The following is a 55,725-nucleotide window of genomic DNA, read 5'->3' as shown; positions in this document are numbered from 1 at the left end:
CCAGCCGGTCGTCCAGGGCGCGGCCCTCGGCGGCGGTGATCGCGGGGCCGCTGATCGGCTGGCCGAGGGCCTCGGCGAGGTCGCGCAGCCGCAGGTCGATGGCGGCCTCGACGAGCTCGGTCCACTCGGCCAGCGACTCGCGGGCCCGGCGCCAGGCGGTCAGCAGCACGCAGCCGGCGATGATCAGCGCGGGCCACCAGAGCACCCCGGGCAGCAGGTAGAGGGCGCCCCAGCCGATCAGCGTGACCGCCTCGGTGTAGCGCGTGCGGGCGTCGGCGATCGGGCGGCGGGCGTCCTCGGTCAGCAGCAGCCACAGCCGCGGCCAGAGCAGCGACGCGGTGAGATGGTACTGGGCGCGGACCCGGGCCTCGACCAGGCGCACCCGCTCGCCGAGCCAGGTCGGCCGCTGCGGCAGGTAGGCCGGGACGGCGGGCTGCCCGGCGCGTCGGGCGGCGGCGAGGGCCCGGGACCGCCGCGAGAAGCGTGAGCGCACCAGGCGGTCGCCGGTCAGGAACCAGCCCCGCATGAACCAGCGCTGGATCAACCGGCCCAGCCCGGCCGCCGTCGTCCCGGTCACCCCGGCCGCGGCGACGACCAGCACCACGACGAGCACCAGGCGGGCCGGGTCCTTGATCAGGCCGCGACCGGTCCGCCCGGCCCACCCGACCAGCCGGCCGTGGTCGAGCGCCTGGCCGTGCCGGAGCACCAGGGCGACCGTCACGACCGCGACGAACACCAGGCCGGGCAGCAGCACCGCGGTCACCCAGCGGCCGCTGACCCGCTTGCCGACCTCGGTCAGGACGCCGATCATGCCGGCCGCATCGGCGTGCCGAACGCCGCGCAGAGCGGCGGGTGGCCGTCGTCGTCGCGGGTGGACCGCCGGTTGCACCGGTCCTGGGGACAGACGTAGGCGCCCACGCCGAGGCCGGCGCCGCCACCCCACCCGGGCAGCCGCGCCATGCCGACCGTGGGCCGGTCCGACCAGGTGCGCTGCTCCTCGCCGTACTCCTCGGGCTGCCACTTGCGCAGCGCCGGCCGGGCGGATCCACCGCCGCTGACCCGTTCGACGTCACGGTTCAGCCGGTCCAGCACACCCTCCTGCCGGGCCCGGTCGCGCAGGGCGGGCAGCAGCGTGCACCAGGCGGCCAGGACGTCGGCCTCGGATTCCACCGGTACGGCCTCCTCGGATCAGGGGACCACGATCGTATCGACGGATGCTCTACTGTGGGTGCGCGGGCGATCACCGGGGAGGCGGCCGTGGGGAGTCAGGCGGCCGCGGCGCTGCGCGAGGCACGTGAATGGCTCGCCCGGGTCGACCGGAACCACCGGGTCGCCGACATCGAGCCGGCCTTGCGGGCGGGTGACCAGGCGGTGCGAGCCAGTGCCCCGGGCACCCCGGAGCGCTTCGAGGCGCTGATCGTGAACGCCGACATCCGAGGGCGACGGTTCGAGTCGACCGGCCGTCCGGGCGACCTGGCCGAGTGCGTCCAGATGCGCGGCGACCTGCTGACGATCGCCCGGACGCAGCGTCCCGACCTGGTTACCGACCTGCTGTTCGCCTTCGCCTACGCGTCCCTGGAGCTCGGCCGCCGCACCGGGGACCAGCGGTCGGTCGAGCTGGCTCTGGTCGCCGCCCAGGAGATGCACGATGTCGCCTCCGAGCTCGGCGCCCCCGATCTGCACGCCGCCGTGGCGACGGCCATCCGCCTCGGCGTGCCCATGCTCCCGGCCGACCACCCCGATCGGGCGGCGCTGGCCGCCGTGCGGGGCTCGTCCCTCATCCAGCTGATGGTCACCACGGGCGACCTGACGCTGCTCGACGAGGCGGCCGAGCAGATCGACCGGGCCGTCCGCCTCTGTCCGCCGGGCGACCCGAACATGATGTCGTTCCTCATGCTGCGCACCGATGTGCGCCGGCTGCGGTACGACAGCGAGCAGACCCTGGACGCCCTCGACGCCCTGCGGGACAGCGCCCGGCAGGCACTCGACCACAGCCCGGCCGGACACCCCGCGCACGAGGCCACGCTGTACAACCTCGGCCTGGTCCACCGGGACCGCTACCGGATGCTGGGCCAGCGGGCCGATCTGGACGGCGCGGCGCACTACCTCCGGATGGTGGCCGACCGGACCCGGAACCCGGCGACCCGGGACGCCGCACGCAACGCCCTGACCGAGGTCGAGGCCCTGCGCGGCCCCCAGCCCGCGGTCCCACCGGGGCTGAAGTTCGTCGGCACCTCCGCCGACGCGCCGCAGGGTCCGCCCGAGCTGGCCGGCGACGACCCGGGCGAGGTCCTCCGGCACACCGGCGTCATGCGGGAGCACCTGGAGGCGTACGAGAAGACCGGCGATCCCGGCCGGCTCGATCAGGCCTGTGCGTACGGACGCACGTTGCTGGCCGGGCTGCCGGCGGACGACCGATGGATGGTCGGCACGGTGCTCGGCCCGGCCCTGATGCGCCGCTTCGAGGAGCACGGGCGGTCCGAGGACCTGGACGAGGCCGTCGAGCTGCTCCGCGGGGCGATGGCCCGCCCGGCGTTCGACCCGGATCACCTCGCGGGCGACGCGGTGAACCTGGCCGCCGCCCTGGCCAACCGATTCCTGCGCGACCGGGACAGCGCCGACCTGGACGAGGCCATCGCGCTCGCCCGGCGGGCGGTCGAGTCGGTGCGGCCGGAAGACGTGCGGCGGGGCGAGTACCTCAGCACCCTGGGCACGACGCTGGCCTACCGGTTCCAGCACACCGGACGCCGGGCCGACCTGGACGAGTCGATCGACATCGGAACGAACGTCCTCTCCGCCGCACGCACCCCCGACGCCCGGCGCCACGCGAACGCGAACCTGGGCAACCGCCTGCGCACCAGGTTCCACCGGGGGAACGACCCGGCCGACCTCGACCGCGCCATCACCCTGCTGAGCGCGGCCGCCGAGCCCGGTGACCCGTGGTCGAAGGTGAACCTGGGGCTGGCCCGGGCCGACCGCGGCGACCTCGCCGAGGCCGTCGACCTGTTCCGCTCGGTGGTCGCGGCCACCTCGGCACGGTCGGCCGTGCAGGGGTCGGCCCGGCTGGGCCTGGCCGACGCGCTGGCCGGTCTGGGCCGGTTCGACGAGGCCGTGGCCGCGCTCGACGGCCGGCTGCCGGAGCCGGCCTTCGAGCGGATGGACGCGCTGGTGCTGCTCGGCCGGTTGCACGCCCAGCAGGCCGCCCACGGTTCCGGTGACTGGTCGCGGGCCGCCGAGACGTACGCCCAGGCGATCGCGCACCTGTCGGTGATCGTGTCGGGCGGCCTGCCCGCGGGCGACCGCGACCGGCTGATCTCCCGCTGGTGGGACGTCGCCTGTGACGCCGCCGCGGCGGCCGTGGCGGCCGGCGCCGTCGAGCGGGCGGTCGAGATGCTCGACCACGGCCGGTCCCTGTGGTGGGGGCAGGTGCTCGACGCGCGGGCCGATCCCACCCCGGCCACCGCGTTCGCCGACCTGGTGGAGGTGACCGCCGAGGGTCCGGTGGTGCTGGTCAACGTCAGCCGCTATCGCTGCGACGCGCTCGTGCTGACCCCGGCCGGCGTGCGGGTGGTGCCGTTGCCGGATCTGACCGCCGACGAGGCGGACACGCGCACCCGCCGTTATCTGGAGGCGTCGGCCGGCGCCGGGGTCGGCGGCGCCTCGGCCGGTCCGCGCGAGCAGGCGCTTCTGGCGTACCTGGAATGGCTGTGGGACGTGGTCGCGGCGCCGGTGTTCGAGGCGGCGCCGATCCCGGCCGGCGCACGGCTGTGGTGGTGCCCGACCGGGCCGCTGGCGCTGGCGCCGATGCACGCGGCCGGCTACCACGACCCGGACGACGCCCCGGCCGGCCGCAGCGTGCTCGACCGGGTGGTGTCCTCGACCACCCCGACCCTGCGGGCGCTGCGGCACGCCCGCCGGGCTCGTCCTTCCACCGCGCCGCGGCCGCTCGTGGTGGCCGTGCCCGAGAAGCCGCTCTACGTCACCGGGCTGCCCGGCCTGCCGTCCGCGGCCCGTGAGGCGGAACTGCTGCGGGCGCGGTTCCCGGACGCCACCGTGGTGATCGGCGCGGCTGCCACCCGTACCCGCGTGATCGAGCTCTTGACCGAACACACCCGGGTGCACCTGGCCTGCCACGGCGAGCGGGCCGCGCTCTTCCTGGCCGACGCGCCGCTGACCATCACCGACCTGGCCGGGCTCGACCTGCGCGACGCCGACCTGGCCGTGCTGACCGCCTGCCACACCGCGCGGGGCGACACCGACCGGCCGGACGAGGCGGGCCACCTCGCCGCCGCGCTCCAGGTGGCCGGCTACCGGCACGTGATCTCGACGCTGTGGGCGATCGGCGACGACACCGCGGTCGACGTCACCGATCAGCTCTACCGGCATCCGGAGCCGGCCCGGGCCCTGCACGCGATGACCCTCGAGCTGCGCCGCGCCGATCCGTACCAGCCGGGCCGCTGGGCGCCCTTCATCCACCTGGGAGCCTGAGGCCTGTCCGGCCGCCTCCGGGTCCATCGTGGATATATCGATGTCGTCCGGCGCCCCACGGCCCGCCCGGGGCGTGCGAGGATTCCGCCGTGGCCCTCCTCCGGCGCCGCGAGACCCTGGTCGTCGCGGCCGTGCTCCTCGTCTGCGCGCTGGCCCTGATCATCTGGTGGCCCGGCGACGACGACGCGCCCGCGCGCGAGCGGCACTACCAGGCCACCACGGCCTGCCTGCTGACCGACGACCAGGGCCTGGCCGGGGCGCCGGCCCAGGCCGCCTGGTCGGCGATGCGCGAGGTCTCCGACCGGGAGCTGATCAAGGTGCAGTATCTGTCGATCAGCGGGCCACAGACGGCGGCGAACGGGCTGGGTTTCTTCAACTCGCTCGGCACCCAGCGGTGCGGCACGATCATCGCGGTCGGCGCGGCCCCGATCGCCGCGCTCAACGAGGGCCGCGCCCAGTTCCCCGACATCACCTACATCACGGTCGACAAGGCCGCCGCGAGCGACATCCGCGAGCAGGTCAAGGACGGGCTCGCCGGTTAGGCCTCGGTCTTCCCCGGCGCGGCGCTCGTCTCCGGCTCGGCGGCTTTGTCCGGCTCAGCGCTTCTCTCCGGCTCAGCGCTTTTCTCCGGCTCAGCGCTTTTCTCCGGCTCAGCGCTTTTCTCCGGCTCAGCGCTTTTCTCCGGCTCAGCGCTTTTCTCCGGCTCAGCGCTCTTCTTGCGGCGGCTCGCGATGGAGGTCACGACGACGATCACCAGCGCGCCGGCGATCAGCCCGAGGATCGCGCTGAACATGGTGTTGACCAGCCAGCCGACCAGGCCACCGAGGGGGCCGGTGGCGTCGTGCGCCGCCTCCTCGACGTGGTGCACCGCTCCGTACAGGAAATGCAGTCCCAGTTCGTCGGAGCCGACCAGCAGGATGTGACCGCCGACCCAGAGCATCGCGGCGGTGCCGATGATGGTGAGCGCGGTGAGCACGATCGGCATGGCCTTGACCAGGCCGCGGCCGAAGCCGGCGATCGCCCCCGGGAGCTGGGCCAGGCGCAGCCCGGCGTCGTCCATCTTCACGATCAGGGCCACCGCGCCGTACACGACCACGGTCATCACCAGCGCGACCACGGCCAGGATGGCCAGGCGGGACCAGAACGGCTCGTCGACCACCTCGTTCAGGGTGATCACCATGATCTCGGCCGAGAGGATCAGGTCGGTCCGCACGGCCCCGGAGACCAGCGTCTTCTCGTCCTTCGCGGCCTCGTCGCCGTGGCCGTGCGCGTCGTGGTGGGCGACCTTGGCCCACACCTTCTCGGCGCCCTCGAAGCACAGGTAGAGGCCGCCGAGCATGAGGATCGGGGTGAGCAGCCACGGCACGAACTGGCTGAGCAGCAGGACGGCCGGGAGGATGATGAGGAACTTGTTGCGCAGCGACCCGACGGCGATCCGCCGGATGATCGGCACCTCGCGCTCGGCGGCCAGGTTGCGCACGTACTGCGGGGTGACCGCGGCGTCGTCGATGACGACCCCGGCCGCCTTGGTGCCCGCCTTGGCGGCGGCCGCCCCGATGTCGTCGATGGAAGCGGCGGCGGCCCGGGCGAGCACCGCCACATCGTCCAGCAGGGCAACGAGTCCACCGGCCACGAGCAGTCCTTCTTCCGGGTTGAGCGAGCGTCTGTGCCGGCCATTGTCGCAAGGCTTCCTGAAAGACGCCGCCCGTTAGAGTGTGCGGCGATGGGCCGACCGGTGATCCTCGACTGCGACCCCGGGCATGACGACGCGCTGGCGCTGCTGCTCGCGGCCGGCGACGCGCGGGTCCGGCTGCTCGGCGTGACCACGGTGGCCGGCAACCAGACGCTCGACAAGACGACCCGGAACGCGCAGCGGATCCTGGCCCTGGCCGGCGCATCGGCGGTGCCGCTGGCCGCCGGGTGTGACCGTCCGCTGGTCGGCGAGCTCACCGTGGCCGACGACATCCACGGCGAGTCCGGGCTCGACGGGCCCGACCTCAACGTGCCGGTGACCGACGCCGTCGACGGGCACGCGGTGGAGCTGATGCGACGGCTGATCGCCGGGTCACCGGAGCCCGTCACGCTGATCGCCACCGGGCCGCTGACCAACGTCGCGCTTCTCCTCCATACCCATCCCGAAGTGGTCGATCGTCTGCGGCGGGTGGTCTTCATGGGCGGGTCGACCGAGCGCGGCAACACCACGCCCTACGGCGAGTTCAACATCGTCACCGACCCCGAGGCGGCCGACATCGTGCTGCGCTCGCCGGCGCCACTGACCATGGTCGGGCTCAACGTGACCCATCAAGCCCTGGCCACAGCCGAGATCATCGCCGAGTTCCAGGGCATGGGCACCCGGCTGGGCCGGATCTGCGCCGAGCTGATGACGTTCTTCGCGGGCGCGTACCGCCGGAACTTCGGTTTCGACCACCCGCCGGTGCACGATCCGGTGGCCGTCGCCCGCGTGCTGGACCCGTCGCTGGTGCCGACCGCCGAGGCGCCGGTCGCCGTCGAGCTGGCCGGGACCCACACGCGTGGCGCGACCGTCGTCGACCTGCACCGGCGCACCGACCTGGCGGTCAACGCCGAGGTCGCCGTGGGTCTCGACGTGGACCGGTTCTGGCGGGTGCTGATGGACGCGGTGCGCCCCTTAGGGAAGGACAGCTAGTTGCCTTCGGTACGGACAAACGGCATCGATCTCTGGTACGAGACGACGGGCGACCCCGCCGACCCGCCGCTGCTCCTGGTCATGGGGCTGGGCGAGCAGCTCATCGCCTGGCCGGACGGGTTCTGTGACGCCCTCGCGGCGCGCGGGTTCCACGTGATCCGGTTCGACAACCGCGACACCGGCCGGTCCACCTGGCTCGACGACCTCGGCGACCCGGACGTGCTCGCGCTGTTCGGCGGTGACCTGTCGACCGCGCGTTACCGGCTGGCCGACATGGCCGCCGACACCGCCGGCCTGATCGAGGCCCTGGGGCTGGGCCGCACCCACGTCGTCGGCGTCTCGATGGGCGGCATGATCGCCCAGCAGCTCGCCGTCGACCGGCCCGATCTGGTGGCCGGCCTGACCTCGATCATGTCGACCACCGGCGACCCGTCGGTCGGGCAGAGCACGCTGGGCAACCCGGCCGAGCTGATGCCGGTGCCGGGCGCCACCCGGGAGGCCGCGATCGCCGCGGACGTCGCCCTCTTCCGCACCATCGGCTCACCCGGGTTCGAGGTCGACGAGGCCGAACTGGCCCGCCGCGCCGCCGCGAAGTTCGACCGGGGCCATCACCCGGCCGGCGTGGTCCGCCAGTTCGCGGCCATCGTGGCCAGCCCGGACCGCACCGCGGGCCTGCGCGCCCTCGAGGTTCCCACGGTGGTCATCCACGGCGACGCCGACCGCATGATCGACGTGACTGGTGGCAGAGCCACGGCCGATGCCATTCCCGGCGCCGAGCTGATGGTGATACCGGGCATGGGCCACGACCTGCCCGAAGCCACCTGGAACCGGATCGCCGACGCGATCGCCGCCCGTTCACTGCAGGGCGGCGTCGACGAGGTCACCGGCGCGTAGCTCCTCCCGCAGCCGGCGCAGCGCCCGCTGCCGGGTCGGACCGATGCTCCCGATCGGCATGTCCATGGCCTTGCTGATGTACGCGTAGTCGACCGCCGGGTTGACCAGCAGCTCGAGCAGCCGCCGGTCACGCTCGGGCAACCGGGCCAGCGCCCGGCGGATCATCGCCCGGTGCTCGGCCCGCACCGCCTGCTGTTCGGGGTCGTCGTCCGGCGCCTGCCGGCGCATGTCCTCGATCAGCGGCAGCTCGCGCGCGTTGCGGTGGACGGCGGCGATGCACAGGTTGCGGGCGGTGCGGCTGAGCCAGGCGGGCAGCCGCTCCGGATCGCGGATCCGATCTTTGTGTTCGACCAGCAGCATCCAGGTCGTCTGCACGATGTCGGCCGCCTGCGCGTGGCTGAGCCGGAACGAGCGGGCGACCGCCCAGAGCAGCACGTCGTAGCGGGAGATCAGGGTCCGCCACGCGCCCTGGTCGCCGGCACTGGCGCGGGTCAGCAACGCGGTGACGCTGGTCTCGGCGATGGTCAGGGTGGGCGTACGCACATCGGCCGTGATGGTCATCGGAGACCTCCTGGAAGTGCGACCCGGAACCGGTCGTACCAAGAGATTCGGCGGCCAGGTGTCCCGCCGATAAGGGCAGGTGTCCCGTTCACTCCGCCGATCGGAACGGGAACCGGACCGTGATCGCCGTGCCGTGCGGCTCGGCCGGCCCGATCGCGTACTCCCCGCTCAGCTCGGCCGTCCGTTCCCGCATCGAGCTCAGGCCGACCCCGTTGCCGTTGCCCTCCGGGCCGGAGATGCCGATGCCGTCGTCCACGATCTCCAGGAGCAGGCCGGTGTCCAGCCGGCGGACGGTGACCCGGCACTTCCGCGCCTCCGCGTGCCGGACGACGTTGGTGAGCGCCTCGGCCACGATCCGGTAGACCGCCACCTCGACCGCGGCCGGCAACTCGTCCAGGTCGCCGTCGGTGGTGAGGTCGACCGCGAAGTCGGGCCCGGCGAACCGCCGGCACTCGGCGCGCAGCGACTCGGTCAGGCCGCGGTCGAGCACCGGCGGCCGCAGCTCGTCGACCAGCCGGCGCAGCTCGGATCGGCACTCGTGCAGGTCGTCCACCAGCGTGGTCAGTATCGGGGCGACCCGCGGCGGCGCGTTCTCGAGCAGGTTGCGGGCGGCGTGCACCTGCATGGACATCCCGGTCAGGGCCGGGCCGAGCCCGTCGTGCAGTTCCCGGCGCAACCGGCGGCGTTCCTCCTCGCGGGCCAGCACCAGCCGCTCGCGCGAGCTCTGCAGGTCGAGGGCCATCCGGGTCGCCTCGGCGGCCACCGCGGCGTGCAGCGCCACGTCCTGGAACAGCTTGCGTTCGCGCCGGGAGAAGTGGGCGCCGGGGCTGCGGCGGCCGACGACGAGCCGGCCGAGCCGCTCGTTGTGGGCGACCATGTCGAAGGACTCCACGGCCGCGGTGGGCCGGCCGTCCTCCGCGTACAGGATCGGCCCGTCCGGCGTCTCCAGCTCGACGGCCACGTACGGCACCTGCAACGACCGGGTGATCGTGGTGGTCAGCTTGGGCAGCACGGCGCCCGGGTCGACGGTCTGGCCGAGCAGCTCGCCGAGCCGGCCGATCACCTGGTACGGATCATCCCGCTCGCCGTAGATCAGTTGGTTGACGACGCGCTGCACCCGCTGATGGAGCGGATGGATGCCGACCGCGACCAGCCCGGTCGCCGCCAGCGCGGCCTGGGACTCACCGAGCACGGTGTCCCGAAGCAGCATCACGACCCCGACGAAGGTGGCCACCACCAGCAGCGTCATCAGCAGCCAGATGGTCAGCCGGTTGATGATGGTGTCGAGCTCGTACAGGTGGTATCGCAGCACGGCGACACACATGCCGAGCGGCAGCGCGAGCACCACGAGCAGCCAGGCGCCGTTCACGCTCAGCGTGTCCAGGACGAGCCCGACGACCAGCAGCAGGCCGGCCGGCAGCAGGCACGCCAGCTGCATCCGGGTGTCGCCCCGGGCCCGGCGCCAACGGACGGCGAGCGCGGCGATCACACCGACCGCGCCGGCCAGGCCGATGAGGACCGACGCCTTGAGCAGGTTGGCGAACAGCCGCCCCCGTGGCGTCAGCTCGACGGCCTCGGTGAGCAGGGTGCGCGGATGGTCGGTGGCGATCATCACCAGCCCGGCGGTGCCGAGCACGACCATCACGATCAGCAGCACGGCGACCGGGAGCCACCGGCGGGACGGCAACCGCCCGTCCGGGAAGACGAGCAGGGCGAGCAGGATCAGCCCGAACACCGGGAAGTACGACCACTTGCTCAGCCAGGACGCCGGCAGCCACCCGGTCCAGCTGACCGAGATGGCGGCCACGAACCCGGTGATGCCGGCCGCCACCATCAGCCGGCCCATCGGGTGTCCGGGGACACTGATCAGGACGAATCCGCCGAGTACCGAGAACGAGATGGCGACGGCGGCGGTCAGGGCCACCGGCCCGCCGGGGGCGTCGTCCGGCGTGAGTAGTTGCCCGATGACGATCAGGGCGGATGCGGCGACCGCCAGGGCGGCGAAGCCGGCCCGCCGCGGCGACCACAGACCCGCGGGGGCCGTGACCATGGTCTCTCCTCGGCTTGTGATCAGAGGTGGTACATGATGCGGTGGAGCCAGCTGCCGTGCGGGGTGGGTCCGTTGAAGAGCTTCTTGCCGTCGCTCTCGTCGACCAGTTCCGAGCCCTGGCCGAAGAGTTCCCCGAACGTGCGCTGGCGCAGGGCGACGATCGAGGCGATCACCGCGGCCGGGTTCTGCACGAGCGCCGGGTCCGCGTTGATCCGGTCGATGGCGCGGTCCATGACGGTGTGCAGCCGCACCAGAACGGCGCCGGTGTCCGGCGCGCCGACCCGGACGAGTTCGGGAAGCTGCGCGTTGGTACCGAACTTGAGGTTCAGCGCGAAGCCCTGGTCGTCGAAGAACAGGATGCTCTGCGATGAGCTCAGGTCCTTCAGCCGGGACTCGGCCGACACCATGTGGCCCACGCTGCGGTACGCGTGCACCTTGGTGTTGTCGGACATGATGGTGATGATCGTCGAGGCCGGCGCCACGGCGCCGGTTGAGGGGTTCGTAACCACGATCACTCCTCTGGCTCAGACGGTTGTCCTTCGTTCGCTGCTCATCGTGGCGGTCCGAGTGTCCCGAGCGCCCGGGACAGATGTCCCGGCTCGGGGCCGGAGTCGGGTTCCTGTCATCACTTGAGGCCCAGCCGCTGCGCCAGCAGGGCCGCCTGGACGCGGTCGTGCACGCCGATCTTCACGAAGATCGCGGAGAGCTGATTGCGTACGGTCTTCTGGCTGACGCCCAGCCGCCGCCCGATGTCCGCCGTCGTCCCCGACGCGGCCAGCATCGTCAGGATCTCGATCTCGCGGGTGGTCAGCGAGTCGAGCGGCGGCGGCAGCCCGGCCGGCCCGCTGCGGGTTCCGGCGCGGACCCGCACCCCGGCGTGCGGTCCGATCACGACACTGCCGGACGCGACCGCCCGCAACGAGTTGAGGAAGTCGGCCGGATCGAGGTCTTTGAGGACGAAGCCGTGCGCCCCGGCCTCCATCGCCCGCGCGACCAGGTCGACGTCGTTGTCCATGGTCATCACCAGCACGGCCGCCTCGGGCAGCGCGCGCACGATCCGCCGGGTCGCCTCCACGCCGTCGCCGTCCGGCAGCCGGACATCCATGATCACCAGATGGACGCGGCGGGTGACGGCCTCCTTGATGGCCTCGGCGACCGAGCGGGCCTCGGTGATCTCTTCGATCCAGGGCTCACTCTCGAGCAGCATGCGCAGCCCGTGCAGGACGATCGGATGGTCGTCCACGATCAACACGCGCTGTCCGGTCTTCACCGGACCCCACACCTCTGCCGCCGTCGTGCCATGCGTGCCCTCCGCTGCCCCGTGGATCTATCAGCATCCGGCCCGGCGCTGTCATCCGCCAGCAAATAACGCTGTCGAGTTACGGACTTCGCGTATTCCGGTGCCACGCCGTGTTCAGAAACCGGCCACGAACTTCCCTGACGGATCACCGGGAGGCGGCCGCCGGCAGCGAGACGATCATCGTGAGGCCGCCGCCAGGCGTCTCCTCGGGGATCAGCGTGCCGCCCATCGCCTCGATCAGGCCCCGGGACAGGGCGAGGCCCAGGCCGACGCCGGTGTGGTTGTCGCGGTCGCCGAGGCGCTGGAAGGGCAGGAAGACGTCGTCCCAGCGGTCGGCCGGGATGCCGGGGCCGTGGTCGATGACGCGGATCTCGACGTGGGCGCCCAGGGTGCTGGCGGTGATCACCGGCGGGCGGTCCGGCGGGCTGTGCCGCAGGGCGTTGGCGGTCAGGTTGACGACGACGCGTTCCAGCAGGCCGGGGTCGGTGTGCAGGAGCGGCAGGTCGTCGGGGAGGTGCAGCCGTACGCCGCGGCCGGGCTCGCCCAGGTCGTCGAGCGCGCGCGGGAGGATCTCCTCGGCGCCGGCGTCGAGCGCGGCGATCCCGAGCGCCCCGGCCTGCAGGCGGCTCATGTCGAGCAGGTTGCTGACCAGGCGGATCAGGCGGTCGAGGGATTCGTCGGCGGTGGCCAGCAGCTCGGCGCGGTCGTCGTCGCCGAAGTGCACGTCGTCGCTGCGCAGGCTGGCGATCGCGGCCTTGGCCGAGGCCAGCGGCGTACGCAGATCGTGGCTGACCGCGGCCAGCAGGGCCGTGCGCATCCGGTCGGCCTCGGCGAGCGGTCTCGCGGCGGCGGCCTCGGCGGTCAGCCGTTCCTGCCGCAGCGCGAGCGTGGCCTGGGCGGCGAACGCCTCCACGATGCGCCGGTCGCCGGCCGGCAGCGGACGCCCCTTGAGCAGCATCACCACGCGGTCGTCGACCCGTACCGTGGCGTCCGCGTCGCCGGGGTCGCAGGCCGGCCCGCCCACCGAGGCGACCGGCGTCCCGCCGTCCAGCAGCATGACCGTCTCCAGCGTGAACGTCTCGCGCAGCCGCTCCAGCAGGGCGATCAGCGGCCGCTCGCCGCGCAGCACCCCGCCGGCCACGGTGGCCAGCGTCTGCGCGTCGGCGCCGGCCTGCGCCGCCTGCCGGGTCTTGCGCGCGGCGGTGTCGACCACCCAGCTCACCGCGATCGCCACCACCACGAAGATCAGCAGCGCCGCGAGGTTCTCGCCCCGGGCGATGGTGAACCGGCCGAGCGGCGGCGTGAAGAAGTAGTTGAGCAGCAGCGACCCGGCCACCGCGGCCAGCAGCGCCGGCCACAGGCCGCCGATCAGCGCGACCCCGACGACGGCGGCCAGGAACAGCTGGATGTCGAGGGTCAAGGACAGGCTGGGGTACGCGTGCAGCAGCGCGGTCAGCGCCGGTAGGCCGGCCAGCACCGTGGCGAACCCGGCGATCCGCCGGCGGCAGGACAGAGCGGAGGGGGTACGCCGGGCGCGCCGCCCCTGTCCGGCACGCTCGTGGGGCACGAGGTGGACGTCGATGCTGCCGGACAGCGCGGTGGTGGTGACGCCCACGCCGGCCGCGAAGATCTGCGCGAGCCGGCCCCGGCTCGACGCTCCCAGCACGATCTGGGTGGCGTTGACGGCGCGGGCGAAGTCGAGCAGCGCCCGCGGCACGTCCGCCCCGGACACCTGGTGGTAGGAACCGCCGAGGCTCTCCACCAGCACCCGCTGCCGGGCCAGTTCGACGGGGTCGGCGCCGGCCAGCCCGTCGTCCCGGCTGATGTGCACGGCCATCAGGTCGGCGCCGGAGTTGCGCGCGGCGATGCGGGCCGCGCGGCGGATCAGTGTGGCGCCTTCCGGCCCGCCGGTGAGGGCGACGACGACCCGTTCCCGGGTCTCCCAGGTGGCGTCGATCCGGTGGTCGGCCCGGTACCGGCCGAGCTGGTCCTCGACCTGGCCGGCCAGCCACAGCAGCGCCAGCTCGCGCAGCGCGGTCAGGTTCCCGGCCCGGAAGTAGTTGCCCAGCGCGGCGTCGACCTTCTCGGGCCGGTAGATGTTGCCGTGCGCCATCCGCCGCCGCAGCGCCTCCGGCGTCATGTCGATCAGCTCGACCTGTTCGGCCGCCCGGACCATCGCGTCGGGCACGGTCTCCCGCTGCTCGACACCGGTGATCCGGGCCACCACGTCGTTGAGCGACTCCAGATGTTGCACGTTGACCGTGGTCAGCACCGAGATCCCGGCGTCGAGCAGCGCCCGGACATCCTGCCAGCGCTTGGCGTTGCGGGCGCCCGGGATGTTGGTGTGCGCGAGCTCGTCGACCACGGCGACCTCGGGCCGGCGGGCGAGCACCGCGTCGACGTCCATCTCGGTGAACGCCGCGCCCCGGTAGGTCACCGCGAGCCGCGGCAGCACCGGAAGGTCGCCGATCATGGCTTCGGTGTGCTTGCGGCCGTGCGTCTCGACGAACGCGACCACCACGTCGGTGCCGCGCTCGGCGCGCCGGTGGGCCTCTTCCAACATGGTGTACGTCTTGCCGACGCCCGGGGCGGCGCCCAGGAAGATCCGCAGCTCTCCGCGGGCCATGGTGGCTACCCGCGGTCGAGCGCGAGGTTGAGTTCGAGCACGTTGACCGCCCGGCCGTGGGTGTTCTCCTCGATCAGTTCGCGCACCCGGGCCACGTCCATGGCCCGTTCCCGGGCGACCCGGGGCGCCTGCAGCGCGGCGTACGCGGGGCTGATGTCGGGGTCGAGGCCGCTGCCGCTGGCCGTCACCGCGTCGGCGGGCACCACCGGGTCGGCGGGAGCGTCGCCCCGGATCGGGGTGATCACGCCGCCCTGTGCCACGTAGTCCTCGCCGTCCTTGGCCGGCTCGACCGGCACGCCGTCGTAGGTGGCGACGAACGGCGTACCCGTCTGATCGACCGACACGACCCGGGTGACCGGCCCGGTGAACCCGTCCCGGCGGAACACGGCCAGGACGGCTCCGACGCCGTCGGCCGTGCAGAACGGCCGGCTCCCGTCGACGCCCTCCAGCTCGCCGATCGCTCGGCTGCGGGCGCAGACGTCGTTGAGCAGGTCCAGGCTCTCCGGGCCCAGATTGCTCGCGGCGGTCGCGGTCGGGTCGTAGCCGTTGTCGCCGGCCGCCGAGGGACGGCTCTGGAAGTAGCGCGGGACCGGCGTGCCGTCCGCGTCGGTGAAGGACTGGCCGATCAGCCTGCTGCCGTGCGCCACCAGCGAGCCGTCGGCTTGGTCGCGAAGTCCCGGCAGCTGCCCGACCGCGACCATCACGAGCGGGTAGGCCAGGCCGAGCAGGACGGTGAAGACGAGCAGCGCACGCAGCGCGGCGAGGTGCTGGGCGAGCCAGCCGGGGAGTCGCATGTCAGATCCCTGGGATGAACTGGATGAGCAGGTCGATGAGCTTGATGCCGAGGAACGGGGCGATGACGCCGCCCAGGCCGTAGACGAGCAGGTTGCGTCTCAGCAATGAGGTGGCGCTGGACGGCGTGTACCGCACCCCGCGCAGGGCGAGCGGGATCAGCGCCACGATGACGAGGGCGTTGAAGATGACCGCGGACAGGATCGCCGAGCCCGGCGAGTGCAGCCGCATGATGTTGAGCGCGTCCAGCCCCGGATAGACCGCGGCGAACATGGCCGGGATGATCGCGAAGTACTTGGCGATGTCGTTGGTGATCGAGAACGTGGTCAGCGCGCCCCGGGTGATCAGCAGCTGCTTGCCGATCTCGACGATCTCGATCAGTTTGGTCGGGTCGGAGTCGAGGTCGACCATGTTGCCGGCCTCCTTGGCGGCCGACGTGCCGGTGTTCATCGCCACGCCGACGTCGGCCTGGGCCAGCGCGGGCGCGTCGTTGGTGCCGTCGCCGGTCATCGCGACCAGCCGGCCGCCCTCCTGCTCCCTACGGATGTAGGCGAGCTTGTCCTCGGGCGTCGCCTCGGCCAGCACGTCGTCCACGCCGGCCTCGTCCGCGATCGCCTTGGCCGTACGCGGATTGTCACCAGTGATCATCACGGTCCGGATGCCCATCCGCCGCATCTCGTCGAACCGCTCCCGCATGCCCGGCTTCACCACGTCCTTGAGGTGGATCACCCCGAGGATCCGGCCCTCGTCGGCGACCACCAGCGGGGTGCCACCACCGGCGCTGATCCGGTCGACGATCTCGGCGACCTGATCGGAGGAGACGCCGGACCAGGTGATGACGGCCGCCGCCGCTCCCTTCCGGATCTTCCGGTCGCCGATGTCCACCCCGCTCATCCGGGTCTGGGCCGAGAACGGCACGAACGTCGCCCCGGCGATCAGCCCGGCCTCCCGCTCCCGTAGCCCGAACCCGTTCTTGGCGAGGACCACGACCGATCGCCCTTCCGGCGTCTCGTCGGCCAGGCTGGCGAGTTGCGCGGCCTCGGCGAGGGTCGCGGCCGAGACCCCGTCGACGGGTACGAACTCAGCCGCCTGCCGGTTGCCCAAGGTGATCGTGCCGGTCTTGTCGAGCAGCAGCGTGTTCACGTCGCCGGCGGCCTCCACCGCCCGTCCGCTCATGGCGAGGACGTTGCGTTGCACGAGGCGGTCCATGCCGGCGATGCCGATCGCCGAGAGCAGCGCCCCGATCGTGGTCGGGATCAGGCAGACGATCAGCGACACCAGCACGATGCCGGTGACCCCGTTGCCGTCGATCGCCGCGGTGTCCGGCGCCGCCGCCTGCCAGGCCTTGGCGAAGATCGCCAAAGGTTGCAGGGTGACGACCGAGAGCAGGAAGATCAGTGTGAGTGCGGCGAGCAGGATGTTCAGCGCGATCTCGTTCGGTGTCTTCTGCCGGTTGGCCCCCTCGACCAGGGCGATCATCCGGTCGACGAAGCTCTCCCCCGGCTTCTGGGTGATCCGGACGACGATCCGGTCGGAGAGCACCCTGGTGCCGCCGGTGACCGCGGACCGGTCGCCGCCGGACTCCCGGATGACCGGCGCCGACTCGCCGGTGATGGCCGACTCGTCCACGCTGGCGATGCCCTCGATGACGTCGCCGTCACCGGGGATGATCTGGCCGGCCTCGACCACCACCACGTCGCCCCGCTTCAGCTCGGGCGCCGGGATGACGCGCCCGTCCCGCAGGTGGGCCATCGTGTCCTTCTTGGCCTGTCGCAGCGCCGCCGCCTGGGCCTTGCCGCGCCCCTCGGCCACCGCTTCGGCCACGTTGGCGAACACCACGGTCAGCCACAGCCACCCGGTGATCGCCCAGGCCAGGACGCTCGGGTCGACGATCGCCAGCACCGTGGTGAACAGCGCGCCGGCCTCGACGATGAGCATCACCGGGTTGTGCCACAGCGTGCGCGGGTCGAGCTTGACCAGCGCCGACGGCACCGAGATCCAGAGCTGCCGGGGGTCGAGCAGCCCGCCGCCGACCCGCCTCTTCGCGGGCGCGGCCGGTTGAGTTCGAGGTTTGTCGAGAACTGGCGTGGTCATGATCGGCGCTCCGCAACATTGTCAAACGTGTTTCCGCGCTCACGCTCGCCGCCACCTCCCCACCCAGGCACTGGGTGGGCCGGAAAGTAGCCGCGCGGTGTGTCGTCCGGTCAGTTCTGTCCACAGGGGCAGGTCTATCCACAGGGTGATCACGACAGCCCCTCCGCGAGCGGCCCGAGGGCGAGCGCGGGCAGGAAGGTCAGCGCCACCAGCACCACGGTCACCCCGACGACCATCCCGACGAACAGCGGCTGGTGGGTCGGCAGCGTGCCTTCGGAGACGGGCACCGGCCGCTGCCGGGCCAGCGAGCCGGCCAGCGCGAGCACGAGCACGATCGGCAGGAAGCGGCCGAGCAGCATGGCCAGGCCGAGCGCGGTGTCCCACCACGGCGTGTTGACCGTGATGCCGCCGAACGCCGAGCCGTTGTTGTTGGCGGCGCTGGTGAAGGCGTAGAGCACCTCGGACAGCCCGTGCGGGCCGGTGTTGAGGGCGGCCGTGTTGTTGCCGGTGGCGAAGGCGGCGGCCGTGCCGATCAGCACCAGCGCGGGGGTGACCAGGAAGTACAGCGACGCCAGCTTGATCTCCCGGGCGCCGATCTTCTTGCCCAGGTATTCGGGGGTGCGGCCGACCATCAGGCCGGCCACGAACACCGTGATGATCGCCAGGATGAGCAGGCCGTACAGGCCGGAGCCGACACCGCCGGGCGCGACCTCGCCGAGCATCATGTTGACCATCGGCAGCATGCCGCCGAACGCGGTGTACGAGTCGTGGAACGAGTTGACCGCCCCGGTCGAGGTGAGCGTGGTCGTCGCCGCGAAGACCGCTGAGCCGGGTACGCCGAACCGGACGTCCTTGCCCTCCATGGCCGTGCCGGCCGCCTGTGGCACCGTACCCCCGCCGTGGGTCTCGAAGCCGACCGTCAGGGCGACGCTGGCCAGGGCGAGCACCGACATCACGGCGACGATCGCGTAGCCCTGCCGGAGCTGGCCGGCCATCCGGCCGAACACCCGCGGCAGGCTGAACGGGATGACCAGGAGGAGGAAGATCTGGAGCCAGTTCGTCCAGGTCGTCGGGTTCTCGAACGGGTGCGCGGAGTTGGTGTTGTAGAAGCCGCCGCCGTTGGTGCCGAGCAGCTTGACCGCCTCCTGCGAGGCGATCGGCCCGCCGGTGACGTGCTGGGTGGCGCCGGTCAGCGTGGTCACGTCGGTGCCGCCGGAGAGGTTCTGCACGACCCCGCCGGCGATGAAGACGACCGCGGCGACGGCGCAGACCGGCAGCAGCACCCGCAGCGTGATGCGGACCAGGTCGACCCAGAAGTTGCCGAGGCCGGTGCGGGCGCCGGCGAACCCGCGGACGAACGCGACCGCGACCGCGATGCCGACACCGGCCGAGAGGAAGTTCTGCACGGCCAGGCCGGCCATCTGGACCAGGTGGCCCATCGTCGACTCGCCGGCGTACGCCTGCCAGTTGGTGTTGCTGACGAAGCTGACCGCGGTGTTCCAGGCGATGTGGGTGTCGACCGCGGGCAGGCCCAGGGACAGCCACAGCCGGTCCTGGACGCGCAGGAACAGGTAGAGGAACAGGATCGAGACGGCGGAGAAGGCGAGCGCGCTGCGGGCGTACACACCCCAGCTCTGCTCCGCGGCCGGGTTGACGCCCACCAGGCGGTGGATGACGCGCTCGGCCCCGCTGCTCCGTGTGCCGGTGACGACCCGGTACAGGTAGTCGCCGAACGGCCGGTGGACCGCCACGAGGGCAGCCACCAGGGTGCCGACGAGGATCCAGCCGGCCATCAGAACTTCTCCGGGAAGAGCAGGGCGGCCACCATGAGCGCGGCGAGCAGGACGGCCACGATCAGGCCGGCGAGGTTGACGGCGCTCACCAGCGCTCGACCGCCCGGACCAGCACGGTGAGCACGACGAACGCGACCACCGTGAGCACGACGAACCCGAGATCAGCCACGGGACGACTCCTTGACGAGGGGGTGGTGCTTGCTTCGCGAGAAGCACAGCGCGCCCGGGGCCCCCTCGTCATCGGCGTTCACGCGACCCCTACGCGACCCGCCCGTTTCTTGACGCGTTCTTAGCGCCGCGGCCCGGTCAGGCGATCTTGCGCCGGTAGACCGCCATGGCGAACACGTAGGCCAGGACCAGGAGGCCGGCGCACCAGGCCAGGGCGGTCCAGATGTCGTCGCCGACCGGTTGCTGGTCGAGCAGGGCCCGGAGCGCGTTGACGATCGAGGTGACCGGCTGGTTCTCGGCGAACGCCCGCACCGGGCCGGGCATCGTCGCGGTCGGGACGAAGGCCGAGCTGACGAACGGCAGGAAGATGAGCGGGTACGCGAAGGCCGACGCGCCGTCGGGGGTGGAAGCGGTCAGCCCCGGGATCACCGCCGCCCAGGTCAGCGCCAGTGTGAACAGCAGCAGGATCCCGGCCACGGCGAGCCAGGACAGCACCCCGGCCGACGAGCGGAAGCCGATCACCAGCCCGGCCAGGACGATGATCGCCACCGAGATCGTGTTGGACACCATCGAGGTCAGCACGTGGCCCCACAGCACCGAGGACCGCGTGATCGGCATCGAGTGGAACCGTTCGAGGATGCCCGACTTCATGTCGTTGAAGAGCCGGAACGCGGTGTACGAGATGCCGCTGACGATCGCCATCAGCAGGATGCCGGGCATCAGGTAGTTGGTGTAGTTGCCGCCGCCGGCCTGGATCGCGCCGCCGAGCACATAGCGGAACAGCAGCAGGAAGGCGATCGGCATGATCGTGACCGTGATGATGGTGTCCATGCTGCGGGTGATGTGCTTCATCGACCGGCCGAGCATGACTCTGACGTCGGTCATCGCTGCCCCACGATCGCCAGGAAGATCTCCTCCAGGGCCGGCTGCCGCTCGACGTACTCCACCTTCGCCGGTGGTAGCAGCTCGCGCAGCTCGGCCAGCGTGCCGGACACGATGATCGTGCCCCGGTGCAGGATCGCGATCCGGTCGGCCAGCTTCTCCGCCTCGTCCAGATATTGGGTGGTGAGCAGCACTGTGGTGCCGCGGTCGGCGAGCTTCTTGATCACCTGCCAGACCTCGATGCGGGCCTCCGGATCGAGTCCGGTGGTCGGCTCGTCGAGGAAGATGACCGCCGGGTCGCCGATCAGGCTCATGGCGATGTCGAGCCGGCGGCGCATGCCACCGGAGTAGGTCGCCACCCGGCGGCCCGCCGCCTCGGCCAGCCCGAACCGTTCGAGCAGGTCGTCGGCCACCTTGCGCGGGTCGTCGACGCGCCGGAGCCGGCCGATCATGACCAGGTTCTCGCGGCCGGTGAGGATCTCGTCGACCGCCGCGAACTGCCCGGTCAGGCTGATCGACTCGCGCACCCGCTCGGGCTGGGACACGACGTCGTACCCGTTGACGGTCGCCGTGCCCTCGTCCGGCTTGAGCAGGGTGGCGAGGATCCGCACGATCGTGGTCTTGCCGGCGCCGTTCGAGCCGAGCAGCGCGAAGATGCTGCCCCGCGCCACCTCGAAGTCGACGCCCGTGAGCACCGGCAGGTCTTTGTACGACTTGTGCAATCCGCCGACCCGGATCGCGGCATCCGGGCTCATTCGCAGTACACCTGCACCTTGGCCGTCGGGTCGTTGACGTCGACGGTGACCTCGTCGAGCTGGTCGATGAGCTCCTCGAGCTGTTGCGGCTTGAGCTGGGTGAGGTCGATCGGCACGCCCGACTTGCTCAGCTCCAGGTTGGCCTTGGTGAGCGCCTGCGGCGGGATCAGGCTGGTGAGCCGGACCCCGGCCCGCAGCAACTGGAGCGGGACCCGGACGTTGATCCGGCTGGGCCCGTCACTGCCCGGCTCCTCGGCGTGGACCAGCACGCGCAGGTACTTCGGCCGGTTGCCCTTGGCCGGGACCACATCGGGCGGCGGTGGGGCTGGGCGCTCCAGCTCGATGGCGTCGATGAGCCGCTCGGCCTCGTCCGCGGTGATCTTGCCCTCGGCCAGCATCTCGAGGATCTGACGGTGCTGCTCGTTCATGGTTGCTCCTTCTGAGGCTGAGGCCTCATCTGACGCTTGGTCTCATCTGACGCTTGGTCTCATCTGACGCTTGGTCTCATCTGACGCTTAGGTCTCATCTGATGCTGAGGTAGACGGGTGTCTGGCCGTCGTCGATGTCGATCCGGGTGCCAGGCAGCGCCCACAGCACCCGGCCGAGGCCGAGCAGGGCGGCCGCCGGGTTGATCCGGAAGATCACGCAGGCGACCAGCCCGGCCAGCAGGGCGAGCACCAGCAGCGGGGACAGCAGCAGCACGACCAGGGGTAGCGGGACGAACCACCGGCGGCGGCGGCCGGCCCGGACGATCATCAGCAGGGGGATCACCGGGAGCCCTTCAACGCGTCGAGCGCCTCCTGGACGGTGATCTCGCCGCGCTGCAGACGGTCGACGACGTCGGCGCCGGGCGGCTCCGGTTCCGGCGCCGGCTCGGCGAGCTCGACGGCGAAGCTGAGGTTCTCGGAGATGCGGTTGAGCCGGGCCTTGATCGTCGGGTAGCTCACCCCGAAGAGCCGCTCCATCTCCTTGATCGAGCCGTGCGCCCGGACGAACGCGGCGACGAAGACCTGATCGTCGACGCCGAGCTGGGCCAGCTGCGGCGGCTCGAACTGCCCCTCGATCGCGACGCCGCTGCCGGCGAGCCGGACCCGCTCGACGATGAACGGCTGCCCCTGGGTCAGATCCGTCAGTTCCTGCCAATCCACGCCGGCTCCTCAACTCTGTGGCGACGCTGTGCAGGTTCATTTGTAGCTTGATAAATTCAAGCCGTCAACGCTCGCAGATTAACTTTCTCAAGTTCGACTTTAATGAAGCGAAGACAGCCGGGTGGCGGCGAGCGGTCCGCGTCCCACCCGTCCGGCTGTTCGTTGATCCGTTTCGGCTCGTGGCTCGTATCACCACCCGGTCGGGCGTGTCGTCGCCCGGGTGGCCAGGAGGTTGGTATGCACGGCGGAGTTCAGACGTTCTCGTGGGGTCGGCTGTGGTGGGCCGCGCTCGCGGCGGTCGTCCTGCTCCTGATCGAGCCGGGTCCGCGGGCCGCGCTGGCCGAGCCCGGCGTCCCGGTGCCCCCCGGTGAGCTCCAGGAGTCCCGCAACGAGGGATCGCTGTCGGCGGCCGACCGTGACCTGGTGGTCAAGGTGCGCCTGGCCGGGCTGTGGGAGATCCCGGCCGGCGAGATGGCCGAGGAGAAGTCGAAGAACCCGCGGATCAAGAAGATCGGCCGGGACATCGCCGACCAGCACATCCAGCTCGACAAGTTCGCCCGGGCCGCGGCCAAGAAGCTGAAGATCACCCTGCCCAACAAGCCCAACGCGGACCAGCAGGGCTGGCTCCGCGAGATGCGCGACTCCGAGGTCGGCAAGCCGTTCGACCAGATCTACATCGACCGGCTCCGGGCCGCGCACGGCAAGATCTTCCCGGCCATCGCGACCGTGCGTACGAGCACGCGCAACGAAGCCGTACGCAAGCTGGCCCAACAGGCGAACCAGTTCGTGATGACGCACCTGACGCTGCTGGAGAGCAGCGAACTGGTCGACTACGAGGCGCTGCCCCCGGCGCCCGACCCGGCGGCCGCGGCGCCGGTCCAGAAGCCGGTGTCACAGACCCAGCGGTCGCCGATCACCCTGCCGCTCGTGGTGGGCGTGGTGGGCGGCATCCTGGCGATCGGCTTCTTCCTGATCCGGCGGGACCTGCAATCCCGCCGGCCGTCCTATCGATCCCGGCGTCAGTACTACTACAACCGATAGGCGATCCCCGACAGGCGCCGGGCCAGCACCCGTGGCATCGGTGTCGCGAGCCCGGCCAGCGTCAGCGCGGCGTTGCGCATCGGGCGCCGCCAGGACGGCATGGTGGCCAGCCGGGTGAGGCGGTCGGCGGTACGGATGACATCGGCCGCCACCGGCCGGCGGGTCTCCTCGTAGCGCCCGATGGCGTCCGGTGTGGCCAGCGCCTCGGCCAGGGCCACGGCGTCCTGGATGCCGGTGTTCATGCCCTGTCCCCCGGCCGGGCTGTGCACGTGTGCCGCGTCGCCGGCCAGCAGGAACGGTCCCTCCCGGTAGTGGGAGGCGATGCGATGGTGCACCCGGAACCGCGATCCCCAGACCAGGTCCTCGACGACAGCCCGGCGCCGGCTGGGCCCGCGAGCGTCGAGCAGGGACTGGACGTCGCCGACGGAGGGATGTTCGGGCGCCCGGTCGACCGTGGCGACCACTCGGTGGACGCCGCCCGGCAGCGGCGCGAGGACCAGCATGCCGGCCGGTGCGAAGTAGAGGATGACCTCGTCGGCCGGCGTGTCAGTGCTGGTCCTGACGTCGGCGCTGATCCTCACGTCGGCCAGGATGAACGACTCCTCGTACGCGGCGCCGGTGAACGGGATGCCCGCGGCCTCGCGGACCTTGCTGTGCATGCCGTCCGCGCCCACCACCCACCGGGCGGTGATCCGGCTGCCGTCCTCCAGCACCGCCGCCGCGGTGTCGCCCTCGCGGGTCAGGCCGGTGACCCGGCGCGGTCGCTCGACCTCGCCGCCCAGTTCCTTCAGACGATGGAGCAGCACGGCCTCGGTCGTCGCCTGAGAGACCATCAGCGTGTACGGGTACGGCGTGGGCAGGCCGGTGAAGTCGATGGTCATCAGGACGCGGTCGCGGTCGCGCACCGAGAACCGGGCGGCCGGGTTGCCGAGGTCGATGAGCGGTTCGGCGACGCCGAGCGGGGCGAGCACCTCCAGGGTGCGGGCGTGCACGACGGCCGCCCGGGACGTGTTGGCACCCTCAGCGAGCCCGTCGACGATCCGGTAGTTGATGCCTTGGGTGGCGAGGGCGACGGCCAGGGTGAGGCCGGTCGGGCCGGCCCCCACGATCAGGACGTCGGTGTCGGTCTGCGGCATGACTTTCCTTCCTGGGCTGCGAGAGACGTACGGATTGCGGTGGCGAGAAGGACGATCAGCGCGACGGAACCGAAGTGGTCGCGGACACCGGGCAGGCGACCGCGAAGGCGACCGGCACCAGGACAACCGGGACGAGGGCGGTCCAGGCGACCGCGGCGAACGGCACCGTGCCCACGATGATCCCGGCCACGAGCGCGGCGCGGCGGCGCGCGGCCCAGGCGATCGCGACGAGCACCAGGCCGCCCGCGACGCCGAGGACCCGGACCAGGGGCGATGCGTTCGCCGCCCGGAGAAGTTGGCAGACGCCGAGCGCGCTGAGCAGCACCTGCCACCGGGCCCGGGACACCGCCCCGGCCATTTCCCGCCACCTCTCGTCCGTCTCCGATGTCGAGGCAGAGCTTCCGGGCACTCCGGGTGACCCCGCACCACCCCGGGGGTAGGTGCACCCGGGGTGCCGGTGACACACTCGGCTGACGATCACCACGTCGGGGGAAGGTCATGACCTCGGATCGCCTCACCGGGCCGCTGCTCGCGGTCAAGCACGCGGTGCCGCCGATGCGTCCCGGCGCGGTCGACCGGCCCCGGCTCGACCTTCACCTTCGCGCCGCCTCGACCCGGCTCACCCTTGTCGCGGCGCCGGCCGGCTGGGGCAAGACCAGCCTGCTGAGCCGGTGGGCGGCCGACCCCGGGCCGGACGTGGCCGTGGCCTGGGTGTCGCTCGACGAGGGCGACGACGAGCCGGTGCGGTTCTGGCGGTACGTGCTGACCGCGCTGCACGCGGCCGGTGCGATCGGTCCGGCCGCCCTCGAAGCGGTGGTCGCGCCGGGCACGGACCCTGTCGACCTCGCCCTGCCGATGCTGCTCAACGAGCTGGCGGAGTCCTCCGCCCGGCACGTTCTGGTGCTGGACGACTATCACGTGCTCACCGACACCCGGATCCACGAGGGACTCGAGTTCCTGCTCGGTTATCTGCCCCCGGCGCTGCGGCTGGTCGTCGCCGGACGGGCCGATCCGCCGCTCCCCCTGGCCCGGCTCCGGGCTCGCGGGGAGCTGACCGAGGTGCGGGCCGACGACCTGCGGTTCACCCCGGCCGAGGCGGCCGACCTGGTCACCGCGGTGTCCGGCGGCCCGCCCGGCGACCTCACGGCGGAGTCGGCCTGGCGCCGGACCGAGGGCTGGGCGGCCGGCCTGCAACTGGTGGGGCTGGCCCTGCGCAAGGGCGTCGCGGCCGGCGACCGGCACGTCCTGGACTACCTGGCGTCCGAGGTCCTGCCCTCCCTCGACCCGGATCAACGCGACCTGCTCGTGGCGACCGCGCCGCTGGAGCGGCTCTCCGGCGTCCTGTGTGACGCGGCCCTGTGCACCACCGGCTCAGCCCGGATCCTCGACTCGCTGCACCGGGCCGACCTCTTCGTCACCGCGCTGGACGCCGGCCACGAGTGGTATCGGTGTCACCCCTGCTGCGGGATGCGTTGATGCGCGAGGCACCGTTCTCACCTGGCGCGAACCAGCTCTCGCCTGGCGTGTCCCAGCGCTCACCGGGCGCAGACCAGCTCTCGCCGGGTGCAGACCAGCTCTCGCAAGGCCGGAACGAGGTCGTCGCCCGCGCGGCCGCGTGGTTCGCCGGCCAGGGCCGGTTCGAGGAGGCGGCGCCGGGTCTGCTCGACGCGTGGGCTCAGCGCGACACCGCCGTCTGGCCGGTGATGCTGACCTTGCAGATCGGCGGCCTGCTCGGCCTCACGCTGCTGGAGCTCGGCCGCGACGAGGACGTCGAGCGGCTGCTGCGTCAGGGCCTTCCGCTCGCCGACGCGGCGGAACGGGAGTGGGGCGCCGGCGCGATCCCGGCCGTTGCCGGGCTGCGCATCGTGCAGGGCCGGCTGGCGTACCGTCGCGGCGCCGTCAACGAGGCCCGTAACCTGCTCGAACTGGCGACCCGGAACGCCGACGCGGACGGCCGGCACCTGTCCGTGATCGCCGCGCTCGTCTTCCTGGCCGACGCCGAACTCGCCCTCGGCCACGGCGCCGCGGCCCGGGCCGCCCTCGCCCGGGCGCGCGAGTTCGTGGACGACAACCAGCCGGTCATGCCGGTGGCCGCGGCCTGGCTGGAACGGGCCGAGCAGCGGATCGGCCGCACCTCGGTGCGGGACGCCACCCAGGCCGGCCGGTTGTTCGAGCCGCTGACCGACCGGGAGCTGTCGATCCTGCGAGTGCTGCCCGGTTCGGCGTCACAGCGGGAGATCGCGGCGGCGCTGTACCTGTCGATCAACACCGTCAAGGCGTACACCAAGAGCCTCTATCGCAAGCTTGGCGTGAGCGCCCGGGCCGACGCGGTCGCGGCCGCCCGCCGCCTCGGCCTGATCTGACGGCACCCGGGGTAGACCTGGCCGCCGGGTGGTGCGCCGACAGCGACGCGTGGGACACGCTGCTGGGGTGAATACCCGTTGCCGTGTCACCGTGGCCGGCTCCCTCGCCGCGGGCATCCTCGCCACCCTGGAGTCCCGCTTCGAGGTCGAGTCGGCCGAACCGCGGGCCGACGGGATCGAGGTGGTCGTGTCCCGGGTGGACCAGGCCACCCAGCGGGCGCTGCTCACCTACCTCTGGGACACGGGCCACACGATCCGCTCCCTCGGCAACTGCTGAGGCACATCCGGACCCGCCCGCGTGACACCGGTGTCAACGGCCAGCTGCGTCCGGGCCCCTCTTCAAGACACCGGTGTCAACGGCGGGTGGCGTGTGGGTCCGCCCGTGTGGCACCGGTGTCAGCGGCCGGTGGCGCCGTCGATATGCTCGCGCAGGATGTCGGCGTGGCCGGCGTGCCGCCCGGTCTCCTCGATCAGATGGACCAGCACCCACCGCATCGACGGCGCGCCATCGCCGCGGGCCGGCGCCGTCAGATCCGTACACCGCTCGACGATCTTGTTCGCCTCCTCGATCGCCTCCTGGTAGGCGGCCAGCAGACCCTCGACCGTCTCCGTGCGGGTGGGGCGGAACGTGCGGCGCAGGTTGCTGATCGGCTCGCCGAGGAAGTAGAGACGCTCGACCGCGGTCACATGCTTGATCAACCCCAGAAGATTGGTTCCCGAGGGTACGCCCGCGGCGCGCACCTCCGGCTCCGGCACCTCGGCCACCTTGGCGGCGATCGCGTCCCGCAGGTAGTTCAGAAAGCCGAGCAGGGTCGACTTCTCGTCGGCCGCGGTCGCCGGCGGCCCGGTGTCCTTCGTGCGTGCCATCGGTCTGCTCCTTCACTGAGCGCCCTTCGCCAAGCGCCCTTCACCGAACGTCCTTGGCCGGGCGTCCTTCACCGAGCGGATGATCAGGACGTTGTCGACGACGGTCGCGGTTCGACCGCCGGGGCCGGTGGCCTCGCGGCGGGGCGTGTCCGCGCGCACCACCGGCCATGTCGCGGGGTCGAGGCCGAGCTCGGCGGCGACCTCGTCGGGCGTCGGGAAGTGGGTGTCCGGGTCCTGGTTCCACGACCAGGGCGCGATGGAGCCGTGGTCGACGATCAGGAGCAGCCCGCCCGGGCGGAGAGCGTGTGCGGCCGTGCGCAGGATGGGGGCGCGATCCAGTTCCAGCGGTGTCTGGAAGTACTGCGCCGAGACGAGGTCGAACTCCCCCGCCGGGAAGCTGTCGGCCAGATCGTGCCGCTCGGTCATGACCCGGTCGGCGAGGCCGAGACCGGCGGCGTGCGCCCGCACCCCCTCGACGGCCCGGCCGGACACGTCGACACCGGTGACATGCCAGCCGTGCCGGGCCAGCCAGATCGTGTCGCCGCCGGTGCCGCAGCCCAGATCCAGCGCGGCGCCGGGCGCCAGCGGCCCGGCCGTCTCCACGAGAAGTGGGTTGGCGCGGCCGCCCCAGCCCGCTCGGCCGCGATAGTGCCGGTCCCAGAATGTTTCCGCCATGCCCACAGCATCAGTCGCGACGTTTCCCTGTTGCAAGATTTGTTGCGGATCCGCACGATGACTTCATGAGCGACGATGTGCTGGCCGGGGTCGGGCCGCGCCTGCGGGCCCTGCGGAAGGCCCGCGGCGCGACGCTGGCCGGCCTGGCAACCGAGACCGGGCTGACCGCGAGCACCCTCTCCCGCCTGGAGAACGGGCGGCTGCGGCCCACCCTCGAGCAGTTGCTGCCCCTCGCCCGAGCGCACGGGGTGCCGCTGGACGACCTGGTCGCCGCGCCGCCGACCGGCGACCCGCGGGTGCATCTGCGCCCGGTCAAGCGCTCCGGCTTCACGGTCGTCCCGCTGACCCGGCGCCCCGGCGGCGTGCAGGCGTACAAGGTGATCTACCCACCCGCCGGCCGCTCCCGCACGACGAAGTTGCGGACCCACGAGGGGTACGAGTGGTTCTACGTCCTCAACGGGCACGTCCGGTTCGTGCTCGGCGACCAGGTGTACGAACTCGGCCCCGGCGAGGCGGCGGAATTCGACACCCGTACCCCGCACGCCATCGGCAGCACCGGCGCCCAACCGGCCGAGCTGCTCACCCTCTTCGGCCCGCAGGGCGAACGCGCCCACCTCGCGCCCGCCGTCTCACGACCCTGACCTGACCTGACCTGACCGGCCCGCGATCCTGACCTGACCACCCGCTCCGCAGAGATGATCTTGCGATTTGGCCGGCGCACCGCCGCCGCCCCCGCCCTCAATGGGTGGGCGAGGAATGTACCTCCCGGGTCTGATCGATCGAGAAGTTGTCCACAGGCACCGTGGTCTGTGGATTTCGCGCGGCCGGCCGGACGACAGCCAGCACGAGCACACCGCCGAGCAGCGCGGCCACGCCGCTGCCGAGGAAAATCAGGTCCAGCCCGTCGGCGAAGGCCCGATGCGCCGCCTCATTCAACTGCGGCGCGTGGGCGAGGATCGACTGCGCCGCGCCCCGGGACAGCCCCGCAGCGGTCGCGTGAGCGTCGGTGACGGTGGCGTGCAGGCTGTCTTCGAGACGACCGGAGAAGAGGGTGCCGAGAACCGCGATGCCCAGCGCCATACCGAGCTGGCGGAAGGTGTTCACCGCGGCGCCGGCCATCCCGGCGCGCTCATGCGGGACCGCGGCGAGCGTCGCCGAGACCAGGACCGGCATCGCCAGGCCCACGCCGACGCCGGCCACGGCCAGGCCGGGCACCAGCGCGCCCCAGCCCGAGCCGGGCCCCACCAGGGTCATCAGCAGCGCGCCGGCGCCGATGAACAGCAGCCCCACGCCGACCGGCATCCGCGGTGAGATGCCGTGGAGCAGCCGGCCCACCGCCGCCGAGACCACGAACGAGGCCACACACAGCGGAAGCACGACCAGGCCGGCGTCGACGGGGCCGAGCCCGAGCAGCGACTGCAACCAGACGGACACGTACGCGAGCGGGCCGAACGCCGCGCCCTGCAGGACCACCGCGGCGATCATCAGCGCCGTGAACGAGGCGCTGCGGAACAGCCGGAGGTCGAGCAGCGGGTGGGCCTGCTTCCTTTCCACCGCAACGAATCCGAGCAGCGCGACCGCGGCGATCGCCAGGCCGCTCACGGTTCGCGGGCCGGACCAGCCGTGTTCGCCGCCGGCGATGAGCGCGTAGGTCAGCGCCGCCGCGGCCACGGTGAACGCCGCGCCGCCGGCCCAGTCGACCCGGCCGGCCGGGTTCCTGGTCTCCGGCACCACCTTCCACGTCAGGACGACGGTCACCACCGCGACCGGGATGTTCACCAGGAAGATGGCCCGCCAGTTGACGCCCTCGGTGAGCAGGCCGCCGAGGATCGGTCCGGCGGCGGCCGATGCGCCGCTGACGGCGCCCCAGACGCCGAACGCCGTACCCCGGTCGCGGCCGGTGTAGCTGCTCTGCAGCAGCGCGGTGGTGGCGGCGAACATGGCCGCCGCCCCGATTCCCTGCACCAGGCGGGCGGCGACCAGGGCTTCGGGGCTCGGCGCCAGCCCGCAGGCGAGGGACGCCAGGGCGAAGAGCGCGACCCCGCCGACGTACGCGGCCCGGCGGCCGTAGCGGTCGGCGCACGCCCCCGCGACCAGCAGCAGCGCGGCGAGCGCGAGGGAGTAGCCGTCGATCACCCATTGCAGGGCGGTGAACGACGTGTCGAGGGCCAGCGCCATCGACGGGAGCGCGACGTTCACGATGGTGACGTCGACGAGGAGCATGAAGGTGCCGAGCGACACCGCGACGAGCGGAGACCATTTCCGCATGGCAGACCACCTTTCGAGATCGGACCTGCCGATGGTCGGGCTCGGCGGCGGCCTGCGTCAGCCTGCCCGGCTCGAGGTGGCGGAAACCGACGAGAGAGTACGTTGATACGGTGGCTTTCGACTCCCTGGAGCGTCTCGACCAGCAGATCCTCGCCGCCCTCCAGGTCGACGGGCGGGCTCAGTTCCGCCGGATCGCCGAGGTGCTGGGCACCTCCGACCAGACCGTCGCACGGCGTTATCGGCGGCTGCGGTCGACCGGCCAGGCCCGCGTCCTCGGGCTGACCGACCTGTCCCGGCTGGGCGAGACCCAGTGGTTCATCCGGGCCCGCACGACCCCCGACGCGGCGGTCGCCATCGGCGAGGGGCTGAGCCGGCGGCCGGACACCACCTGGGTCTACCTGACGTCGGGCGGCACCGAGATCGTCTGCTCCACGAGCACCCGCGACCTGCGGGACAGCAACACGTTGCTGCAACGGCTCCCCCGCTCGCAGCGCATCGTCGACGTCAGCGCCCACGCCCGGCTGCATGTGTTCTTCGGCCTCGCGTCGAGCCCGCTGCTCAAGGCGGGTCTGCTCACCGACGAACAGATGCGGGCGCTCGCACCGCCGGCCGCCGGACCCGGTCCGGCCGGGCCGGTCTCGCTCGACGACCTCGACCGTGCGCTGCTGCGGTTGCTCGCCGAGGACGGGCGGCACCCGGTCGAGTGGCTGGCCGACCGGGCCAAGGCGCCGGCGACGACGGTCCGCCGCCGCATCGAGGCGTTGCGCGCTGACGGGGTCCTGTATCTCGACGTCGACATCGACCAGCGCCCGGGCGCGGGCACCGTCCCGACGCTGATGTGGCTCACCGTGACACCGGCCGCGGTGGCCGAGGTGGGTGCGGCCCTCGCGGCTCAACCCGAGGTGGCGTACGCCGCGGCGACCACCGGCCGCACCAACATCTTCGTCAGCCTCCGCTCGGGCGACGCCGGCGAGCTCTACCGCTACCTGACCGGCCCGGTCGCCGACCTGCCCGGCGTGACGGCCATCGAAACCGCACCGGTGATCCGCAACTTCAAGGGCGCGGGTTAGTTGGTGGAGCCGCGGACGACCAGCTCGCCCGGCACGCGTTCCCAGCCGGAGTGGGGTTTGCCGCCGATGGCGTCGAGGAGGCGCTCGGCGGCCATCCGGCCGATCCGGGTGAGTGAGGTGTCGATGGTGGTCAGGGTGGGCCGGGCGCCGGTGGCGATCACCTCCCAGTTGTCCGTACCGATGATGGCGACCTGCTCCGGCACCGACCGGCCCAGCTCCCGCAGACCGTCGAGCGCGCCTCGCGCGATGAGGTCGCTGCCGCAGTAGATCGCGTCGACGTCGGGGTGGGAGCGCGTCACCATCTGGGCGGCCTGGCGGCCCCACACCTCGGTCCAGTTGCCGTAGTACGTCTGGCCGGTCTGCTCGTGGCCGGCCGCGGCGAGTGACGTCCGCAGGCCCCGCGCCCGCAGCCGGGCCGCGTCGAAGTGTTCCGGGCCGGTGATGTGCGCGACGCGGGTGCGGCCCATCCGCAGGAAGTGTTCGGCGGCGAGCACCCCGAGCTTCTCGTCGTCGACCACGATCGAGCAGTCGGCCGGGTCGGACGACGGGCTGAGCGCGTAGACGACCGGGAAGCCGGCCTCGACCGGGAGCGGGTCGCGGACGTTGGAGCTGCGGCCGGTGACGATGAACCCGTCGACCCGGCGGCCCATCAGCACGTCGATGTAGTGCTGCTCGCGGATCGGGTCGTCGCGGCTGTCGCAGAGGAAGACCGAGATGCGGCCGCCGGCCAGGGCGTCCTCGGCGCCGAGCATGACCGGCACGCTGAACCGCTCGAAACTGTCGGTGGTCAGCACGCCGACCGTGAAGCTGCGCCGCTCGAACACGCTGCGGGCCAGGTCGTTGGGCCGGAAGTCGATCTCCTCGGCGGCGGCCAGGATGCGGGCGCGGGTCTCGCGTGCGATCTGGCCGGTGCCGTTGAGCGCCTTCGACACGGTGCCCGGCGAGACCCCGGCGCGCTTGGCGACGTCGCGGATCGTCGCACGCTTCTCCATCTTCGCCTCCGCGTTCCGTCATGTTTCCGGAAACAGTAGCGCCGAGTTCACTAGAACGCTGGAACTTAACGCGGAAACATGTTGCGGAAACAGTTTCCGGCGGGCCACGGTGTTACCAAACGGTTTCCGACTCATCAAGGAGCACCGTGCCGAACCACATGCCTGGCCCCGTCGTACCGGTCGCCTCCACCGCCCTCCAGCCCCTGCCGTTCGACGCCATCCGGCTCACCGACGGCTTCATGGCCCGGCTGCAGGCCGAGAACGCCGGCACCTCGATCCCCCGCGGACACGACCATCTGGAGCGCCAGCGCGCCTGGGTGAACTTCGAGAACGCCGCGGCCGGCCGGGTCGGCGAGCCCTACTTCGGCCCGAACTTCGAGGACGGCGAGGCGTTCAAGTGGCTGGAGGCGGTCGCCTGGGAGCGGGGCCGGCGCCCGGCCGGAGATCTCGACGCCTGGCTGGAGAGGTACAGCGCGCTGGCCCGGGCGGCCCAGGACGACGACGGCTATCTGGCCACCTTCAATCAGGCGGCCGGCAAGCGCGGACGGTACGAGTGGATCTCGTTCGACCACGAGATCTTCAACATGGCCACGATGATCCAGGCCGCGGTCGCCCAGTTCCGCACCACCGGCCGGACCGTGCTGCTGGACGTGGCCCGGCGGGCCGCCGACCACCTGGACGCCACGTTCGGCTGGGGCAAGCGCGAGGAGTTGTGCGGGCACCCGCTGGTCGAGATGGCCCTGGTCGAGGTCTACCGGGTCACCGGCGAGCGCCGCTACCTCAACCTCGCTTCATATTTCGTCGAGCACCGCGGTCACGGGACGATGACCGATCCCACCTGGCAGCACTGGAGTTCGACCTACTTCAGCGATCGGATCCCCGTACGCGAGACGGTCTATCCCGAAGGGCACGCGGTCCGCGCGGTCTACCTCGCCTCCGGCGCGACCGACGTCGCCATCGAGACCGGTGACACCGAGCTGCTGGCCATCCTGCGGCGGCAGTGGGACAACATGGTCGAGGCCAAGATGTACGTCAACGGCAGCCTCGGCGCGCGCTGGGAGGGCGAGTCCTTCGGCGATCCGTACGAGCTGCCGACCGACCGCGGCTACGGCGAGACCTGCGCCGCGATCGCCTCGACCCAGTGGAGCTGGCGGCTGCTTCTTGCCACCGGTGACGCGAGGTACGCCGACCTGATCGAGCGCCAGTTCTACAACGCGGTGCTCTCCGGCGTCTCGCTCGACGGCGACAAGTACTTCTACGTCAACCCTTTGCAGGTACGCGAGGGCGCGATCCCGTACGACAACCGGATGGGCGCGAGCGGCCGCCACGAGTGGTTCGGCTGCTCGTGCTGCCCGACCAACCTGATGCGCACGCTCGCCGTGATCCACCACTACGCCGCCACCGCCACCGGCGACGGCGTGCAGCTGCACCAGTTCGCCTCGGCCGACATCCAGGCCGGCCCGGTCACGCTGCGCGTCCGGACCGGCTATCCCTGGGACGGCGACGTCGTCATCGAGATTGTCGCCACGCCCGCCTCCGACTGGGAACTGGCCGTCCGGATCCCCGGCTGGGCCTCCGGCGCCACGCTCGACTCGGCCGAGGTGGAAGCCGGGGGCTACGCCCGCATCCGCCGCGTCTGGCAGGCGGGCGAGGTCGTGACGCTGCGGCTGCCGATGGCGCCCCGCGCGGTCCGGGGGCATCACCGGGTCGACGCGGTACGGGGGTCGGTGGCGATCGAGCGCGGCCCGCTGGTGTACGCGATCGAGCAGGTCGACCAGGACACCGGTGTCACGGTCGACGACGTCGGGCTGGCCGATCACGATTTCACGGTCGAGCAGCGCGACGACATCCTCGGCGGGATCCCCACGGTACGGCTGCACGGACGCGTCGGGCCGGACGGCCCGGCCGCCGACGTGGTGGCCATCCCGTACTTCATGTGGGCCAACCGCGAACTCGGACCGATGAAGGTGTGGCTGCCGGCATGACGACTCTTCCCCGCCCCGAACACCCCCGCCCGCAGCTCGTCCGCGAGCGCTGGCTGAACCTCAACGGCGAGTGGCAGTTCGAGATCGACCGCGGCGACAGCGGCCTGGAACGCGGCCTGCTGGAGCGAGACCTGGCGCAGACGATCCTCGTGCCGTACGCGCCGGAGTCCGTCGCCTCGGGGATCGGCGACACCGACTTCCTGCACGCCGTCTGGTACCGCCGCACGGTCGAGATCCCTTGGGACGGCGAGGTTCTGCTCCACTTCGGCGCGGTCGACCACGACGCCACGGTATGGGTCGACGGCGTCGAGGTGGCCCGGCACCGCGGCGGGTTCACCCCGTTCTCGGCCGACCTCGGCACCCGACGCCAAGGCCAGGGGATCACCATCGTCGTACGCGCCCGCGATCTGCCCCAGGGACCGCAGGCGCGCGGCAAGCAGTCCGTCGCGTACGCCAACGCCACCTGCCTCTACACCCGCACCACCGGGATCTGGCAGACCGTCTGGCTGGAGGCCGTCCCGGCCGACCGCATCGAGTCCCTGCGCATCACGCCCCGCCCGTCCGCCTTCGAGGTGGAAACCGTGCTCCGCCGGACCCGGCCGGGGCTTCGGCTCTCGTTCACCCTGTCCGACGCGGACGGCGTGGTCGCGACCGCCACGGCCGGCGCCGACGATGAGCTCGCCCCGGCCGCGCGGCTCGTCGTACCCGAGGATCGCCGCCGCCTCTGGCAACCGGGCCACCCACACCTGTACGACTTCCGGGTCAGCCTGCATGACACCGATGACAACGAGGTCGACCGGGTCGGCTCGTACGCCGGGCTGCGCTCGATCTCGATCGCCGGCGCCGCGATCCTGATCAATGGCGAACGGGTGTTCCAGCGGCTCGTGCTGGACCAGGGCCTGTGGCCGGACACGCTGATGACCGCGCCCAGCGACGCCGCGCTGGAGGAGGACATCCGGCTGTCGATGGCCGCCGGGTTCAACGGCGCCCGCCTGCACCAGAAGGTGTTCGAGGAGCGGTTCCTCTACCACGCCGACCGGCTCGGCTACCTGGTCTGGGGCGAGTTCGGCGACTGGGGCGCGGCCCAGTCCACGGTGGACGGCGATCCACAGCAGCCGACCGCCTCGTACGTGACGCAGTGGGTCGAGGCCGTTCAGCGCGACCGCAATCACCCGTCGATCGTCGGCTGGTGCCCGCTCAACGAGACCTGGCAGGCGTTGCACGACCGCATCACCCAGCTCGACGACGTGACCCGCGCGATGTACCTGGCGACCAAGGCGGCCGACCCGACCCGGCCGGTTCTCGACGCATCCGGCTACTCACACCAGGTTCCCGGCGCCGACGTCTACGACAGCCACCTCTACGAGCAGGATCCGGTGGAATTCCACCGGATCCTCGCCGGAAAGGCGTACGTCAACGAGCACGACGGACGCACGATCTCGCTGCCCTACGCCGGCCAGCCCTATTTCGTGTCCGAGTACGGCGGGATCTGGTGGAACGCCGGCCGGGTCGAGGACGCCGACGACCCCGACCGCCTCTCATCCTGGGGTTACGGGCAACGCGTCCGCGACCTCGAGGAGTGGTTCACGCGGTTCGCCGGGCTGACCGACGTGCTGCTCGACGACCCCCGCATGTTCGGTTACTGCTACACGCAGCTCACCGACACCTTCCAGGAACAGAACGGCGTCTACGACGCCCGGCGCCGGCCGAAGTTCGACATCGGCCGCCTGCGTGCCGTCCAATCCCGCCCCGCCGCTTTCGAGGAGTGAACCATGTCCGGACCCCTTGACCTGAGCCGAAGAGACCTCCTGCGACTGGGCGGCGCCACGGCGCTGGGCGGCCTGCTGGCCGCCTGCGGTGGCAGCGGCGGTGACGACCGCGGCAGCGGCGGCGCGAACGCCGAGATGCAGTACATGTTCTGGGGCAGCACCGGGGAGCAGAAGGCCATCCAGGAGATGCTGCAGGGCTTCCAGAAGAAGAACGGCGGCGGCACGATCAAGCCGGTCTTCACGCCCGGCGACGACTTCGACACCAAGCTCAACGCGCTGCTCGCCAGCAACCGCGCCCCCGACGTGTCGTACCTGAACACCCCGATGGCGTACCGCATCGCGGCCGAGGGGAAGCTCGTCGACATCGCGCAATACTTCGACAAGTACCCGCAGCTGAAGGAGCGCCTCCCCGAGACATTCTTCTGGTGGGACGAGGAGCACACCCTCGGCACCCAGGGCGCGCAGGAGGTGATGCTGCTCTGGCACAACAAGAAGGCCTTCAAGGACGCCGGCATCGAGCCGCCGCCGGTCGAGGCCGCGAAGGCCTGGAACTGGGACCAGTTCGTCGCCGCGGCGACCCGGCTCACCGTCGACCAGAGCGGCAGGCGGCCGGACCAGGCGGGCTTCGACGCCAAGAAGATCAAGCGGTTCGGCGCTCTCGCCCCGCTGTGGTCGGGCGCCTGGTACGGCCTGCTGCTGAGCGCCGGCGTCGACTTCCTCGACGAGGCCGGCACCACCACGATGATCAACAGTGGCGAGGCGATCAAGGTCTTCCAGAACATCATGGACCTGATGTACGTCCACCGCGTCGCGCCGACGCCCACCCAGCTCGGCAACAACGCGCCCGGCCTCGCCGTGCAACTGACCTCGGACCGGGTCGCCATGTCGATCGACGGCCAGTGGGCGCTGCTCGACATCGCGCAGACCAGGACCGATTACGGCATCGGCGTGCTGCCCAGCTACGGCACCCCGACGACCACCTCGATGGGCGGCCCGACCGCGATCTTCAGCTCGACCAAGCAGCTCGACCGGGCGCTCGAGCTCTACCTCTACGAGTCCGACCCGACCGCGTCGAACCTGTTCGCGAGCGGGCTGTGGATGCCGCTGGAGAAGAAGTACTACACCGACCCGGCCCAGATCGCGCTGTGGACCGACAACAAGGCCCACCCGCCGGAGTACAAGACCGCCGTCATCGACTACACGCTGAACCACTCGAAGGCGTACTTCTATCAGAAGACCAAGAACATCGAGGCGGTCGACAAGCTCCTGGTGCCCGCGGTCGAGCAGATGCAGACCGGCAAGCAGCCGGTCGCGAAGGTGCTCAACGCGCTCGCGGCCAAGCTCAACGACGGCGTGCTGAAGGGCCGCTTTCCGACTCCGTCGCTGTCATGACCGCGACCGACGTGGCGCCCCCGGCCGCGCCGGCCGCCCCGCCGCTCCGTCCGTCGAAGCGTGGCCGGTCCGGGCTGACGAAGACGGAACAGCGCTGGGGCATGCTCTTCGCCCTGCCCGCGGTGCTCGGGTTCCTGATCTTCACGGTCGGGCCGATGATCGCGTCGCTGATCATGAGCCTGACCGACTGGCGGATCGGCGCCCCGATCAGCTTCACCGGCGTCGAGAACTACCAGCGGATGGCCTCGGACGATCTGTTCTGGAAGTCCCTCGGTGTCACGACCTATTACACGCTCGGCTCGGTGCCGGCCGTGCTCATCGTCGGGTTCTTCGTGGCCATGCTGGTCAACACCGGCGTACGCGGGAAGTCGCTGTGGCGCACCATCTACTACCTGCCGACGCTGGTGCCGGCGGTGGCGAGCGCGGTGCTCTGGATCTGGATCTTCAACCCCGACTCGGGCCTGCTCAACTCGGCGCTGCGGTCGGCCGGGCTGCCCGGATCGAACTGGATCTACGACGAACGCACCGCCATACCCTCGCTGATCCTGATGAGCACCTGGGGTTTCGGCAACGCGATGGTGATCTTCCTGGCCGGCCTGCAGGGGGTGCCCACCGACCTCTACGAGGCGGTAGCGCTCGACGGCGGCGGCGCCTGGGCCAAGTTCCGCCACGTGACGCTGCCGTTCATGACGCCGACCATCTTCTACAACCTGGTCACCGGTGTCATCGGCACGTTCCAGGCCTTCAACCAGGCCTACATCATGACCAACGGGGGCCCGAACAACTCGACCCTGTTCTACATCTACTACCTCTACACGAAGGCCTTCACCGACGGCGAGATGGGGTACGCCAGCGCGCTCGCGTGGGTGCTCTTCATCATTGTGCTGATCGTGACGGTGCTGATGTTCCGCAACGCGCGCCGCTGGGTCTTCTACGAGATGGGAGGCGCGCGATGACCCTGGCCATCGCGCGGCGCATCGCCCTGTGGATCGTGCTCCTGGCCGGCGCGGTCATCATGCTGGCGCCCTTCGTGTGGCTGGTCCGCAGCGCGCTGATGACCGACAGCCAGATCTTCGTGACCCCGCCGCAGTGGCTGCCCGACCCGGTCGCCTGGTCGAACTTCTCCGAGGCGCTCACCGCACAGCCGTTCTACCTGTACCTCTTCAACACCATGCTGATCGAGTTCTTCGTGGTGACCGGCACGACGATCACGTGTGCGTTCGCCGGCTTCGCGTTCGCGCGGCTTCGCTGGCGCGGGCGGAACCTGGTCTTCGGGCTGCTGCTGACCGGCGTCATGCTGCCGTACGCGGTGACCCTGGTCCCGACCTTCATCATGTGGTCGTCGGTCGACGCGCTGGACACGTTCTACCCGCTCATCGTCCCGGCCTGGTTCGCCGGCGCGGGCGGCGGCGTGTTCAGCATCTTCCTCTACCGGCAGTTCTTCCTGACCATCCCGTTCGAGCTGGACGAGGCCGCCTACATCGACGGCGCGAACCCGTGGCAGGTGTTCTGGCGGATCATCCTGCCGCTGTCCAAGCCGGTGGTCGTGGTGGTGGTCATCTTCACCTTCATCGGGGTGTGGAACGACTTCCTGGGACCGCTGCTCTACCTCGGCGGCGACGACTCCAAGTTCACCCTGGCGCTCGGGCTGGCCACCTTCCAGAGCACCTACACCGCGCAGTGGGGCTATCTGATGGCAGCGTCGCTGGCCGTCATCCTGCCCATCGTCGCCCTGTTCTTCCTGCTCCAGCGCTACTTCGTGGAGGGGGTCACGCTGTCCGGGCTCAAGCGGTGAGCCCATTATTGCGTTGTGGGCGGCCGCCGGACGCTGCCATATTGATCTCGGCCCCGGCGGCTTCAGAAGTACGCGCTTACGCAACGGATGCATTGGCGCTCAAACCACGCTGATCCGTTGTCCTCCTGGCGACCGATCCTTCACATCGGGACCGCTCCGGGGCCTCCCACAACTTTGCAACATCAGAGGTGAAACATCATGACCGACCGACACGAGGTGATCGTCCACAGCGGATACCGTGGCCTGCGATACACCGACGGACGTTTCGACCAGGTGCTCGAGCCCGGCCGGTACGAGCTGCCCCAGCGCCGCTTCCCGCAGCGGCGGGTCCCGCGCGTCACGATCGTCCCGATCGACGTGCGCGAGCGCGAGCTCAACATCAAGGGTCAGGAGATCCTGACCGCCGACAAGGTGGCCGTCCGGGTCAACATCATCACGCACTTCCGGGTGATCGACCCGCAGGCGGCCGTCGAGCAGGTCGCCGACTACGAGGCCCGCATCTACAGCGACGTCCAGCTCGCCGCGCGGCGCTCGCTCGCGTCGATGACCCTCGAGGCCATCCTGACCAACCGCAACCAGCTCAGCGAGGACATCCTGCGCGACGTCGAGGGCATCTCGGCGCGGTACGGCGTGCAGATCATCCGCGCCGACGTGAAGGACCTGGCGTTCCCCGGCAACCTGCAGGAGATCATGAACCGCGTCCTCACCGCGCAGCGGATGGCCGCGGCGCAGATGGTCGAGGCCCGCACGCGCGCCGAGCGCGACGCCCTGGAGGCCAACACGAAGGCCGCCGCGCTGCGCCTGTCGGCCGAGGCCGACGCCGAGGCGAAGCGCATCCGGGCCGACGCCGAGGTCGACGCGCTGCGCCGGCTGGCCGCGGCGGCCGAGGCCTACGCCGAGCACCCGGCCCTGCTCCGCCTGCGCGAGCTGGAGACGCTGGGCGCCCTCGGCGCCAATGCCGAGGCCCGTCTCTACATCGGTTTCGACAAGCACAGCGACCGGCTCGCCACCGAGTGACCCCTGTTGCGTCATCCATCAACGTTGTCCACTATGGATGAATGCGTAGATTGCTCACCTTCGGTGTCACCGGTCTCCTTGCCGTCGCCGGGCTGGTGGTCGCGAACCCCGGCCCGGCGTCGGCCGTCGACCTCGTGAAGTCCGGCATCGGCGTCTTCCGACCCTCCGAGCACCGCTTCTACCTGGACAAGAACCACGCCGGGACGCCACAGGTCGACGTGTCGTTCGGCCAGTCCGGCGACCTGCCGCTCAGCGGCACCTTCGGCGTCGTGGGCTGGGACGGCATCGGGGTCTACCGGCCGTCGAACCGGACGTTCTACCTGGACTACGGCTACGACGGCAGCACGAACAAGCAGGTCACCTTCGGCGCCGACGGTGACCTGCCGATCGTCGGCGACTGGGAGTACGTGCCGGGCGGCAGCAACGACAACCTCGACTCGGTCGGGGTGTTCCGCCCGTCGAGCGGCCAGTTCTTCTTCGACTACAACAACGACGGCGTGGCCAACCGGAGCTTCTCGTACGGCCAGGCCGGCGACATCCCGGTGGCCGGCAAGTTCGGGAGCCCGGGCGCGCGGTCCGGCATCGGCGTCTTCCGGCCGTCCGAGGGACGCTGGTACCTCGACACGAACCTGGACGGCGTGACCGAGAAGTGGATCTACTTCGGCCGGCCGGGTGACCGTCCGGTCGTCGGCGACTGGGACGGCCACGGTGGCGACGAACTCGGCGTGTTCCGGCCCAGTGAGCACCGGATCTACCTCGACTACGACCTGACCGGCGGCAACGCCGAGTACGACTACTCGTTCGGGACGAGCGAGGACCGTCCGATCGCGGGTTACTGGTTCAACTAGCGACAGGTCGTGAGACACGGCCTAGGTTCGGCTGCCGGTTCGGTCGGTCACCTCGAGGAGGTCGCCGGGCTGGCAGTCGAGGGCGTCGCAGAGGGCGGTCAGGGTGCTGAAGCGGATGGCCTTGGCCCGGCCGTTCTTGAGGATCGAGAGGTTGGCCAGCGTCAGGCCGACCCGGTCGGCCAGCTCGGTCAGGGTCAGGCCCTTGGCGGCCAGCAGGGCGTCCAGGTGCAGGGCGACACGGTGCTGTTCCTCCGGTGGCATCAGATGACCTCGTCGAGCTCGGCGCGCAGGCTCCGGCCGTACCGGATGATCTGAGCGAAAGCGAACAGCACCAGACCGAGCATCAGCCACCAGACACTGAGCGTGTAGTCGAACACGAACATCCGCGCGCCGGCCGGCACCACCGTCGCCTCCAGGAGGTAGACGGCGACGTTGCGGACGATCTCGGAGGCGGCGCCGACGATCAGGACGACCAGGCCGAGGCGGCGCAGGGCGGTCGCGGTGGCCTCGGTGAACGGCTGCGTCGCGGTGATCCGGTCGAGCAGGCGCAGGGCGTACCAGATCATCGGCAGGGTGGCCAGGTCGAGCGGCAGCGGACCGGCGAGCAGGTCGAGCACCGTCTGATAGACGCCGGGGTCCTGGATCGACACGCTGATGGCCTGGATGCGCAGCTCGGTGGAGGGCTGGGTGGCGAGCAGCGCCGACGGCAGCACCTCGAAGCGACGGGTGGCGGGGCCGTCGAGCTGGACCACCTGGGCGACGATCGCCAGGATGTTGCCGAACGCCATGATCTGGAGCAGGGCGCGGATGAGGGCGAACGGGCGGTGACGCTCGGGCATGACGGCCTCCTTATCGATATTCGATGTATTGATAGTCGATATGATGCGACGGGTTGTCAAGCGGGCTTGGAGGGACGGATGGATCAGGTGAGCCTGCGTCGGGCCGACGCCGGGGACGCCGAGGACGTGCTCGGGGTGGTGCGGCGGGCATTCGAGAAGTACGTGCCGCGGATCGGGCGGGAGCCGTGGCCGATGACGGTCGATTACGGCGTACCCATCGGATTGGGGTATTGCCGGGTCGCCGAGGTCGACGAGCGGATCGTGGGCGCGCTCGTCCTCGAGCCGGGCGACGGCTTTCTGCACCTCGACGTGATCGCGGTGGCGCCGGAAGCGCAGGGTGGCGGGGTCGGCGGGCGATTGCTCGCGCTCGCCGACGAAGAGGCAAGGGCCGGTGGGTACGCCGAGATCCGGCTGTTCACCAACGAGGCGATGACCGAGAACATCGCGTACTACGGCCGCCGCGGCTACCGCGAGACACATCGGACCGAGGACGACGGGTTTCGTCGCGTCTTCTTCACCCGGACACTGGGCTGATGACTCGGTTGCGGCCACCGCGTAATCCCGTCGACCGGCGCGCGATCGGCTGGTGGACGACCAACCTGGTGATCCTGTTCGCGGGGCCGGTGCTCACGCTGGTGCTGCTCGGGGTGCTCATCTCGCCGGCCCGCTTCTGGCTGCTCCTGCCGGCCCTGATCGGCGCGGTGGCCGGCGTGGTCGCGGTGCCGGCGCTGCCGCGGTGGTGGTTCCGCGTGCATCGATGGGAGGTCACCGACACGGCCGTCTACACGCGAACCGGCTTCTTCTGGCAGGAGTGGCGGGTGGCGCCGCTGTCGCGGATCCAGACCGTCGACACCCGGCGCGGTCCCGTGGAGCAGCGGTTCGGGCTGGCCACCGTGGTCGTGACGACCGCGTCGGCCAAGGGCGCGGTGACCATGCCCGGCCTCGATCACGCGCTCGCCGCGGAGGTCGCCGAGCAGCTCACCGCCAAGACCCAGGCCGTGCCGGGCGACGCGACATGACCGGCGCCTGGGAACGGCTGGACCGGCGAGGCCTGTGGGTCTCGGCGGCCTTCATGACCGGGGTGGCGATCCTGGCCGGCGTGCCGACCGCGATCGGGCTGTCGGACATCTCCTGGGCGGTCGCGCTGGCCTGGACGCTGCCCGGCGCGGCGGTGATCGTGGCGGCCGGTGTGATCGCCGAATGGCTGCGCCTGCGGGTCACCCGCTACCGCGTCGGGCCGGACCGCGTCGAGCTGCACACCGGCGTGCTCGTCCGGACCCGGCGAAGCCTCCAGCGCGATCGCATCCGGACCGTCGATGTCGTCGCCGACCCGCTGCTGCGGGTGTTCGGGCTGGTGGCGGTGCGGATCGGCACCGGGGAGCAGGCCGATGACGGAACCGTGAAGTTGTCACCGGTGACACGTGACACCGGTGACGCGTTGCGGCGAGCCTTGTTGTCGCGGGCCGCTTCGCCGGCTTCGTCCCTGGCCGTCCTCGATCCCGCCTGGATCCGGTACGCGCCGCTGTCGTTCGTGGGACCGGTGCTGGGCGGGTCCGCGCTCGGCGGCGTGCTCAACGTGGCCGACTGGTTCGGGGCGTCGGCCGGGGTGGTCGACTGGGCCATCGACCTGCTGGGCGGGCTCGGCCTGATCGGCGGGATCGCGGTGCTGATCGTGGTCGCGCTGGTCGTCGGCACGATCGGGGCGCTCGGGCTGTGGGTCGAGTTCTGGTGGTCCTACCGGCTCGACCGCTAGGCCGGGGGCACGCTGCGCGTCCGGCGGGGGCTGTTCACCACGCGGTCCATCTCGATCGAGGAGGACCGTCTGCGCGGCGTCGACCTGGTCGAGCCGATCGGGTCGCGGCTGGCCGGGGCGGCCCGGGTCGACGCGGTCGCCACCGGCCTGGCCACCAGGACCGAGAAGGACAAGGCCCAGCACCGTACGCTGCTGCCGGCCGCCCCGCGCGCGGTCGCCGACCGGGTGGCCGCCGACGTGCTGCGCGAGGACGTGTCGCCGACCATGGCGGTGCGGCTGTCACCGCATCCGGTCGCGGCCCGAGGGCGCCGGTTGCGCTGGGCGCTGGCCGGGGTGGCCGCCTTCGAAGTGCCGCTGGTGGTGCTCGGCGTGCTGGTCGCCGAGGTGCTGCTGCACCTGGCGTGGATCACGGCCGTGGTGGCCGTACCCATCGCGGTTCTGCTCGCCCTGGACGCGTACCGCGGCCTCGGGCACGGGCTGACCGGCGGCTATCTGGTGGCGCGCAGCGGGTCGGTGCGCCGCTCCACGGTGGCGCTCCAGCGGCGCGGGATCATCGGGTGGACCGTGCGGCAGTCGATCTTCCAGCGCCGGGCCGGGCTGGCCACCATCCGGGCGACCACGGCGGCCGGGGCCGGGGCGTACGCCATCCGCGACGTCGGCACGAGCACCGGCCTGGACGTGGCCGACGAGGCGCTGCCCGGGCTGCTCACACCGTTCCTGGAGCGAACCTGAGGAACCGCCGCAGGTGAGACATCCATGACTATTGCGTTGAATCCGGTTCGTCATTGTTGAAACGACTGGTAAACAGAGTCCGTGGCAGCTGCGTGGCCGACGGTCGGAACCGTCCAGGTGAACGGCGTCCGGCTGGGCTACCGCGAGTGCGGCGACCCCGGCGGCGTGCCGGCGGTGCTGCTGCACGGCACCGGAAGCCGGCACGACACCTGGGATCGCCTCGCCTCGCGCCTGACCGGCTACCGGGTGGTCGCCGTCAACCTGCGCGGTCACGGTGACAGTGAGCGGTGCCGCAACTATTCGCTGAACGCCCTGCGGGTCGACCTGCTCGGGGTGCTCGAGGCGCTGTCGCTGCGCGACACGGTCATGGTCGGGCATTCGATCGGTGGGTACGTCGCTCTGGCCACCGCGCTGCACAGCCCCGACCGGGTCGCGCGGCTCGTCCTGGAAGACCCGGCGGTGCCGCCGCGAGGCGCCGTCCCGCTTGGTGCCGCGGCCCCGCTTCCGGCCGGCCCTGATCGTGTTGGCCCTGATCGTGTTGGCCGACGCCTTGTCCTGCCGTCGCTGCACGGCGGAAGCCGGCTCGGGATGCTGGCCGCCGCGGCGGGCATCCTGGCCGCGCGGCGCGACTTCGACCTGTTCGCGATGTGGTCGATCGTCCGCCAGGTGACGCGCCCCGACCCGGGGTGGTGGTCGTGCCTCGACGAGGTACGGCAGCCGACGCTGGTCCTGTCCGGCGGGCCGACCAGCTGCATCCCGCCGCGCCGCCTGGCCGAGATGACGTCGCGGCTGCCGGACGCCCGCCTCGCCACCATCCCGGTCGGCCACCGCGTGCACAGCCTCGCCCCGGACGAGTTCTTCACCGAGGTGGCCGCCTTCCTCACCGCATCCGCCCGCAGCCTCGCGGCCTGACCTCGAGTCAGCCGCCTGGCGGCCCGGATCAGCGGCCTCGCGGCCCGGGTCATCGTTGCGCTCAGCCCGAGACAACCGGTCTCCAGGTCGCGTGGTGGAATAGCCGACGCTGACGCGCGGTGATTCAGGCTACGAGCAGGCGAAGGCCCAGCTCCGCGGCGTCAAGGGCGACGACGTCCCGGTTGCGTTCGGCCCACCGGCCCGAGGAAATATCCTTGCGGAGTGCGCTCACCGCTCGCTGCTCGGCCTGCGGCCCGACTCTGGTCCACACCGATACCGCGCGGCGGACGTGCTCTTCCAAGTACGCCTCGGGCCGGCGCCAGTGTGCCTCGAAGAAGCCGTCTTCGCAGTCCCACGGGATCAGTACCGGCTCCGCACGTCCGCCGATCGCACGGGTCATATCGGTCAGGGACGGCCAGCCGACGAGAAGGTCGGCGAATTCCGGCAGGTAGTCGCGGGTGAGCCAGAACCGCTGACGCCAGCCGGTGTCATCGGCGTCGTACGTGAACACCACCACCCGGCGGGCCACCCGCCGCATCTCACGCAACCCGGCGACCGGGTCCGGCCAGTGATGAACGGTGCTGACCGCCATCGCGACATCGAACGACTGATCCTCGAACGGCAGGCTGTCGGCGCTGGCGGCCACGCACGGCGCCGCGCCGGCCGGGCGCTGCGCCCGCATGACCGCTGAGGGTTCCACCGCCGTGACCTCCCGGTCACGCGGTTCGTACGAGCCGGTTCCAGCCCCCACATTCAGTACGGTCCGCGCGTCCCCGATCGCCTCCCAGATGCGCGCGGCGATCCGCGGCTCGGTGCGCCGCGTCGCCGGGTAGGCGGACCCGATGTCGTCGTACAACTGCGCGCCGAACACCCTCGGATGTTCCTCCGGCGTCGTCCTGACCCCCACCGCTCGTGCCTCCATTTCCCGGTCTATCGCGGTCACCATGGCCGCGGCCCGGTCGCGCTGTTCCACCAGCAGACCGCGCAGCAGGCGCAGGTGCGGAACCGCGTCGGCGGCCGGGTCGCCGATCAGTTCAGCGATCTCGCTCAACCCGAAACCCAGCCGCCGGTACGCGAGCACCTCCCGCAGCCGCTTCACATCGCCCGCGGAGTAGACCCGATGTCCAGCCGCGGTTCGCATGGACGGCCGCATGAGCCCGATCTCGTCGTAGTGATGCAACGTGCGCACGGTTACGCCGGCCAGCTCGGCCACGCGTCCCACAGTCAGGTGCTCCTCCACACCCGCGACTATGCGGCATGACGCCACGTGAGGGACAAGCCCGCCGAGCCGGTGTGGGACCGCGGTCGGCGCCGTCCCTTATCGGCGGCAGAGTGGTCTGCGGACTGCTGGTGGTCCTGTTCTCGATCGGCCTGCGCCGCACTTTCGTCCAGGTCTCTATGCTGGCTGGGTGGCAGCGTGTCCCGAGCTGGCCGTCGCACGTCGTTCTCGGCGGCGAGGGCTCTTCGGGGTAACCCCGAGGAAGCTTGATTGACTACCGCAGCGCATCGCCGGCGCGCTTCCGCGCTTCGCGCAGTCCGGCGCAGGCACGACCGGGAATCGTCGGGGCACGCTGCCGCCCCGACGTGGCACGCGCCGCGCCTACAACCTCCGTCCCAGGTTGCGGGCGCCCTGGCCGACGCCCTGCTCACCACGAGCTGGCAGCCCGACGACATGATCGCGGCCGTACGCTCCGTGGCCGGCGGCCGCGCGGTGCGGGCACGGCGGCTGGTAGACGCCGTGCTGCTGGCCTATCCGCGCGCACCGGCCGACCGGCCCCGAGAGCTACGCCGGTTCCTGACCGGTCTGCCGGGCACGCCGCCGACGGCGGTGCGGCGAGCCACTATCCGGCATCGAATCGCCGCACCGACCCGAGTCGTCAAGATGCGATGGGGTGCCCCCGGCATCGGTGATCTCACCGAACTCGCCGCGTTCCTCGGCGTGGACGGCGACGCGCTCGACTGGTTCGCCGACCGCCGCGAGATCAACCGCCAGGCCCGGGACGAAAAGCTGCGCCACTTCCGGTACGCGTGGCTTGCGCACCGGCTCATCGAGGCCCCGAAACCGCGCCTGCGGGCCCTGCAACGCCAGCTGCTCGATCAGATCCTGTCGGCGGTACCCGTTCACGATCGTGTCCACGGGTTCGTGCCCGGCCGGGGAGCACACACCTTCGCCCGGACGCACGCCGGAAACGCCGTGCTGGTGAGCATGGATCTGCGCGCCTTCTTCTCCAGCATCACGGCGGCGCGAATCTACGGGCTGTTCCACGGCATCGGCTATCCCGAGCCGGTCGCGCACGCGCTGACCGCCTTGACCACCACGCGTACGCCGGCCCACGTCCTGCGCGACGCACCCGATCCCCACCTTGCCGCGCTGTTGCGCCAACCGCACCTGCCGCAAGGAGCGCCCACCTCTCCGGCTCTGGCCAACCTGTGCGCCTTCCGGCTGGACAGGCGGCTGAACGGACTCGCCGACCGCTTCGACCTGACCTACGCCCGATACGCTGACGATCTGGCCTTCTCCGGCACGCTGAGCAACCGCCGCATCGACCGGCTGGTCACGCTCGCCGGCCAGATCGTCCACGACGAAGGGTTCCAGATCCACCCTCGCAAGACCCGGATCCGGCGCCGGTCCCAGCGGCAGTCGTTGACCGGCTTGGTGGTCAACGACTGCCCGGCCGTGCCCCGCGAGGATTACGACCGCCTGCGTGCCATCCTGCACAACGCGGCGGCCCACGGACTCGCGGCGGCGAACCGCGACGGCCATCCCGACTTCGCCGCCCACCTGGCCGGCCGCGTCGCCTGGATGTCCCACCACCACCCGTCCCGCGCCGCGAAGCTCAACCACCTGCTCGAACAGGCACGCTCCACACCCTGACCCTCATCGACGGCCGCCGCCCCCTTTTGCCCCGGACAATCCGCGAACCCCGCCGGATCGACCGGGAAACCGCCTTCGGCGCAGCGGTGGCCTTGCTGCTTGGCCCGGCGGTGACAAGCCGGAGGTACGTGGCCTGAGGCGTTCCGGGCGGCTACCGCACCTGGAACCAACAAGTCTCGCCGATGGCGGGGCGACCTATCCGAACTCGGCCTCGATAACCAGCCGAGGATCCCGCCACGCTCTTCCCGTGAACCACCGGCGTGTCATGCCCGGATTCTCGGCGGATCTCCCGCGACCTGTCGCACGCATGGTCCGTCAAGCGAACCCGGCCGCCCATTACTTGCAGGTAAGTGCGCCGCTCACGACTTTCGCCTCAACCCTTCAACGACATCCTCGACAACGGCTACCCGGGCTGGGAGCCGATCCGGGGCAACGGCGATGAGTTCAAATCCGAGGCTGCGGTAGGTATCTTCGTGAATTTGCTCGAAGACGTGCGAATCTTCGAGACTGATGCGGCGCGCGGCGGTTGCCTGGACGAAACCCTGACTTCGAACGAAGAAGACGGTCCGCTCGTAGACATGGTCGGTCAAGACGCGATCTATCTCATCAAGTAGCGGGCGTGGTGCGGCCAGGGCAAGGTGGCGACTCAGCGCTAGCGTGCAGACGGGCGAGCGGTCGAAGAAGGTGGTGCGATGTATCATCGGGCCGACAGCCAGCTGCCTTTTTCGCTGAAGATCTACGATACGGTCGATAAAGTCAGGATCCCGCCACGGTTCCCGGTGGCCGAGAGCGTGGTGCAGAGCGATGACATCAGTCGCGGCTTCTTCGACGACAGCATAGCCATGGATCTCGAGCTGGCGCAGGATGGCTGTCTTGCCGGAGCCCGGGGTTCCAGTGAGAATAAAATTGGACACGACGAAACTCCAATTTCTTGACTAGCTCGATAGAAGGCAGTTGCATGGTTTGAAGCCACTGCGGCCTTACCGGAGATTGGTCTTTATCAGTGCCATAGCTGAGAGCTTGACTCAATCAGCGAGGGCTGTCTGAGCATCTTGCTCAACAACCGGCACACTGTCATCGGCCGAAGCGGACGATGCATAGCCGGCGAGCCATCGGGAACCGCTGAGCAGGACTGTCCCAGGCGAGGATCTCGCGGGGACGGTTCGATCGCCTGCAACTGACACGCATCAGTGGCGTAGCCAGGTCAGTACCGCCTGGACGCGGCGGTTGTCGTCGGGGGCTGGTGGCAGGTTGAGCTTGGTGAAGATGGACGACACATAGGTTTCGACCGACTTGGCGCTCAGGTGCAGGCGGCGGGCGATGCCGGTGTTGGAGCGGCCCTCGGCCATCAGGGTCAGCACCTCGCGTTCGCGGTCGCCGAGGCGGTCGAGGCCGCTCTGGTCGGCTCGCCGGCGCTCGCGCACCAGCTCGACCACGATCTCGGGGTCGACCACCGGCTCCCCCTTCGCCACCCGGGTCAGCGCGTCGCGGAGCGCGTCCACGTCTTCGACGCGGTCCTTGACCAGGTAGCCCGCGCCGCCGCCGGTCAGGCCGAGCAGGTGGGTGGCGAAGCTCCACTCCGCGTAGGTCGACAGGACCAGGATGCCCACCGCCGGATGCCTGGCGCGAAGTTCCGCGGCCACTCGCAGGCCCTCGTCGGTGAAGCTGGGCGGCATCCGGATGTCGAGGACCACCGCGTCCGGCGGATCCGTCTCCACGGCGGCGAGCAGGGCCCGCCCGTCGCCGACGCACGCGGTCACCTCGACTCCGGTGGCCGCGAGCAGACCCGCCAGCCCGTCACGGAACAGCCGGGAGTCGTCGGCCAGCGCCACCCTCACAGCGCCGCCCCCGGCGGATCAACAACAAGCGACGCACCCGGCGGATCGACGAAGAGCGACGAGCCCGGGAGCTCGACGGAGACGGCGGTGCCGCCGCCCGGTGGGCTGGTGACGACGCAGGTGCCGCCGAGGGCCGCCACCCGGTCGCGGACCGAACGGGGTTCGGCGCCGCCGATGCCGTCGTCGGTCACGGTCAGGCGGAGGGCGTCGGCGTCGTCGGCCACGGTCACCGTGAGATCGGTGGCTCGCGCGTGCTTGACCGCGTTGGTGAGCGCCTCGGCCGCGATGAAGTAGGCCGCCGCCTCGACCGGCGGATCCCAGCGGCGGGCCGGCACCGCGAGCCGCACCGGGAGCGGCAGCCGGGACGCCACCGACTCCAGCGCCGGACCCAGGCCGGCCGTGCCGAGCAGGGCCGGGTGCAGGCCCTGGGCCAGTTCCCGGAGTTCCTGTTGCGCGGCCCGCAGGTCGGTGACGGCGTGGTCGACCATGGCCTGCCACGGCTGGCCGGCGCCGTAGGCGCGCAGCGTACCCAAGCGCATGGAAAGACCGAACAGCAGTTGCTGGGCGCCGTCGTGCAGGTCGCGTTCGAGCCGGCGGCGCTCGGTCAGGCCGGCCTCGACGATGCGGGCGCGGGAGTCGACCACCTCGGCCAGGCGGTCGCGCAGACCGGCCTGGAGGCGGGAGTTCTCCAGGACCAGGGCGGCCGCGCCGACCACGGCCCGCACGGTCGCGGCGTTCCGGGCGAGCGCCGGATCGGTCAGGATCAGGCCGAGGCGGTCACCGTCGCTGGAGAGCAGCGGTACGGCCAGCCGGCCCGACGCCGGGGGCTCAGCCAGGCCGGAGAGGCCGGAGACGTACACGTCGAGCAGCGGGTCGCGCAGCGCCCGGCGCAACGCGTCGCGCAGGCTCTCGACGCTGGGCGACCGTTCGAGCGCGAGGATCACCTCGGCCGCGGCCGCCCGGGCGAGCCGCCGCCGCACCGCCGCCACCAGGAAGCCACCGGGCACGGCCAGCAGCGCCGTCGCCTCGGCGGCCCGCAGCGGCGACGCCAGCGACGTCGTCGACAGCAGCGACCCGACCAGCCGGAACCCCAGCGCCAGCCCGGCCCCGGCCGCGGCGACCGCCACCGGCATCAGGTCCTGCCGCCGCAGCCCTCGGGCCCGCACCAGCCGCGCCACCAGCAGACCGCTGAACAGCACCGCGAGCACCGCCGCGCCGATGTTGAACATCGCCAGGACGCCCGGCCCAGGTGTGAACAGCCCGCGGGCGAACGACCCGGCGACGGTCCAGCCGAACGCCGCGACCACGAACCCGCGGTGGAGCCGGTGGACCAGCCGGTCCTCCGGATAGCGCAGCAGGACGGCCGCCCCCACCGAGACGAACAGCGCCCCGAACAGCCAGCCGACCAGGACCAGCGGCCGCGTTCCGTACGCCTCCAGCCACACACCGAGCCACGCGAACCCGGCCAGGCCCAGCCGGAGCCCGTTCCCACGCTGATCGTCGCCCGACCGCAGCAGCACCCCGGTCAGCAGGAACGTCACACCCACAGCACCATTGAGGACGGCCTGCACCGGCGACGGCGTCCACATCGGCCACCCGACCGCCACGGCCGCGATTCCCCCGGCGACGAGCGCCGCAATCGGCGCGATCCGGGACGTAGGCATCCCGACAGTGTTCCGCCCGACCCGGGTTTTCCCCAACCGACTGTCGGGAGAACTCCACAGACCGCGCCCCGCCGGCTCCCGCAAGCTATGACGACAAACCATACGAGGGGGAGATCAACACCATGAGATTGGTACGTACGGTGAGCACCGCCGCCGCCATCGGACTCGGCCTGGCCCTGTCCGTCGCCGCGCCGGCCCTGGCCAAGCCCGACTGCGACGTCCCGAAGCCCCCGCCGATCTGCGAACGCGGCGACCCGGACGGCTTGGCCCCGGCCCTCTGGTCGATCGGCTGATCCGCCACTCCGGCCCTATTGCGCGTGGGGCTCTTGGGCCGTTCGCGCCGGCGGGAGGGTGATCGCGGTGAGTGCGCGGCCGCCCCGCCGGTCTCTGATCGGCGGGGCGGTTGCGGTGGGCGTCGAAGACAGCCCGGCTCAGTTGTAGGCGGCGAAGATTCGGCTGAACTCGTACGGCTGCTGGGCGATGTTCGTACACCGGTAGAGCGGCCCGGAGCAGGCGTTCGCGTCGCGGCCGAGCTCCCAGAAGCTGAGCATGCCGAGGTGTTTGCCCTGGGCGAAGGCGACCAGCTGACGGGCGTCGTTCTGGTCGTAGATCCGGCCGTCGTCGTTCTGGCCGAGCATCGGCGTGACACCGACCATCTTCCACACCTGGGCGTCGGTGCGGCTCGGGTACAGGGACTTGACCTGGGCGAACGTGGAGTTCGCGGCGTCCACGGCGAACTGGCCGTAGTCACCGTTGCGGTAGTAGTCCATGGCCATCACGTTGACCAGGTCGACGTTGACACCGGCGTCCCGGGCCGAGCGCACCACGCCCAGGCCGTCGGCGGTCAGGCCCTCGGGCAGCACCGGCAGCGTGAACGAGACACGCAGCCCCGGGTTGGCCCGTTGCAGCGCGGCCAGCGCCTGCGAGCGACGGGCCACCGAGGCCGGGTCGCCGGTCGCGCCGCCCTCGATGTCCAGGTCGATGTACTTCAGGTGGTACGCGGTGACGACCGCCTGATATTCGGCCTGGAGCGCGGACACGCTGGTGCAGGCCTGGGCCAGTTCGATGCCGGTGGCGCCGCCGAACGAGATCTTCACGTCACCGCCGCGGGCCCGGATCGCGCTGATCTGGTCGGCCGCCCAGCCCTGCCGCGGGTCATAGGCGTTGAACCACATGGCCTTGCAGGCCGACGCGGTGATGAACGCCAGCGTGACGTGCTTGAGGTTGCCGCTGGCAGCCATCGCGGGAAGGTTCGGCGACGGCCACGCTCCCATGTCCACGTAGGGCGCGTGCGGCAGCCCGCCGGTCGTCGGGGGCGGGTCGGTGGGCGGCGGGTCGGTCGGTGGCGGATCGGTGGGCGGGGTGCTGTCGCAGGCGCCGAGGTCTTCCCACAGCGACGCGGCCGCGACCGGGTTCCAGCCGGCGCCGGGCGGCGGGGTGTGCGCGACCCGGGCCCGGTAGAGGCGGCCGTTGTAGGTCACCTGGGCGCCGGCGGCATAGGGGGTGCCCTCGGCCCAGGCCGGGACGTTGGTGCAGACGGCCATGACCGTGGCGCCGGTGGTCGCGGCCTGCGCGGCGGGAGCGGACACGGCCGCCCCCAGCATGGTGACGACAACCGCGAGCGGCGCCATCCAGCGATGCAGTGACCTCATCGCGTCTCCCTTTCCTTCTGAAGGGGTCCGATGAGATCGAGCGTGGTCGATTCCGTTTAAACTGTCAACACTCTTAATTATTGAGCCGCGACGGCCAGGGCCCGCGGGCCGGGAGCCGGGCGATCGGGAAACGCACGTGATGCACACCTGTGCTCAGAGCTGGCGAAATCGCCGGCTCCGACAGCCTGCGAGGAAGGCGCGGGCGGCGGGCCGGATGCGGAGCGGCGCTTCTCGATGATCGTGTGGATGACGGCCAGGATCATGCCCAGGGCCAGCCCGAACGCCGTACCCATCAGTGGCGAGTGCGCGAAGGTCGCTCCCCCGAGGCGGCCCAGCCCGATCGCGTACCCGGCCCAGGCCACGCTGGCCAGCGCCGTGAACAGGCCGAACTGCCCCATCGGCAGCCGCACCGACCCGGAGGTCATGGCGGTCGCGGTGCGTCCGTAGGGCAGGAACCGCCCGGCCAGGATGGCCACCCCGCCGTAGCGCAGCAGCGCCCGTTCGGCCTTCTCCTTGGCGATCACCAGCTTGCCGTTCCGCACCCGGCCACCCGCCTTCCGGCCGAGCACGTAGGCGATCCGGTCGCCGGCGATCCCGCCCGCCACCACGGCCGCGGCCAGGGCCATCAGGTTGGGCCGGCCGCTCGCCGACAGCGCGCCCAGCCCGATCACGACCGTCTCGGACGGCATGACCGGGATGAACCCGTCGATCATCACGGCGACGAAGACGACGGCGTACAGCCATGGCGACGAGATCAGCGGCATCAGGTGGTCAAGCATGTCTTCGACGGTACGAATCTCGAGCCTGCCCCACGATGGTGCTCCCCCGTGGATCAGTGGTGGGGCTAGCACCACCATCTCTTAAGCTTCCTAGGGTGATCGCTCACCCGGGACTGCGTTTCGCCGACCACACCGTCACCGTGCCGCTCGACCACCGCCGGCCGGACGGCGACACCATCGAGGTCTTCGCCCGTGAGGTGGTGGCCGCGGAGAACAACAGGAAAGACCTGCCCTGGCTGCTGTTCCTGCAGGGCGGGCCGGGTGGCAAGTCCCCGCGGCCGGTGCGCGCGGGCGGCTGGATCGAGCGCGCCGCGCGTACCCATCGCATCTTGCTTCTCGACCAGCGCGGCACGGGACGCAGCACGCCGGTGGCCGCCCGGACCATCGCCGGCCGGACCGACGCCGAGCTGGCCGCGTACCTGCGGCTCTTCCGCACCGACAGCATCGTCGCGGACGCCGAGGTGCTGCGGGAGCGGGTGGCCGGCGGTGCCCGATGGGACACGCTCGGGCAGAGCTACGGCGGGTGGATCACGATGGCCTACCTGTCCGCGGCGCCGCAGGCCCTGCGCACCTGCTATGTCACCGGTGGCATGCCCGGCCTGACGGCCACCGCCGACGACGTGTACGCCCGCATGTACCCGCGCGTGGCGGCCAAGAACGCCGAGTTCTACCGTGCCTTCCCGGGCGACGCCGCCACCGTTCGCGCGACCGCCGACCACCTGCGGGAGAACGACGTCCGGCTGCCCGACGGCGACCGGCTGACCGTCGAGCGGCTGCGGCGGCTCGGGCTGGCGTTCGGGATGAGCTACGGCTACGCGCAGGTGCATTGGCTGCTCGACGAGGCCTGGCACGGCGCCGAGCTGTCCGACACCTTCCGGTACGCGGTGATGGCGCAGACCGGCTACGTCGACCAGCCGCTGTCGGCGCTCCAGGAGTTCATCTACGGGCAGCATGGCGTGGCCACCGGCTGGGCGGCGGAGCGGGCGATGGCCGTACGCCCGGAATTCGCCGCCGACGCCGACCCGCTGCTGTTCACCGGCGAGATGATGTACCCCTGGATGTTCCGGGAGATCGCGGCGCTGCGGCCGTTCGCGGGCGCGGCCGACCTGCTGGCCGCGGCCGACGACTGGCCCGCCCTCTGGGACCCGGCCCGCCTGGCCGCCAACGAGGTGCCGGTGTACGCGGCCGTCTACGCCGACGACATGTACGTCGACGCCGGCCTGTCCCTGGAGACAGCCGCCGCCGTG

The 55,725-nt window shown here is 71.3% G+C and carries 57 protein-coding genes (2 of these 57 cut by a window edge); 25 read left to right on the top strand and 32 right to left on the bottom strand.

The genetic code is table 11. The annotated features are described in order from the left end of the window. Both AB0M54_RS06955 and AB0M54_RS06950 read right to left on the bottom strand, forming a co-directional pair. A protein-coding gene (locus AB0M54_RS06955; protein WP_364469632.1) for a hypothetical protein crosses the window boundary here: on the bottom strand, positions 1-811 show its 5' portion. 20 nt of this gene lie to the left of the window's left edge; the window shows 811 of its 831 coding nt (coding positions 1-811); its start codon is at positions 809-811; its stop codon lies off the left edge, out of view. Then, complete coding sequence (locus AB0M54_RS06950) at positions 808-1,170, bottom strand: hypothetical protein (RefSeq protein WP_364320399.1); 363 nt, start codon at positions 1,168-1,170, stop codon at positions 808-810. The genes AB0M54_RS06955 and AB0M54_RS06950 overlap by 4 nt, the downstream gene beginning before the upstream one ends. Positions 1,171-1,257: 87 nt before the next feature. Here AB0M54_RS06950 and AB0M54_RS06945 point away from each other — a divergent pair, with 87 nt between their 5' ends. After that, positions 1,258-4,488: a CHAT domain-containing protein gene (locus AB0M54_RS06945; RefSeq protein ID WP_364469630.1), complete on the top strand. Its 3,231-nt coding sequence runs from the start codon at positions 1,258-1,260 to the stop codon at positions 4,486-4,488. Positions 4,489-4,577: 89 nt separating this feature from the next. Beyond that, the gene (locus AB0M54_RS06940; protein ID WP_364320394.1) at positions 4,578-5,030 is read left to right on the top strand and encodes a hypothetical protein; all 453 of its coding nucleotides are present in this window, start codon (positions 4,578-4,580) and stop codon (positions 5,028-5,030) included. Here AB0M54_RS06940 and AB0M54_RS06935 read toward each other — a convergent pair. Further along, the gene (locus AB0M54_RS06935) at positions 5,027-6,121 is read right to left on the bottom strand and encodes a DUF808 family protein (protein WP_364469628.1); all 1,095 of its coding nucleotides are present in this window, start codon (positions 6,119-6,121) and stop codon (positions 5,027-5,029) included. The two genes, AB0M54_RS06940 and AB0M54_RS06935, sit on opposite strands and share 4 nt — an antisense overlap. A 90-nt stretch (positions 6,122-6,211) precedes the next feature. Between AB0M54_RS06935 and AB0M54_RS06930 the strand changes: the two genes are divergently transcribed. Both AB0M54_RS06930 and AB0M54_RS06925 read left to right on the top strand, forming a co-directional pair. Beyond that, the gene (locus AB0M54_RS06930) at positions 6,212-7,153 is read left to right on the top strand and encodes a nucleoside hydrolase (protein WP_364320390.1); all 942 of its coding nucleotides are present in this window, start codon (positions 6,212-6,214) and stop codon (positions 7,151-7,153) included. Then, complete coding sequence (locus AB0M54_RS06925; protein ID WP_364320388.1) at positions 7,154-8,047, top strand: alpha/beta hydrolase; 894 nt, start codon at positions 7,154-7,156, stop codon at positions 8,045-8,047. On the opposite strand, the gene AB0M54_RS06920 is transcribed toward AB0M54_RS06925, so the two are convergent. The 14 genes from AB0M54_RS06920 to AB0M54_RS06855 all read right to left on the bottom strand — a co-directional run bounded on the left by AB0M54_RS06920 (position 8,009) and on the right by AB0M54_RS06855 (position 22,216). Beyond that, entirely contained in the window at positions 8,009-8,608 is a 600-nt protein-coding gene (locus tag AB0M54_RS06920) for a sigma-70 family RNA polymerase sigma factor (RefSeq protein ID WP_364320386.1), read from the bottom strand. The two genes, AB0M54_RS06925 and AB0M54_RS06920, sit on opposite strands and share 39 nt — an antisense overlap. Before the next feature lie 88 nt (positions 8,609-8,696). After that, entirely contained in the window at positions 8,697-10,658 is a 1,962-nt protein-coding gene (locus tag AB0M54_RS06915; RefSeq protein ID WP_364469626.1) for a sensor histidine kinase, read from the bottom strand. Positions 10,659-10,678: 20 nt separating this feature from the next. Further along, a complete protein-coding gene (locus AB0M54_RS06910; RefSeq protein ID WP_364320382.1) occupies positions 10,679-11,167 on the bottom strand; it encodes a hypothetical protein in 489 nt (162 codons plus the stop codon). Between the two features lie 116 nt (positions 11,168-11,283). After that, on the bottom strand, positions 11,284-11,928 hold the full coding sequence (locus tag AB0M54_RS06905) for a response regulator transcription factor (protein ID WP_364320380.1): 645 nt from the start codon (positions 11,926-11,928) through the stop codon (positions 11,284-11,286). Between the two features lie 175 nt (positions 11,929-12,103). Further along, positions 12,104-14,584 carry a DUF4118 domain-containing protein gene (locus tag AB0M54_RS06900; protein WP_364320378.1) on the bottom strand — a complete coding sequence of 827 codons (2,481 nt, stop codon included), beginning with the start codon at positions 14,582-14,584 and terminating at the stop codon, positions 12,104-12,106. Between the two features lie 5 nt (positions 14,585-14,589). After that, on the bottom strand, positions 14,590-15,378 hold the full coding sequence (locus tag AB0M54_RS06895; RefSeq protein WP_364469624.1) for a potassium-transporting ATPase subunit C: 789 nt from the start codon (positions 15,376-15,378) through the stop codon (positions 14,590-14,592). 1 nt (position 15,379) lies between these two features. Next, complete coding sequence (gene kdpB / locus AB0M54_RS06890) at positions 15,380-17,470, bottom strand: potassium-transporting ATPase subunit KdpB (protein WP_364469622.1); 2,091 nt, start codon at positions 17,468-17,470, stop codon at positions 15,380-15,382. A 149-nt stretch (positions 17,471-17,619) separates the two neighbouring features. Next, positions 17,620-19,263, bottom strand: coding sequence for a potassium-transporting ATPase subunit KdpA (kdpA, locus tag AB0M54_RS06885; protein ID WP_364469620.1), 1,644 nt, complete (start codon positions 19,261-19,263; stop codon positions 17,620-17,622). Next, on the bottom strand, positions 19,263-19,352 hold the full coding sequence (locus AB0M54_RS06880; protein ID WP_364469618.1) for a K(+)-transporting ATPase subunit F: 90 nt from the start codon (positions 19,350-19,352) through the stop codon (positions 19,263-19,265). Before AB0M54_RS06880 ends, kdpA begins: the two co-directional genes overlap by 1 nt. A 217-nt stretch (positions 19,353-19,569) precedes the next feature. Continuing rightward, on the bottom strand, positions 19,570-20,316 hold the full coding sequence (locus tag AB0M54_RS06875) for an ABC transporter permease (protein ID WP_364469616.1): 747 nt from the start codon (positions 20,314-20,316) through the stop codon (positions 19,570-19,572). Beyond that, positions 20,313-21,068, bottom strand: coding sequence for an ATP-binding cassette domain-containing protein (locus AB0M54_RS06870; protein WP_364469614.1), 756 nt, complete (start codon positions 21,066-21,068; stop codon positions 20,313-20,315). The genes AB0M54_RS06875 and AB0M54_RS06870 overlap by 4 nt, the downstream gene beginning before the upstream one ends. Beyond that, complete coding sequence (locus AB0M54_RS06865) at positions 21,065-21,496, bottom strand: hypothetical protein (protein ID WP_364320367.1); 432 nt, start codon at positions 21,494-21,496, stop codon at positions 21,065-21,067. The genes AB0M54_RS06870 and AB0M54_RS06865 overlap by 4 nt, the downstream gene beginning before the upstream one ends. A 94-nt stretch (positions 21,497-21,590) precedes the next feature. Beyond that, positions 21,591-21,839, bottom strand: a complete 249-nt coding sequence (locus tag AB0M54_RS06860; RefSeq protein WP_364320365.1) for a hypothetical protein — start codon at positions 21,837-21,839, stop codon at positions 21,591-21,593. Further along, positions 21,836-22,216, bottom strand: coding sequence for a DUF2089 domain-containing protein (locus tag AB0M54_RS06855; protein WP_364469612.1), 381 nt, complete (start codon positions 22,214-22,216; stop codon positions 21,836-21,838). Before AB0M54_RS06855 ends, AB0M54_RS06860 begins: the two co-directional genes overlap by 4 nt. Positions 22,217-22,453: 237 nt before the next feature. On the opposite strand from AB0M54_RS06855, the gene AB0M54_RS06850 reads away from it, so the two are divergent. Further along, positions 22,454-23,257, top strand: coding sequence for a DUF4142 domain-containing protein (locus AB0M54_RS06850; RefSeq protein WP_364320361.1), 804 nt, complete (start codon positions 22,454-22,456; stop codon positions 23,255-23,257). On the opposite strand, the gene AB0M54_RS06845 is transcribed toward AB0M54_RS06850, so the two are convergent. Together AB0M54_RS06845 and AB0M54_RS06840 are read right to left on the bottom strand one after the other, a co-directional pair. Continuing rightward, positions 23,245-24,393: an FAD-dependent monooxygenase gene (locus AB0M54_RS06845; RefSeq protein ID WP_364469610.1), complete on the bottom strand. Its 1,149-nt coding sequence runs from the start codon at positions 24,391-24,393 to the stop codon at positions 23,245-23,247. The genes AB0M54_RS06850 and AB0M54_RS06845 overlap by 13 nt on opposite strands. Positions 24,394-24,448: 55 nt before the next feature. After that, positions 24,449-24,751: a hypothetical protein gene (locus tag AB0M54_RS06840; protein ID WP_364469608.1), complete on the bottom strand. Its 303-nt coding sequence runs from the start codon at positions 24,749-24,751 to the stop codon at positions 24,449-24,451. A 140-nt stretch (positions 24,752-24,891) separates the two neighbouring features. Here AB0M54_RS06840 and AB0M54_RS06835 point away from each other — a divergent pair, with 140 nt between their 5' ends. From AB0M54_RS06835 to AB0M54_RS06825, 3 genes are all read left to right on the top strand, one after another. Beyond that, a complete protein-coding gene (locus tag AB0M54_RS06835; protein ID WP_364469606.1) occupies positions 24,892-25,869 on the top strand; it encodes a hypothetical protein in 978 nt (325 codons plus the stop codon). Continuing rightward, a complete protein-coding gene (locus tag AB0M54_RS06830) occupies positions 25,869-26,756 on the top strand; it encodes a helix-turn-helix transcriptional regulator (RefSeq protein ID WP_364469604.1) in 888 nt (295 codons plus the stop codon). The genes AB0M54_RS06835 and AB0M54_RS06830 overlap by 1 nt, the downstream gene beginning before the upstream one ends. Positions 26,757-26,847: 91 nt before the next feature. After that, positions 26,848-27,033 (top strand): hypothetical protein, encoded by a 186-nt coding sequence (locus tag AB0M54_RS06825; protein WP_364469603.1) that lies wholly within the window; start codon positions 26,848-26,850, stop codon positions 27,031-27,033. Positions 27,034-27,152: 119 nt separating this feature from the next. Here AB0M54_RS06825 and AB0M54_RS06820 read toward each other — a convergent pair whose 3' ends face one another. Together AB0M54_RS06820 and AB0M54_RS06815 are read right to left on the bottom strand one after the other, a co-directional pair. Further along, on the bottom strand, positions 27,153-27,623 hold the full coding sequence (locus AB0M54_RS06820) for a DinB family protein (RefSeq protein ID WP_364469601.1): 471 nt from the start codon (positions 27,621-27,623) through the stop codon (positions 27,153-27,155). A 12-nt stretch (positions 27,624-27,635) separates the two neighbouring features. After that, complete coding sequence (locus AB0M54_RS06815; protein WP_364469599.1) at positions 27,636-28,298, bottom strand: class I SAM-dependent methyltransferase; 663 nt, start codon at positions 28,296-28,298, stop codon at positions 27,636-27,638. Between the two features lie 65 nt (positions 28,299-28,363). Between AB0M54_RS06815 and AB0M54_RS06810 the strand changes: the two genes are divergently transcribed. Continuing rightward, a complete protein-coding gene (locus tag AB0M54_RS06810; protein ID WP_364320347.1) occupies positions 28,364-28,939 on the top strand; it encodes an XRE family transcriptional regulator in 576 nt (191 codons plus the stop codon). A gap of 97 nt (positions 28,940-29,036) precedes the next feature. Here AB0M54_RS06810 and AB0M54_RS06805 read toward each other — a convergent pair whose 3' ends face one another. Then, on the bottom strand, positions 29,037-30,566 hold the full coding sequence (locus AB0M54_RS06805) for a DHA2 family efflux MFS transporter permease subunit (RefSeq protein WP_364469597.1): 1,530 nt from the start codon (positions 30,564-30,566) through the stop codon (positions 29,037-29,039). A gap of 110 nt (positions 30,567-30,676) precedes the next feature. Here AB0M54_RS06805 and AB0M54_RS06800 point away from each other — a divergent pair, with 110 nt between their 5' ends. Beyond that, on the top strand, positions 30,677-31,636 hold the full coding sequence (locus tag AB0M54_RS06800; protein ID WP_364320343.1) for an AsnC family transcriptional regulator: 960 nt from the start codon (positions 30,677-30,679) through the stop codon (positions 31,634-31,636). Here the strand turns inward: AB0M54_RS06800 and AB0M54_RS06795 are convergent. Further along, positions 31,633-32,628: a LacI family DNA-binding transcriptional regulator gene (locus tag AB0M54_RS06795; protein WP_364320341.1), complete on the bottom strand. Its 996-nt coding sequence runs from the start codon at positions 32,626-32,628 to the stop codon at positions 31,633-31,635. The genes AB0M54_RS06800 and AB0M54_RS06795 overlap by 4 nt on opposite strands. Positions 32,629-32,786: 158 nt before the next feature. On the opposite strand from AB0M54_RS06795, the gene AB0M54_RS06790 reads away from it, so the two are divergent. The 7 genes from AB0M54_RS06790 to AB0M54_RS06760 all read left to right on the top strand — a co-directional run bounded on the left by AB0M54_RS06790 (position 32,787) and on the right by AB0M54_RS06760 (position 41,434). Further along, a complete protein-coding gene (locus tag AB0M54_RS06790; RefSeq protein WP_364469595.1) occupies positions 32,787-34,613 on the top strand; it encodes a beta-L-arabinofuranosidase domain-containing protein in 1,827 nt (608 codons plus the stop codon). After that, positions 34,610-36,382: a glycoside hydrolase family 2 TIM barrel-domain containing protein gene (locus AB0M54_RS06785; RefSeq protein WP_364469593.1), complete on the top strand. Its 1,773-nt coding sequence runs from the start codon at positions 34,610-34,612 to the stop codon at positions 36,380-36,382. The genes AB0M54_RS06790 and AB0M54_RS06785 overlap by 4 nt, the downstream gene beginning before the upstream one ends. A 3-nt stretch (positions 36,383-36,385) precedes the next feature. Continuing rightward, positions 36,386-37,774 (top strand): substrate-binding domain-containing protein, encoded by a 1,389-nt coding sequence (locus AB0M54_RS06780; RefSeq protein WP_364320335.1) that lies wholly within the window; start codon positions 36,386-36,388, stop codon positions 37,772-37,774. Then, positions 37,771-38,730: a sugar ABC transporter permease gene (locus tag AB0M54_RS06775; protein WP_364320333.1), complete on the top strand. Its 960-nt coding sequence runs from the start codon at positions 37,771-37,773 to the stop codon at positions 38,728-38,730. Before AB0M54_RS06780 ends, AB0M54_RS06775 begins: the two co-directional genes overlap by 4 nt. Further along, positions 38,727-39,569, top strand: a complete 843-nt coding sequence (locus AB0M54_RS06770; protein WP_364320331.1) for a carbohydrate ABC transporter permease — start codon at positions 38,727-38,729, stop codon at positions 39,567-39,569. The genes AB0M54_RS06775 and AB0M54_RS06770 overlap by 4 nt, the downstream gene beginning before the upstream one ends. 198 nt (positions 39,570-39,767) lie before the next feature. Then, positions 39,768-40,586, top strand: a complete 819-nt coding sequence (locus tag AB0M54_RS06765; protein ID WP_364469590.1) for a slipin family protein — start codon at positions 39,768-39,770, stop codon at positions 40,584-40,586. Positions 40,587-40,627: 41 nt separating this feature from the next. Next, the gene (locus tag AB0M54_RS06760; RefSeq protein WP_364469588.1) at positions 40,628-41,434 is read left to right on the top strand and encodes a hypothetical protein; all 807 of its coding nucleotides are present in this window, start codon (positions 40,628-40,630) and stop codon (positions 41,432-41,434) included. A gap of 21 nt (positions 41,435-41,455) precedes the next feature. Here the strand turns inward: AB0M54_RS06760 and AB0M54_RS06755 are convergent, their stop codons facing one another. Together AB0M54_RS06755 and AB0M54_RS06750 are read right to left on the bottom strand one after the other, a co-directional pair. Further along, the gene (locus AB0M54_RS06755) at positions 41,456-41,695 is read right to left on the bottom strand and encodes a helix-turn-helix transcriptional regulator (RefSeq protein ID WP_364320325.1); all 240 of its coding nucleotides are present in this window, start codon (positions 41,693-41,695) and stop codon (positions 41,456-41,458) included. After that, positions 41,695-42,273, bottom strand: a complete 579-nt coding sequence (locus AB0M54_RS06750) for a DUF2975 domain-containing protein (protein WP_364469586.1) — start codon at positions 42,271-42,273, stop codon at positions 41,695-41,697. Before AB0M54_RS06750 ends, AB0M54_RS06755 begins: the two co-directional genes overlap by 1 nt. A 78-nt stretch (positions 42,274-42,351) precedes the next feature. Here AB0M54_RS06750 and AB0M54_RS06745 point away from each other — a divergent pair, with 78 nt between their 5' ends. The 3 genes from AB0M54_RS06745 to AB0M54_RS06735 are packed head-to-tail and all read left to right on the top strand — an operon-like array spanning position 42,352 to position 44,026. Continuing rightward, entirely contained in the window at positions 42,352-42,807 is a 456-nt protein-coding gene (locus AB0M54_RS06745; RefSeq protein WP_364320322.1) for a GNAT family N-acetyltransferase, read from the top strand. Next, positions 42,807-43,292: a PH domain-containing protein gene (locus AB0M54_RS06740; protein ID WP_364469584.1), complete on the top strand. Its 486-nt coding sequence runs from the start codon at positions 42,807-42,809 to the stop codon at positions 43,290-43,292. The genes AB0M54_RS06745 and AB0M54_RS06740 overlap by 1 nt, the downstream gene beginning before the upstream one ends. Beyond that, on the top strand, positions 43,289-44,026 hold the full coding sequence (locus AB0M54_RS06735) for a PH domain-containing protein (RefSeq protein WP_364469582.1): 738 nt from the start codon (positions 43,289-43,291) through the stop codon (positions 44,024-44,026). The genes AB0M54_RS06740 and AB0M54_RS06735 overlap by 4 nt, the downstream gene beginning before the upstream one ends. Here AB0M54_RS06735 and AB0M54_RS06730 read toward each other — a convergent pair. After that, positions 44,023-44,199 carry a hypothetical protein gene (locus tag AB0M54_RS06730; protein ID WP_364469580.1) on the bottom strand — a complete coding sequence of 59 codons (177 nt, stop codon included), beginning with the start codon at positions 44,197-44,199 and terminating at the stop codon, positions 44,023-44,025. The two genes, AB0M54_RS06735 and AB0M54_RS06730, sit on opposite strands and share 4 nt — an antisense overlap. Before the next feature lie 52 nt (positions 44,200-44,251). Between AB0M54_RS06730 and AB0M54_RS06725 the strand changes: the two genes are divergently transcribed. After that, the gene (locus tag AB0M54_RS06725; protein WP_364469578.1) at positions 44,252-44,758 is read left to right on the top strand and encodes a PH domain-containing protein; all 507 of its coding nucleotides are present in this window, start codon (positions 44,252-44,254) and stop codon (positions 44,756-44,758) included. 81 nt (positions 44,759-44,839) lie between these two features. Then, entirely contained in the window at positions 44,840-45,670 is an 831-nt protein-coding gene (locus AB0M54_RS06720; protein ID WP_364469576.1) for an alpha/beta hydrolase, read from the top strand. A gap of 124 nt (positions 45,671-45,794) precedes the next feature. On the opposite strand, the gene AB0M54_RS06715 is transcribed toward AB0M54_RS06720, so the two are convergent. Then, positions 45,795-46,910 carry a MerR family transcriptional regulator gene (locus AB0M54_RS06715; protein WP_364469574.1) on the bottom strand — a complete coding sequence of 372 codons (1,116 nt, stop codon included), beginning with the start codon at positions 46,908-46,910 and terminating at the stop codon, positions 45,795-45,797. Positions 46,911-47,342: 432 nt separating this feature from the next. Here AB0M54_RS06715 and AB0M54_RS06710 point away from each other — a divergent pair, with 432 nt between their 5' ends. Next, positions 47,343-48,545: a reverse transcriptase family protein gene (locus AB0M54_RS06710; protein ID WP_364469572.1), complete on the top strand. Its 1,203-nt coding sequence runs from the start codon at positions 47,343-47,345 to the stop codon at positions 48,543-48,545. A gap of 359 nt (positions 48,546-48,904) precedes the next feature. Here the strand turns inward: AB0M54_RS06710 and AB0M54_RS06705 are convergent, their stop codons facing one another. From AB0M54_RS06705 to AB0M54_RS06695, 3 genes are all read right to left on the bottom strand, one after another. Then, entirely contained in the window at positions 48,905-49,459 is a 555-nt protein-coding gene (locus tag AB0M54_RS06705; RefSeq protein WP_364469570.1) for an AAA family ATPase, read from the bottom strand. A 273-nt stretch (positions 49,460-49,732) separates the two neighbouring features. Beyond that, positions 49,733-50,383, bottom strand: coding sequence for a response regulator transcription factor (locus AB0M54_RS06700; RefSeq protein WP_364320309.1), 651 nt, complete (start codon positions 50,381-50,383; stop codon positions 49,733-49,735). Then, positions 50,380-52,047, bottom strand: a complete 1,668-nt coding sequence (locus AB0M54_RS06695; protein ID WP_364469568.1) for a histidine kinase — start codon at positions 52,045-52,047, stop codon at positions 50,380-50,382. The genes AB0M54_RS06700 and AB0M54_RS06695 overlap by 4 nt, the downstream gene beginning before the upstream one ends. Before the next feature lie 122 nt (positions 52,048-52,169). Here AB0M54_RS06695 and AB0M54_RS06690 point away from each other — a divergent pair, with 122 nt between their 5' ends. Further along, the gene (locus tag AB0M54_RS06690; RefSeq protein WP_364320306.1) at positions 52,170-52,340 is read left to right on the top strand and encodes a hypothetical protein; all 171 of its coding nucleotides are present in this window, start codon (positions 52,170-52,172) and stop codon (positions 52,338-52,340) included. A 138-nt stretch (positions 52,341-52,478) separates the two neighbouring features. Here AB0M54_RS06690 and AB0M54_RS06685 read toward each other — a convergent pair whose 3' ends face one another. Both AB0M54_RS06685 and AB0M54_RS06680 read right to left on the bottom strand, forming a co-directional pair. Further along, complete coding sequence (locus AB0M54_RS06685) at positions 52,479-53,699, bottom strand: carbohydrate-binding protein (RefSeq protein WP_364320305.1); 1,221 nt, start codon at positions 53,697-53,699, stop codon at positions 52,479-52,481. Between the two features lie 77 nt (positions 53,700-53,776). Next, complete coding sequence (locus tag AB0M54_RS06680) at positions 53,777-54,478, bottom strand: DedA family protein (RefSeq protein WP_364469566.1); 702 nt, start codon at positions 54,476-54,478, stop codon at positions 53,777-53,779. Between the two features lie 95 nt (positions 54,479-54,573). Here AB0M54_RS06680 and AB0M54_RS06675 point away from each other — a divergent pair, with 95 nt between their 5' ends. Then, positions 54,574-55,725 carry the 5' portion of an alpha/beta fold hydrolase gene (locus AB0M54_RS06675; RefSeq protein ID WP_364469564.1) on the top strand. The gene runs 108 nt beyond the window's last position, so the window shows 1,152 of its 1,260 coding nt (coding positions 1-1,152); it begins with the start codon at positions 54,574-54,576; the stop codon falls past the right edge of the window.

It is taken from the genome of Actinoplanes sp. NPDC051470 (assembly GCF_040682035.1).
In the GTDB taxonomy this organism is placed as follows: domain Bacteria; phylum Actinomycetota; class Actinomycetes; order Mycobacteriales; family Micromonosporaceae; genus Actinoplanes.
This window is presented reverse-complemented; position numbering and strand designations above follow the sequence as displayed.

Excerpts from the sequence above, each read along its gene's own strand:
- AB0M54_RS06805 (WP_364469597.1), bottom strand. The coding sequence starts at position 30,566 with ATGCGGAAATGGTCTCCGCTCGTCGCGGTGTCGCTCGGCACCTTCATG.
- AB0M54_RS06875 (WP_364469616.1), bottom strand. The coding sequence starts at position 20,316 with ATGACCGACGTCAGAGTCATGCTCGGCCGGTCGATGAAGCACATCACC.
- AB0M54_RS06750 (WP_364469586.1), bottom strand. The coding sequence starts at position 42,273 with ATGCCCGAGCGTCACCGCCCGTTCGCCCTCATCCGCGCCCTGCTCCAG.
- AB0M54_RS06850 (WP_364320361.1), top strand. The coding sequence starts at position 22,454 with ATGCACGGCGGAGTTCAGACGTTCTCGTGGGGTCGGCTGTGGTGGGCC.
- AB0M54_RS06845 (WP_364469610.1), bottom strand. The coding sequence starts at position 24,393 with ATGCCGCAGACCGACACCGACGTCCTGATCGTGGGGGCCGGCCCGACC.
- AB0M54_RS06685 (WP_364320305.1), bottom strand. The coding sequence starts at position 53,699 with ATGAGGTCACTGCATCGCTGGATGGCGCCGCTCGCGGTTGTCGTCACC.
- AB0M54_RS06930 (WP_364320390.1), top strand. The coding sequence starts at position 6,212 with ATGGGCCGACCGGTGATCCTCGACTGCGACCCCGGGCATGACGACGCG.
- AB0M54_RS06740 (WP_364469584.1), top strand. The coding sequence starts at position 42,807 with ATGACTCGGTTGCGGCCACCGCGTAATCCCGTCGACCGGCGCGCGATC.
- kdpB (WP_364469622.1), bottom strand. The coding sequence starts at position 17,470 with ATGACCACGCCAGTTCTCGACAAACCTCGAACTCAACCGGCCGCGCCC.
- AB0M54_RS06785 (WP_364469593.1), top strand. The coding sequence starts at position 34,610 with ATGACGACTCTTCCCCGCCCCGAACACCCCCGCCCGCAGCTCGTCCGC.
- AB0M54_RS06735 (WP_364469582.1), top strand. The coding sequence starts at position 43,289 with ATGACCGGCGCCTGGGAACGGCTGGACCGGCGAGGCCTGTGGGTCTCG.
- AB0M54_RS06695 (WP_364469568.1), bottom strand. The coding sequence starts at position 52,047 with ATGCCTACGTCCCGGATCGCGCCGATTGCGGCGCTCGTCGCCGGGGGA.
- AB0M54_RS06870 (WP_364469614.1), bottom strand. The coding sequence starts at position 21,068 with ATGAGCCCGGATGCCGCGATCCGGGTCGGCGGATTGCACAAGTCGTAC.
- AB0M54_RS06810 (WP_364320347.1), top strand. The coding sequence starts at position 28,364 with ATGAGCGACGATGTGCTGGCCGGGGTCGGGCCGCGCCTGCGGGCCCTG.
- AB0M54_RS06770 (WP_364320331.1), top strand. The coding sequence starts at position 38,727 with ATGACCCTGGCCATCGCGCGGCGCATCGCCCTGTGGATCGTGCTCCTG.
- AB0M54_RS06865 (WP_364320367.1), bottom strand. The coding sequence starts at position 21,496 with ATGAACGAGCAGCACCGTCAGATCCTCGAGATGCTGGCCGAGGGCAAG.
- AB0M54_RS06760 (WP_364469588.1), top strand. The coding sequence starts at position 40,628 with ATGCGTAGATTGCTCACCTTCGGTGTCACCGGTCTCCTTGCCGTCGCC.
- AB0M54_RS06835 (WP_364469606.1), top strand. The coding sequence starts at position 24,892 with ATGACCTCGGATCGCCTCACCGGGCCGCTGCTCGCGGTCAAGCACGCG.
- AB0M54_RS06790 (WP_364469595.1), top strand. The coding sequence starts at position 32,787 with ATGCCTGGCCCCGTCGTACCGGTCGCCTCCACCGCCCTCCAGCCCCTG.
- AB0M54_RS06795 (WP_364320341.1), bottom strand. The coding sequence starts at position 32,628 with ATGGAGAAGCGTGCGACGATCCGCGACGTCGCCAAGCGCGCCGGGGTC.
- AB0M54_RS06820 (WP_364469601.1), bottom strand. The coding sequence starts at position 27,623 with ATGGCACGCACGAAGGACACCGGGCCGCCGGCGACCGCGGCCGACGAG.
- AB0M54_RS06745 (WP_364320322.1), top strand. The coding sequence starts at position 42,352 with ATGGATCAGGTGAGCCTGCGTCGGGCCGACGCCGGGGACGCCGAGGAC.
- AB0M54_RS06710 (WP_364469572.1), top strand. The coding sequence starts at position 47,343 with ATGATCGCGGCCGTACGCTCCGTGGCCGGCGGCCGCGCGGTGCGGGCA.
- AB0M54_RS06680 (WP_364469566.1), bottom strand. The coding sequence starts at position 54,478 with ATGCTTGACCACCTGATGCCGCTGATCTCGTCGCCATGGCTGTACGCC.
- AB0M54_RS06915 (WP_364469626.1), bottom strand. The coding sequence starts at position 10,658 with ATGGTCACGGCCCCCGCGGGTCTGTGGTCGCCGCGGCGGGCCGGCTTC.
- AB0M54_RS06900 (WP_364320378.1), bottom strand. The coding sequence starts at position 14,584 with ATGGCCCGCGGAGAGCTGCGGATCTTCCTGGGCGCCGCCCCGGGCGTC.
- AB0M54_RS06765 (WP_364469590.1), top strand. The coding sequence starts at position 39,768 with ATGACCGACCGACACGAGGTGATCGTCCACAGCGGATACCGTGGCCTG.
- AB0M54_RS06895 (WP_364469624.1), bottom strand. The coding sequence starts at position 15,378 with ATGCGACTCCCCGGCTGGCTCGCCCAGCACCTCGCCGCGCTGCGTGCG.
- AB0M54_RS06690 (WP_364320306.1), top strand. The coding sequence starts at position 52,170 with ATGAGATTGGTACGTACGGTGAGCACCGCCGCCGCCATCGGACTCGGC.
- AB0M54_RS06775 (WP_364320333.1), top strand. The coding sequence starts at position 37,771 with ATGACCGCGACCGACGTGGCGCCCCCGGCCGCGCCGGCCGCCCCGCCG.
- AB0M54_RS06755 (WP_364320325.1), bottom strand. The coding sequence starts at position 41,695 with ATGCCACCGGAGGAACAGCACCGTGTCGCCCTGCACCTGGACGCCCTG.
- AB0M54_RS06815 (WP_364469599.1), bottom strand. The coding sequence starts at position 28,298 with ATGGCGGAAACATTCTGGGACCGGCACTATCGCGGCCGAGCGGGCTGG.
- AB0M54_RS06830 (WP_364469604.1), top strand. The coding sequence starts at position 25,869 with ATGCGCGAGGCACCGTTCTCACCTGGCGCGAACCAGCTCTCGCCTGGC.
- AB0M54_RS06840 (WP_364469608.1), bottom strand. The coding sequence starts at position 24,751 with ATGGCCGGGGCGGTGTCCCGGGCCCGGTGGCAGGTGCTGCTCAGCGCG.
- kdpA (WP_364469620.1), bottom strand. The coding sequence starts at position 19,263 with ATGGCCGGCTGGATCCTCGTCGGCACCCTGGTGGCTGCCCTCGTGGCG.
- AB0M54_RS06920 (WP_364320386.1), bottom strand. The coding sequence starts at position 8,608 with ATGACCATCACGGCCGATGTGCGTACGCCCACCCTGACCATCGCCGAG.
- AB0M54_RS06780 (WP_364320335.1), top strand. The coding sequence starts at position 36,386 with ATGTCCGGACCCCTTGACCTGAGCCGAAGAGACCTCCTGCGACTGGGC.